At 68.4% G+C, this 57,671-nt stretch carries 51 protein-coding genes and 1 tRNA gene (1 of these 52 running past the window's edge); 16 read left to right on the forward strand and 36 right to left on the reverse strand.

From position 1 onward, the window contains the following. Nucleotides 1-35 precede the first annotated feature (35 nt). Genes tilS through dacB form a run of 3 tightly spaced genes read right to left on the reverse strand, consistent with a single transcriptional unit; the run spans nt 36 to nt 3,468 of the window. The gene (gene tilS / locus B1790_RS18910; protein WP_079924815.1) at nt 36-1,010 is read right to left on the reverse strand and encodes a tRNA lysidine(34) synthetase TilS; all 975 of its coding nucleotides are present in this window, start codon (nt 1,008-1,010) and stop codon (nt 36-38) included. 2 nt (nt 1,011-1,012) lie between these two features. Continuing rightward, nucleotides 1,013-2,077 (reverse strand): zinc-dependent metalloprotease, encoded by a 1,065-nt coding sequence (locus tag B1790_RS18915; protein WP_079924855.1) that lies wholly within the window; start codon nt 2,075-2,077, stop codon nt 1,013-1,015. Continuing rightward, nucleotides 2,065-3,468, reverse strand: coding sequence for a D-alanyl-D-alanine carboxypeptidase/D-alanyl-D-alanine-endopeptidase (gene dacB / locus B1790_RS18920; protein WP_079924816.1), 1,404 nt, complete (start codon nt 3,466-3,468; stop codon nt 2,065-2,067). Before dacB ends, B1790_RS18915 begins: the two co-directional genes overlap by 13 nt. Nucleotides 3,469-3,603: 135 nt before the next feature. Between dacB and B1790_RS18925 the strand changes: the two genes are divergently transcribed. Both B1790_RS18925 and B1790_RS18930 read left to right on the forward strand, forming a co-directional pair. Continuing rightward, the gene (locus tag B1790_RS18925) at nt 3,604-4,086 is read left to right on the forward strand and encodes an inorganic diphosphatase (RefSeq protein ID WP_079924817.1); all 483 of its coding nucleotides are present in this window, start codon (nt 3,604-3,606) and stop codon (nt 4,084-4,086) included. Between the two features lie 130 nt (nt 4,087-4,216). Further along, entirely contained in the window at nt 4,217-4,738 is a 522-nt protein-coding gene (locus B1790_RS18930; protein ID WP_079924818.1) for a 2-oxo-4-hydroxy-4-carboxy-5-ureidoimidazoline decarboxylase, read from the forward strand. A gap of 10 nt (nt 4,739-4,748) precedes the next feature. Here B1790_RS18930 and B1790_RS18935 read toward each other — a convergent pair whose 3' ends face one another. Continuing rightward, complete coding sequence (locus tag B1790_RS18935) at nt 4,749-5,120, reverse strand: DoxX family protein (RefSeq protein WP_079924819.1); 372 nt, start codon at nt 5,118-5,120, stop codon at nt 4,749-4,751. 91 nt (nt 5,121-5,211) lie between these two features. On the opposite strand from B1790_RS18935, the gene B1790_RS18940 reads away from it, so the two are divergent. Then, on the forward strand, nt 5,212-5,757 hold the full coding sequence (locus tag B1790_RS18940; protein WP_079924820.1) for a MarR family winged helix-turn-helix transcriptional regulator: 546 nt from the start codon (nt 5,212-5,214) through the stop codon (nt 5,755-5,757). Here the strand turns inward: B1790_RS18940 and lhgO are convergent. The 11 genes from lhgO to B1790_RS18995 form a co-directional block, all read right to left on the reverse strand. Next, nucleotides 5,692-6,906 (reverse strand): L-2-hydroxyglutarate oxidase, encoded by a 1,215-nt coding sequence (gene lhgO, locus B1790_RS18945; RefSeq protein WP_079924821.1) that lies wholly within the window; start codon nt 6,904-6,906, stop codon nt 5,692-5,694. The genes B1790_RS18940 and lhgO overlap by 66 nt on opposite strands. Before the next feature lie 24 nt (nt 6,907-6,930). Next, nucleotides 6,931-8,217, reverse strand: a complete 1,287-nt coding sequence (locus B1790_RS18950; protein ID WP_079924822.1) for an acyltransferase — start codon at nt 8,215-8,217, stop codon at nt 6,931-6,933. Nucleotides 8,218-8,553: 336 nt separating this feature from the next. Further along, nucleotides 8,554-9,531, reverse strand: a complete 978-nt coding sequence (locus B1790_RS18955) for a 2-hydroxyacid dehydrogenase (protein WP_079924823.1) — start codon at nt 9,529-9,531, stop codon at nt 8,554-8,556. Nucleotides 9,532-9,534: 3 nt separating this feature from the next. Next, nucleotides 9,535-10,887 (reverse strand): enolase C-terminal domain-like protein, encoded by a 1,353-nt coding sequence (locus B1790_RS18960; protein ID WP_079924824.1) that lies wholly within the window; start codon nt 10,885-10,887, stop codon nt 9,535-9,537. 75 nt (nt 10,888-10,962) lie between these two features. Then, nucleotides 10,963-11,769, reverse strand: a complete 807-nt coding sequence (locus B1790_RS18965; RefSeq protein ID WP_142271389.1) for an IclR family transcriptional regulator — start codon at nt 11,767-11,769, stop codon at nt 10,963-10,965. After that, the gene (locus B1790_RS18970; RefSeq protein ID WP_079924825.1) at nt 11,766-12,488 is read right to left on the reverse strand and encodes a sulfite exporter TauE/SafE family protein; all 723 of its coding nucleotides are present in this window, start codon (nt 12,486-12,488) and stop codon (nt 11,766-11,768) included. Before B1790_RS18970 ends, B1790_RS18965 begins: the two co-directional genes overlap by 4 nt. Then, nucleotides 12,485-13,480, reverse strand: coding sequence for an ABC transporter ATP-binding protein (locus B1790_RS18975; protein ID WP_079924826.1), 996 nt, complete (start codon nt 13,478-13,480; stop codon nt 12,485-12,487). Before B1790_RS18975 ends, B1790_RS18970 begins: the two co-directional genes overlap by 4 nt. Continuing rightward, nucleotides 13,473-14,504, reverse strand: coding sequence for an ABC transporter ATP-binding protein (locus B1790_RS18980; protein WP_079924827.1), 1,032 nt, complete (start codon nt 14,502-14,504; stop codon nt 13,473-13,475). The genes B1790_RS18975 and B1790_RS18980 overlap by 8 nt, the downstream gene beginning before the upstream one ends. Beyond that, on the reverse strand, nt 14,501-15,484 hold the full coding sequence (locus B1790_RS18985; RefSeq protein WP_079924828.1) for an ABC transporter permease: 984 nt from the start codon (nt 15,482-15,484) through the stop codon (nt 14,501-14,503). Before B1790_RS18985 ends, B1790_RS18980 begins: the two co-directional genes overlap by 4 nt. Before the next feature lie 12 nt (nt 15,485-15,496). Then, on the reverse strand, nt 15,497-16,423 hold the full coding sequence (locus tag B1790_RS18990) for an ABC transporter permease (RefSeq protein WP_079924829.1): 927 nt from the start codon (nt 16,421-16,423) through the stop codon (nt 15,497-15,499). A gap of 17 nt (nt 16,424-16,440) precedes the next feature. After that, on the reverse strand, nt 16,441-18,024 hold the full coding sequence (locus B1790_RS18995) for an ABC transporter substrate-binding protein (RefSeq protein WP_198952046.1): 1,584 nt from the start codon (nt 18,022-18,024) through the stop codon (nt 16,441-16,443). Between the two features lie 309 nt (nt 18,025-18,333). Between B1790_RS18995 and B1790_RS19000 the strand changes: the two genes are divergently transcribed. Continuing rightward, a complete protein-coding gene (locus B1790_RS19000; protein ID WP_079924858.1) occupies nt 18,334-19,320 on the forward strand; it encodes a 2-hydroxyacid dehydrogenase in 987 nt (328 codons plus the stop codon). Between the two features lie 87 nt (nt 19,321-19,407). Here B1790_RS19000 and B1790_RS19005 read toward each other — a convergent pair whose 3' ends face one another. The 5 genes from B1790_RS19005 to B1790_RS19025 all read right to left on the reverse strand — a co-directional run bounded on the left by B1790_RS19005 (nt 19,408) and on the right by B1790_RS19025 (nt 24,678). Further along, nucleotides 19,408-20,334: a LysR substrate-binding domain-containing protein gene (locus tag B1790_RS19005; protein ID WP_079924859.1), complete on the reverse strand. Its 927-nt coding sequence runs from the start codon at nt 20,332-20,334 to the stop codon at nt 19,408-19,410. A gap of 65 nt (nt 20,335-20,399) precedes the next feature. After that, nucleotides 20,400-21,653: a glucarate dehydratase family protein gene (locus tag B1790_RS19010; protein WP_079924830.1), complete on the reverse strand. Its 1,254-nt coding sequence runs from the start codon at nt 21,651-21,653 to the stop codon at nt 20,400-20,402. Further along, nucleotides 21,653-22,582, reverse strand: a complete 930-nt coding sequence (locus tag B1790_RS19015) for a 5-dehydro-4-deoxyglucarate dehydratase (RefSeq protein WP_079924831.1) — start codon at nt 22,580-22,582, stop codon at nt 21,653-21,655. The genes B1790_RS19010 and B1790_RS19015 overlap by 1 nt, the downstream gene beginning before the upstream one ends. A 31-nt stretch (nt 22,583-22,613) precedes the next feature. Next, the gene (locus B1790_RS19020; protein WP_142271392.1) at nt 22,614-24,170 is read right to left on the reverse strand and encodes an aldehyde dehydrogenase (NADP(+)); all 1,557 of its coding nucleotides are present in this window, start codon (nt 24,168-24,170) and stop codon (nt 22,614-22,616) included. A gap of 124 nt (nt 24,171-24,294) precedes the next feature. Further along, nucleotides 24,295-24,678 (reverse strand): hypothetical protein, encoded by a 384-nt coding sequence (locus B1790_RS19025; protein WP_079924860.1) that lies wholly within the window; start codon nt 24,676-24,678, stop codon nt 24,295-24,297. A 136-nt stretch (nt 24,679-24,814) separates the two neighbouring features. On the opposite strand from B1790_RS19025, the gene B1790_RS19030 reads away from it, so the two are divergent. The 5 genes from B1790_RS19030 to B1790_RS19050 are packed head-to-tail and all read left to right on the forward strand — an operon-like array spanning nt 24,815 to nt 32,351. Further along, complete coding sequence (locus B1790_RS19030; protein WP_079924833.1) at nt 24,815-28,729, forward strand: Pls/PosA family non-ribosomal peptide synthetase; 3,915 nt, start codon at nt 24,815-24,817, stop codon at nt 28,727-28,729. Beyond that, entirely contained in the window at nt 28,726-30,060 is a 1,335-nt protein-coding gene (locus tag B1790_RS19035; RefSeq protein ID WP_079924834.1) for a M1 family metallopeptidase, read from the forward strand. Before B1790_RS19030 ends, B1790_RS19035 begins: the two co-directional genes overlap by 4 nt. Then, nucleotides 30,057-31,328 carry a hypothetical protein gene (locus B1790_RS19040; RefSeq protein WP_079924835.1) on the forward strand — a complete coding sequence of 424 codons (1,272 nt, stop codon included), beginning with the start codon at nt 30,057-30,059 and terminating at the stop codon, nt 31,326-31,328. Before B1790_RS19035 ends, B1790_RS19040 begins: the two co-directional genes overlap by 4 nt. After that, nucleotides 31,318-32,013: a glycosyltransferase family 2 protein gene (locus tag B1790_RS19045; RefSeq protein ID WP_369832375.1), complete on the forward strand. Its 696-nt coding sequence runs from the start codon at nt 31,318-31,320 to the stop codon at nt 32,011-32,013. Before B1790_RS19040 ends, B1790_RS19045 begins: the two co-directional genes overlap by 11 nt. Beyond that, entirely contained in the window at nt 32,010-32,351 is a 342-nt protein-coding gene (locus B1790_RS19050; protein WP_079924837.1) for a DUF2304 domain-containing protein, read from the forward strand. The genes B1790_RS19045 and B1790_RS19050 overlap by 4 nt, the downstream gene beginning before the upstream one ends. A 51-nt stretch (nt 32,352-32,402) precedes the next feature. On the opposite strand, the gene B1790_RS19055 is transcribed toward B1790_RS19050, so the two are convergent. Next, a complete protein-coding gene (locus tag B1790_RS19055) occupies nt 32,403-33,341 on the reverse strand; it encodes an NAD-dependent epimerase/dehydratase family protein (protein WP_079924838.1) in 939 nt (312 codons plus the stop codon). 33 nt (nt 33,342-33,374) lie between these two features. Here B1790_RS19055 and B1790_RS19060 point away from each other — a divergent pair, with 33 nt between their 5' ends. Together B1790_RS19060 and B1790_RS19065 are read left to right on the forward strand one after the other, a co-directional pair. Further along, nucleotides 33,375-35,174, forward strand: a complete 1,800-nt coding sequence (locus B1790_RS19060; RefSeq protein ID WP_233165199.1) for a hypothetical protein — start codon at nt 33,375-33,377, stop codon at nt 35,172-35,174. A 58-nt stretch (nt 35,175-35,232) separates the two neighbouring features. Next, a complete protein-coding gene (locus B1790_RS19065) occupies nt 35,233-36,597 on the forward strand; it encodes an FAD-binding oxidoreductase (RefSeq protein ID WP_079924839.1) in 1,365 nt (454 codons plus the stop codon). 28 nt (nt 36,598-36,625) lie between these two features. Here the strand turns inward: B1790_RS19065 and B1790_RS19070 are convergent, their stop codons facing one another. The 3 genes from B1790_RS19070 to B1790_RS19080 all read right to left on the reverse strand — a co-directional run bounded on the left by B1790_RS19070 (nt 36,626) and on the right by B1790_RS19080 (nt 39,736). Next, nucleotides 36,626-38,008 carry a Fic family protein gene (locus B1790_RS19070; protein WP_198952048.1) on the reverse strand — a complete coding sequence of 461 codons (1,383 nt, stop codon included), beginning with the start codon at nt 38,006-38,008 and terminating at the stop codon, nt 36,626-36,628. A 362-nt stretch (nt 38,009-38,370) separates the two neighbouring features. Next, nucleotides 38,371-38,446, reverse strand: a tRNA-Thr gene (locus tag B1790_RS19075). Nucleotides 38,447-38,515: 69 nt separating this feature from the next. Then, the gene (locus B1790_RS19080; RefSeq protein ID WP_079924841.1) at nt 38,516-39,736 is read right to left on the reverse strand and encodes a DNA polymerase III subunit delta'; all 1,221 of its coding nucleotides are present in this window, start codon (nt 39,734-39,736) and stop codon (nt 38,516-38,518) included. Nucleotides 39,737-39,829: 93 nt separating this feature from the next. On the opposite strand from B1790_RS19080, the gene B1790_RS19085 reads away from it, so the two are divergent. Next, nucleotides 39,830-41,413 carry an adenylate/guanylate cyclase domain-containing protein gene (locus tag B1790_RS19085; protein WP_079924842.1) on the forward strand — a complete coding sequence of 528 codons (1,584 nt, stop codon included), beginning with the start codon at nt 39,830-39,832 and terminating at the stop codon, nt 41,411-41,413. 18 nt (nt 41,414-41,431) lie between these two features. Here the strand turns inward: B1790_RS19085 and topA are convergent, their stop codons facing one another. Together topA and B1790_RS19095 are read right to left on the reverse strand one after the other, a co-directional pair. Further along, entirely contained in the window at nt 41,432-44,254 is a 2,823-nt protein-coding gene (gene topA, locus B1790_RS19090) for a type I DNA topoisomerase (RefSeq protein WP_079924843.1), read from the reverse strand. 129 nt (nt 44,255-44,383) lie between these two features. Then, the gene (locus B1790_RS19095; RefSeq protein WP_079924844.1) at nt 44,384-44,977 is read right to left on the reverse strand and encodes a hypothetical protein; all 594 of its coding nucleotides are present in this window, start codon (nt 44,975-44,977) and stop codon (nt 44,384-44,386) included. A gap of 110 nt (nt 44,978-45,087) precedes the next feature. Between B1790_RS19095 and B1790_RS19100 the strand changes: the two genes are divergently transcribed. Then, complete coding sequence (locus tag B1790_RS19100) at nt 45,088-47,418, forward strand: DEAD/DEAH box helicase (RefSeq protein ID WP_369832376.1); 2,331 nt, start codon at nt 45,088-45,090, stop codon at nt 47,416-47,418. Nucleotides 47,419-47,705: 287 nt separating this feature from the next. Further along, entirely contained in the window at nt 47,706-48,764 is a 1,059-nt protein-coding gene (locus B1790_RS19105) for a PAS domain-containing protein (protein ID WP_158083843.1), read from the forward strand. A gap of 34 nt (nt 48,765-48,798) precedes the next feature. Here the strand turns inward: B1790_RS19105 and B1790_RS19110 are convergent, their stop codons facing one another. The 9 genes from B1790_RS19110 to ssd all read right to left on the reverse strand — a co-directional run bounded on the left by B1790_RS19110 (nt 48,799) and on the right by ssd (nt 54,276). Continuing rightward, nucleotides 48,799-49,260, reverse strand: coding sequence for a hypothetical protein (locus tag B1790_RS19110; RefSeq protein ID WP_079924846.1), 462 nt, complete (start codon nt 49,258-49,260; stop codon nt 48,799-48,801). A gap of 32 nt (nt 49,261-49,292) precedes the next feature. Further along, nucleotides 49,293-49,715 (reverse strand): MarR family winged helix-turn-helix transcriptional regulator, encoded by a 423-nt coding sequence (locus B1790_RS19115; protein WP_079924847.1) that lies wholly within the window; start codon nt 49,713-49,715, stop codon nt 49,293-49,295. A 61-nt stretch (nt 49,716-49,776) separates the two neighbouring features. Further along, nucleotides 49,777-50,181: an Rv3654c family TadE-like protein gene (locus B1790_RS19120; RefSeq protein WP_255407284.1), complete on the reverse strand. Its 405-nt coding sequence runs from the start codon at nt 50,179-50,181 to the stop codon at nt 49,777-49,779. Further along, complete coding sequence (locus B1790_RS19125; protein ID WP_079924863.1) at nt 50,108-50,392, reverse strand: TadE family type IV pilus minor pilin; 285 nt, start codon at nt 50,390-50,392, stop codon at nt 50,108-50,110. The genes B1790_RS19120 and B1790_RS19125 overlap by 74 nt, the downstream gene beginning before the upstream one ends. A 41-nt stretch (nt 50,393-50,433) precedes the next feature. Further along, nucleotides 50,434-50,640, reverse strand: coding sequence for a DUF4244 domain-containing protein (locus tag B1790_RS19130; protein WP_079924848.1), 207 nt, complete (start codon nt 50,638-50,640; stop codon nt 50,434-50,436). 57 nt (nt 50,641-50,697) lie between these two features. Further along, a complete protein-coding gene (locus tag B1790_RS19135; protein WP_079924849.1) occupies nt 50,698-51,264 on the reverse strand; it encodes a type II secretion system F family protein in 567 nt (188 codons plus the stop codon). Then, nucleotides 51,261-52,007 carry a type II secretion system F family protein gene (locus tag B1790_RS19140; RefSeq protein ID WP_233165201.1) on the reverse strand — a complete coding sequence of 249 codons (747 nt, stop codon included), beginning with the start codon at nt 52,005-52,007 and terminating at the stop codon, nt 51,261-51,263. Before B1790_RS19140 ends, B1790_RS19135 begins: the two co-directional genes overlap by 4 nt. Nucleotides 52,008-52,039: 32 nt before the next feature. After that, nucleotides 52,040-53,203 (reverse strand): TadA family conjugal transfer-associated ATPase, encoded by a 1,164-nt coding sequence (locus B1790_RS19145; RefSeq protein ID WP_079924851.1) that lies wholly within the window; start codon nt 53,201-53,203, stop codon nt 52,040-52,042. Further along, on the reverse strand, nt 53,200-54,276 hold the full coding sequence (ssd, locus tag B1790_RS19150; RefSeq protein ID WP_079924852.1) for a septum site-determining protein Ssd: 1,077 nt from the start codon (nt 54,274-54,276) through the stop codon (nt 53,200-53,202). The genes B1790_RS19145 and ssd overlap by 4 nt, the downstream gene beginning before the upstream one ends. Before the next feature lie 505 nt (nt 54,277-54,781). Between ssd and B1790_RS19155 the strand changes: the two genes are divergently transcribed. After that, complete coding sequence (locus B1790_RS19155; protein ID WP_233165202.1) at nt 54,782-55,570, forward strand: HAD-IB family hydrolase; 789 nt, start codon at nt 54,782-54,784, stop codon at nt 55,568-55,570. Between the two features lie 422 nt (nt 55,571-55,992). Here the strand turns inward: B1790_RS19155 and B1790_RS19160 are convergent, their stop codons facing one another. Next, nucleotides 55,993-56,739, reverse strand: coding sequence for an oxidoreductase (locus tag B1790_RS19160; RefSeq protein ID WP_079924854.1), 747 nt, complete (start codon nt 56,737-56,739; stop codon nt 55,993-55,995). 155 nt (nt 56,740-56,894) lie between these two features. On the opposite strand from B1790_RS19160, the gene B1790_RS19165 reads away from it, so the two are divergent. Next, nucleotides 56,895-57,671: part of an AMP-binding protein coding region (locus tag B1790_RS19165; protein WP_198952050.1), annotated on the forward strand (this coding region is incomplete at its 3' end). Its footprint extends 198 nt past the window's final position; the window shows 777 of its 975 annotated nt.

Here is a 57,671-nt window from a genome sequence, read left to right on the forward strand (position 1 = left end):
CCTGGCCATTACAACTAGTCCGTCGCCCCGTGGCGTCACACGCACTCGACGCGAAGGGCCAACGTCCCGCCCGTCCGCTCGGCGAACAGCCGCTGGTTGCGCAGTGCCGAACCCACCGCGACGCCACCGCGTCCGCGCCAGTCCACGACGAGACGGTCGACCCCGCGGATCTGGCCGTCGGTCAGGTCGCTGCCACCTCCCGCCAACAGCCACCGCCTGATGACTCGTCGGCGGATCGACGGCGGCAGTTCGGCGAGCGGCGCGACCTCGAGTTCGGCACCGCGCCCGGCACCGCGGAGCACCGTCGTCAGCGCGTCGGCGGCCAGCTCGTCAAGCGCCTCGGTGTCCTCGCGAAGGCCGGTGGCGGTCCGCGCAAGCGCCTCGGCCACCCCGCCGCCGAGGACGTTCTCCAGCAGCGGAAGCACCTCGTTGCGCAGGCGCACCCTGGTGAATCTCGGGTCGACGTTGTGTGGGTCGTGCCATGGGGTGAGCCCCAGTTCCTCGCACGCACCGTGCGTGACGGCCCGGCGCACCCCGAGCAGCGGCCTGCCCCACGGCGGGTCGTGCGGCAGCATGCCCGCGATCGACCGCGCGCCCGAACCCCTGCCGAGTCCCAGCAGCACGGTTTCGGCCTGATCGTCCAGCGTGTGTGCGATCAGCACGGGCGCGCCGCCGCGGGCCCCGTCCAGTGCCACGTAGCGGGCGGCGCGAGCCGCCGCCTCCGGCCCGCCCCGTCCGCCGACCTCGACTCGAATGACCTGTGCTGCAACACATCCCAGAGCAACGGCGTGATCTCGGGCGGTAGCCGCCACCGAATCCGAGCCTGCCTGCAGGCCGTGGTCGACGATCAGCGCGACCGTCGGACGCACCCGAGCGGCGGCAGCGGTCAGGGCCAGCGAATCGGCACCTCCGGACAGCGCCACGCACCACCGCTCGTCGGCCGAACAGAACCGGCGGGCGAACTCGTCGACCGCCCTGCGAACCGTCGCCACAGGACTGGGTTGATCCATCCCTACAGGACTCTGGCGATCCATCGCCGTGGGTCGTCGACTTCCGCCGGCAACGGCAGTGTCTCGGGACTCGTCCAGACGGTGTTGAACGCGGCCATGCCGACCTCGCCGACCACGTGGTCGACGAACGCCTTGCCTCGGGTGTACTGGGCCATCTTCGCGTCGACGCCCATCAACGCGCGCAAAATGCGTTGCAGCGGTGGCTGTTTGCGCTGTCGCCGTTCGTTGAAGCGCCGCCGAATGACCGTCACCGACGGCACCACCTTGGGCCCAACGGCGTCCATCACGTGGTCGGCGTGGCCCTCGAGCAGGGTGCCGAGCACCAGCAGCTGGTCGAGCGCCTTGCGCTGCGGCTCGGACTGGATGGCCCGAAGGAATCCGACGATGCCCTCAGAATTCGGTTGCGCCTGAGCGTCTTTCGCACGCTTGCTGCGGACGAACTCCCCGAGTCGGCCGACCACCTGGGTCAGCTCCTGACCCTTGTCGTCGGTTACAACGGCCAGCGCAGCCGACATGTGATCGGCCAGCCACGGATTGGCCCGGAACTGAACGCGGTGGGTGACCTCGTGCAGACAGACCCACAGCCGAAAGTCCGTCGGCGACACCCGAAGTTGACGCTCGACGGCGATCACGTTGGGGTACACCAGCAGCAGCTCGCCCCCGTTGTCCGCAAAGGGGTCGTACTGCCCGAGGATCCCCGACGACACGAACGCGAGGACGGCCCCGGTCTGCGCGCCGGTCACCCGGCGCGTGACGAGCCGGCCGGACGGTTCACCCTGCCCGCCGCCTGTCATGACGCGCATGGATTCGGTTGCCGCGCGGACCCATTCGGCCCTGTCGACGATTCGCGCCTCCGTGACGGCGGCGCCCTCGTTGAGACCCGTCACGTCGCGCACCGGGCCTTCTGCTTCGCGTGCCGACGTCGCGAGCTGGTCCATCGCCTGTCGCCTGGTGTATTCGGTGACCGGCGGTGCCTGCCTGACGAGTTTGGAGCCGACGGTGGCGGCGAAGTCCCAGTCGACGGTGTGGCCGACCGTGACCGGTGATGCCGCGTTCACCGGCTGCATCCGCACGAGCGCAGCGCGGCGGCCACCGCGTCGATGGCGGTGCGGCCCGTCGGGCCAGCGTTGTTGGAGATCATCGAGAACGTCAGCACCCTGCCACTGTCGTCGGTGACGAAACCCGCCAGCGCATTGGTGCCGGTGAGGGATCCCGTCTTGGCCCTGAGCAGACCCACTGCGTCCCGGCCCGCGTCGGTGTCGAGAAAGCGGTTGGAGAGCGTGCCGCTACCGCCCGCGATGGGCAGCAGGTCGACCAGCGGGCGCAGGTCGTGGTCGTCGAGTGTCGCGTTTCCCGCCGCCGCGTTGACCACCTCGTCGAGCGTCTCGGCCGTCAGACGGTCGTCGACCGACAGGCCGCTCGAATCCATCAGCGTCGCGCCACCCGTGTCGACGCCCGCCTTTTGGAGTTGGCCGAGCACCGCCGCGACGCCGCCGTCGAAGCTCTGCGGCTTTCCGATCGCCGCGGCGACCTCCCGGCCCGTCGACTCGGCCATCACGTTGTCGGACTCGCTCATCATTTGGCGCAACCGTTCGATCAGCGGCGGCGACTGCACGGACGCGATGTCGTCGCCCGTCACCGGTGTCGGTCGCACCGTGACGGCCGCCGGGTTCAGTCCGAGTGCGACGGCGAGTGCCCGACCCGCGTCGAGCGCGGGGGTGGTCGACCGGGCCGAGTCGACGCTCACCGGTTGGGTGCGACCGCCGTCGAGCATGACCGCCTCCATCGGGGCGATGTCGCCGCCGTCGATGTCGAGTGGGTCCCAGCCCGGCGCCAGCGTCGGTCCGCTGTAGGCGCTGGCGTCGACCTGGACGACCTTCGGCACGACGCCGGAGCTGCGGACCTGGTCGGCGAGGTCGGAGATGCGCGCCGCGCCGCGGTACCAGGTGTCGACGTTCTTCGGGGCGGCCGACAGCGTCGGGTCACCACCGCCCTTGAGCACGACGAGCCCGGGCGACTTGGTCTGGTCCGGGGCGACGACAGTCGTCGTCAAGCGGGCGTCCCTGTCGAGGGTCAGAAGGGCCGCCGCCGAGGTCAGCACCTTGTTGGTGGACGCCGGTTGCATCGGCACCGCCGCACCCCGAGCCCACAGTTCCCGGCCGGTCATCGCGTCGGTGACGCGACCGGTGAAGGCGCCGAGGTCTGGGTTGGCGACGAACGGCGCCAGGACCGCGGCCAGGCCCGCGGGCGTCGGCACGGGTGCCGAGTCGCTCAGCGGCGTCACGGCGGGCGCGGCGGTCACCAGCGCGGGTTGCGGTGCGACGGCGACCTTCGGCTCGGCGGGTGAGCGACCACTGGAGGTGACGAGGGCTGCCGCGACGACGACCGCGACGACCAGGAACAGCACCAGCACGCCGACCCATACGTGGGTGGATCGTCGCCACCGCGTGGGCGCCATGAGTCCGATGATCGCTCTCCTGATCGGTGGGGCTGCCGCGCAGACCCCGCAAGTGCAGGGTATCGCTCGTCTATGGTTGACCCGCGTCGTCACCTGACGACCTCTTGACGCTTTGCAGACGAGAAGGAGCCGGCGGTGCAGTTCGACGTCGTCATCGAGATCCCGAAGGGATCGCGCAACAAGTACGAGGTGGACCACGAGACCGGCCGGGTCAAGCTCGACCGTTACCTCTACACGGCGTTCGGTTACCCCGCCGACTACGGGTTCTTCGAGAACACCCTCGGCGAGGACGGCGACCCACTGGACGCCCTGGTGCTGCTGCCCGAGTCCGTCTTCCCCGGCTGCACCGTCGAGGCGCGGCCGGTGGCGATGTTCAAGATGACCGACGAGGCAGGCGGCGACGACAAGCTGCTGTGCGTGCCCGCCGGGGACCCGCGATGGGACCACATCCAGGACCTGGCCGACGTGCCGCCGTTCGAACTCGAGGCGATCAAGCACTTCTTCGTGCACTACAAGGACCTCGAGCCGGGCAAGTTCGTCAAGGCCGCCGACTGGGCGGGCCGCGAAGAGGCCGAGGCCGAGTTGCAGCGTTCGGTGGAGCGGTTCAAGACTCACTAGTTGCCGCCCAGCGTGGACTTCTGTCACGCCCGACTCGGGAATGCGTGGCCAAAGTCCACACTCGGCATGAATTAGCACCGCCGTAACACGCGGTAACGCGTACGTGGCTTCGGGCTCCCATGCTGGTGACGTGCTCTTACACCAGGGAATCGGCCTCGACGCGTTCAACGCGTTGCCGGAGCGCAAGGCCGTGCACGCGCTGTACGAGTGCTGCAACAGCATGACGATGGCCAGGCACCTGGCGTACGGCCGCAGCTACCTCGACCACGACGCGCTGTTCCGCCGGGCCGACGCGCTGCTGTTCGCCCTTCCGGAGTCGGCGGTCGACCAGATTCTCGACGCCTGCCCCGAACTGGGTCGTCGGCCGCGCAGCGAGAAGAGCCAGGCCGAACAGTGCTCGGTATGGGATGAAGACGCGGCCGTGATGGCCGAGCTCGCGGTGTCCTCACGCGCCTACGCCACCAAATTCAGGTTCGGCTTCGTGATGTGCTGCGGCACGATGGAGGCACGGACGGTTCTCTCGGCCGTCGACGACCGCCTGCACAACGACGTCGAGACCGAGCGCAAGGTCGTCCGCAACGAGCTGGCGAAGATCAACCGGTCGCGGCTGGAGCGCATGCTCGGGCCGGAGGGTGGCTACCAGAACTGGTAGCGCTACGGGCCTAGAACGCCCACGCGCCGAAGCGACCCCAGGCCACCACGACGGCCATCACCAGTAGCGCAACGGCAGGCAGCGATCCCTGAATCTCCTTGCGGCGCAGGTGGAAGAGGACGGCGCCCGCCATCACGACGGCGACGCCGACGGCCGCCAACGGAACGAGGACCGGGGCGACGTTCACCAGGGCGGGGACGACGAGACCGATGCCGCCGAGCACCTCGACGAGGCCAATGGCCTTGATGGCCCCGGCGGGGAGTTCGCCGAGTTCCATGCCCTTGTCGGCCAACCCGTCCTTGGGCGTGATCAGCTTGAGCGACCCGGCGCCCAGCATCGCCAGGGCCAGTATCCCGGCGAGAATCCACAGCACGACGTTCATGACGGTCCCTCGTTCACGTTGACTTGATGTTTCAAGTCAACGGTAGATCTGATGACTTGAACCGTCAACTCAGCTGCCCTAGCCTCGTCCCATGGGCGACGCCACCACCGGAGGAGACGAGCCGCGCTGGCTCGATCGCGACGAGCTCGGTGCGTGGATGGCGTTGATGCAGGTCCTCGTCGCGCTGCCCACGAAACTCGACACTCAGCTTCGCAGCGACTCCCGGCTGCGGCTGTACGAGTACCACGTCCTGGCTGCGCTGTCGGATCAACCGACGCGGTCCATCGGCATGAAGGCACTGTCCGTCGTGACGAACGGTTCGATGTCCCGCCTGTCGCACGTGGTGTCACGACTCGAGGATCGCGGTTGGGTAGAGCGCAGGCCGCACCCGACCGACGGCAGGCTCACCGAGGCCCACCTGACCGACGATGGCCACCGCACGATCGCCGACGCGGCACCGGCACACGTCGCGTCGGCGCGCGCGCTGGTCATCGATCGGCTTCAGCCACAACAGATCTCGCAACTCCGCGACATCTGCCAGACCATTGCCGCCGGTCTGGACGACAACATGTCAGACTTGGTGAGCCGCGTCGTCGAGCCCGGAAGCCATCCCCGCGAGATGCCGCCCGATCGGTAGCGCGGCCGTCGCAGCGGGCGACGGCGAGTTCAGCACGTGGATCATCCGGTCGGTCCGCTCGACGACGAAGTCGTGGACCAATGCGCCGCTGCGTCGCACGGCCTGGGCGCGAATGCCCGCCTCGTGCGGCAACAGATCGCCCGCCGTCAATCCTGGTGCGTACTTGCGACATTCACGCAGATAGCGACCCTTGAACAGCGAGTTCCCCACCTCGGTGACGCCGAGGCGCAGGTTCGCCCGCGCCACTCGCCACAGACCGGGGAAGGACGCCATCCTCGCCACGTCCCGCGGGTTGACCGAGAACTTGGGATAGCCCTCCCTAGCCAGCCCGAGTACCGCGCTCGGCCCAACGGTGATGGCGCCGCCGATCGTCGGGCTGAGATGCACGCCCAGGAACGGCAGGTCCGGATCGGGAACCGGATAGATCAGTCGTCGCACGAAACCCGCACGCTCACCGGGGAGGCGAAAGTACTCCCCGCGAAAGGGAATGATCTGCACGTCGACTGGCACCCCGGCCATCTCGGCGAGCCGGTCCGCCTGCAGACCGCCGCACACCACCAGCCGGTCACAGGTCACGGTCGTCGTCCGGGTCGAAACCGACACTCCCCCAGCACCTTCGGCGATGGCGACGACCCGCTGCCCGGTGAGCACCGTGCCACCCGCACCGCGAACCAGGTCGGCAAGCGCGTTGGACACCAGCGTGTAGTCGACGATGCCGGTCTTCGGCAGATGCAGAGCTCCGAGACCGACGACGTTGGGCTCCAGTTCGGTCAGCTCGTCGCCACCGATCCGTCGGCAGGCGATGCCGTTGACCTCGGCCCTGTCCTCCAGTGCCGTCATGCGCGCGAGCTCTTCGGCGGTGGTCGCGACGATCAGCTTGCCGCATTCGTCGAAGGGGATTCCGTTCTCGGTGCAGAACTCCTTGGTCGCCCGCTCACCTGCCTTGCAGAATCTCGCCTTCAGGCTGCCGGGCTCGTAGTAGATGCCCGAGTGGATGACTCCGCTGTTGTGCCCGGTCTGGTGCGACGCGACCGACGGCGCCGCCTCGAGCACGACGACGGTGGCGTCGGGCTCGGCATCGAGCAGGTGGTGCGCGGTCGACAGACCGACGATGCCCCCGCCGATTACGCAGTACGTGAAACGAGCCATTGCCGAACCGTACTCGACGTCTCGTCAGGCGAGGACGGGCTTCTTCTTCGCCCGAATGCGCTTGGCGTAGTTCATCCCGGGCTTCTCGATGAGGTAATAGGTGAGCGCGCCGAGCAGGATGGTCACGGCCAGCGCGAGCACGATGTTGAGCAGCATTCCCGGCAGCGTGTCACCGGCCATCCAACCGAGCCGGCCAAGCACCAGCAGCACCGGGAAGTGCCACAGGTAGGCCGAGAGCGAGATCTCCCCGACGAAGCGGATCGGGCGAAAATCCAATGCCGTTGCCAACCGGGACTTCTCATGGCGGGCCAGCGGCGCCACGATGACGAGGATCATCAGCGCGGCAACGATGGCGACTCCGGCCGTCACGAACTGGCTGGCGAACACGAGCAGCGCTCCGCAGACGACCAGCACCGGCAAGATGGCGACGGCGCTCAGCGTCCGGATCCGGCGGCTCAACCGCTCTGGCAGCTCGCCTCGCTCCATTGCGACGAACATGACTGCCGCGAACATGCCGAGGGCGAAGTTGTCCGCATTGGTGAGGTAGCTCTTGGTGTACACCGCACCCCAGTTCGGCCCCCAGTTCAGGAGCATGAAGTCGGTGGTGCCGGCGTGCGCGAAGACCAGCGGCATGAACGCCCGCCCGACCAGGCCGATGACGAGGAGGAACGCGGGCACCGCAGCGGCCAGCACCAGTGGGTTGACGGTCAGCCGCTTGCGCAGCCTGAAGGCGACCAGGAACAGCACCGGCAGGGAGGCGTAGAACGCGTATTCCAGCGTCAGCGACCACGACGGGTTGATTCCAGTCTGGATGTAGGCCGGGAAGTAGGACTGCGTCAGGGTCAGGTTCGCGATCAGCATTCCGGGGTCGGTGATCATCCCGGTGCCGTCGTCGGTGCCGAGCGGCTGCAGAGCGGGGTTCTGTACGTAGGAGACCTGCAGGACGAAGTTGACCAACAGGAAGATCAGCAAGTACGCGGGCAGGATTCTGGCGAGCCGGTGCACCGTGTAGTCGGTGACGTTCGGCAGGGTGGCCGCGGCGCGATCCTTGACGAGGTTGCGAATGAACGGCAGCGAGAGCAGGAATCCGCTCAGTACGAAGAAGTAGACGAGCGAGAAGCCGAAGACGTTGGTGTGCCAGGCGAGCGCGGTGTTCGGCGAGTAATGCCCGGTGATGTGGGTGACGGCGATCATCAGGCACAGCACCCCGCGGACGCCGTCGAGCCCGATGATTCGGGCGCGCGCGGGTCGCGTCGACGCTGGGTCTGGGGAGCCCGAAGCTGGCGTGGCGCTGGTCACGTCCTGCGACATTCGATCTCCATACCCTTGCTGCTGAGTCCTTTGGCTGCCGAGGCGAGCCAGTTGGTCGACCCAGAAAGGATAGCTTGCACACTTCCGTCACGCATTCAACGTGGTGTTACGCAAGGGGAACGAATTGCTGGCAAAGTCTCTGCCGAATCGGCCATGCCCGCGGGGCTACAGGCTGCGGTCACCCGATGGCACATTGAGCACCGAAATCGCCTGACCTCGGCGCACATGGCTACCGTCGTGGCGGCCGTCGCCACGGCAGGCGCGAATTTGTCCGTTCGAGGGTCAATTAGGCGCGTGCGTGGCAGCCCCGCACGTCCGGGTGGAGAGTTTGCTGGACTAACGGTTCACGACATTGGTCAACGGCTCGCCGCGCACCAGTCTTCCGACGTTGGCGGCGACGTCGGCAGCCCGACCCTGGAACGTGTCCGCAGTGACACCCGACGAGTGCGGCGTCATCAGCACGTTGGTCAACTCGCGAAAGGGCAGACCGCTCGGCGCCGACTGACCACCTCGCGACGGGTAGCGATACCAGACGTCGATCGCGGCTGCCCGCAGGTGACCGTCCCGCAGCGACTCGTACAACGCCCGCTCGTCGACCAGGGGGCCGCGGCCGACGTTGACGAGCACGCCGTCGGGACCGATCAACCGCAACTCGCGACTCCCGATCATCCCCTCGGTGGCGGGAGTCAGGGGCGCGGAGAGCACCACGACGTCGGATTCGGAGAGCAGGGCGTCGAGTCTGGAGGTGTCACCGACCCAGGACAGGCCATGCGCGGAGTCGTCGACGCGACCGGATCCCGTCACGGCCGCACCGTCGGATCCGAGTACGCGGAACAACTCCCACGCACGCTGACCGATGTGGCCGAAACCGACGAATCCGACGCGGGCACCGCGCAGCGTGGGTAGCTGGCCGATGGCGTCGTCGTACACCGACGTCGCCCACACGCCGCGACGAAGCGCCCGGTCCTGGGCCAGGAAGTCGCGACGCAACATGATCGCTGCAGAGAGGACGTACTCCGCGATCGAGTTCTCGTGGTGAAAGGTGTTGGCCACCAGCACGTCCTGCGGCAGGGCCGCGAAGTCGACCTTGTCGGTGCCCGCGCCGGCGACGTGGATCAGGCGGAGCTTCTCCGCCTCGTCCGCCATCGCCGCGGTGAACCTGCTGCCGACGTAGACCTCGACGTCGCGAAGTTCCTCACCCAGCGTCAGCGGGTCGCGTCCGGCGCGCCACACCACCTCGACACCCGTGGGCAATGCGGCGTCGAAACGCTCGCGGTGCGGGGCGAGGTTGGCGTCGGCCACCATGATCTTCATCGGTCAGCTCCGTTGCAGTGCAGGGCATTTGGGGTCGAACGTCCAGCCGGGAATCAAGTATTGCATTGCCACGGCGTCATCCCGTGCGCCGAGCCCCTCGGCCAGATACAGCTGGTGGGCGGCGGCGACCGCATCCTCGTCGAGCTCGACACCGAGCCCCGGCGCATCCGGAACGTCGAGATATCCGTCGACGATCTCGTATGGGCGCTTGGTGATTCGTTGGCCGTCCTGCCAGATCCAGTGGGTGTCGATGGCCGTCACGTCACCCGGCGCGGCCGCGGCGACGTGGGTGAACATCGCCAGTGACACGTCGAAGTGGTTGTTGGAGTGCGATCCCCACGTCAGACCCCAGGCGTCGCAGAGTTGCGCGACACGTACCGAGCCGGCCATCGTCCAGAAGTGCGGGTCGGCCAGCGGAATGTCGACGGCGCCTGCCCGGATCGCGTGACCGAGCTCGCGCCAGTCAGTCGCGATCATGTTGGTGGCGGTACGCAGGCCCGTCGCACGCTTGAACTCGGCCATCACCTCGCGGCCGGAGAAGGCACCCTCGGGTCCGACCGGGTCCTCGGCGTAGGCCAGCACGCCGTCGAGTTCCCGACACGTTCGTACGGCGTCCGCGAGCAGCCATCCGCCGTTGGGATCCAGGGTGATTCGTGCGTCGGGGAATCGGTCGGCCAACGCGATGACGGCCTTGGCCTCGTCCGGAGCGGGCAGAACGCCGCCCTTGAGCTTGAAGTCGCGGAACCCGTACCGGTCCCGCGCGGCCTCGGCCAGCCGGACGATCGCGTCGGGTGTCATCGCCTCGTCGTGGCGGATGCGCTGCCACTCGTCGGCGCCGGCGGGTTCGTCGGCGGCCGATCGGTAGGGCAGGTCAGTCTTGGTGCGATCACCGACGAAGAAGAGATAGCCGAGCGCTTGCACGCGCCGACGCTGCTGACCCTCTCCGAGAAGCGCGGCGACGGGCACCTCGAGGTGCTGGCCGAGCAGGTCGAGGAGCGCCGACTCGACCGCCGTCACCGCGTGCACGGTGACGCGTAGGTCGAAGGTCTGCTTGCCGCGTCCCCCGGCGTCGCGGTCGGCGAACGTCCGGCGGATGTCGGCGAGGACCGCGTGGTGGTCACCGATGCTGCGACCCTCGACGATCTGCCTGGCGTCGTCGAGCGTACGACGGATGGGTTCACCGCCGGGCACCTCGCCCACCCCGACGTTCCCGTCGGAGTCGTTGAGGATCAACAGGTTTCGGGTGAAGAATGGCCCATGCGCCCCGCTCAGGTTCAAGAGCATGTCGTCGCGGCCTGCGATGGGAACCACCCGCATGGCAGTGACGACGGGGGTCCGGGGTGACGACGGCCTCATGCCGTCAGCCTACAAATCCCATTTGATACTCGTCCAACACTCTTATCGCATGAATTCATGCCGAGAGCGAATCGGCTACTGGGCAAACCACTTGTCTCCGTTCGCGACGGGCCGCAGCACCCGCGTCACCTTGTCACCGACCGTGCGCAGCGCCTCGACGATCGTGCGCTCCCGCTCTCGCGTCAACCGGGTCAGGGGCACCGACGCGCTGATCGCGTCCTGCGCGGGCCGCGTGTAGCCCAGCGCCACCGCGAAACACCTCACCCCGGTGGTGTTCTCCTGATCGTCGGTGGCGTAGCCGCGGATCCTCGCCGTCTCCAACTGCTCCTCCAACAGCACGCGCTCGGTGGTGGTGTGGGAGGTGATCGCCTCCAACCGGTCCGGCACGTGTCGATCACGATCGGCACCGAATCGGTCCGCCAGCAAGGCCTTTCCCAACGCAGTGGCATGGGCAGGCAGCCGACGCCCCACCCGGCTCGCCGTCCGGCGATATTGCCCGGACTGCCTGGTGGCGAGATAGACGACGTCGAGGCCGTCCAGCCGCCCGAGATGAAACGTCTCGTCGAGCTGCTGACGTAGGTCGTCGAGAAAGGGCGTGATCATCGGCAGGTAGGGATCGCCGTCAAGGTAGCTGGTGCCGACGAGCAACGCACGGATGCCGACGCCGTACAACGTCCCGGACTCGTCGGCCCGTACCCAACCCTGAGACATCAGCGTCCGCAGCAGGGCGTGCGCGCTGCTACGGGGCATGTCGAGGGCCTCGCTGACGTCGCGGATTCGAGCGGGTTGATCCCGCCTCGCGGCCAGGTACTCGAGCAGCTCCACCGTGCGGACGGCCGACTTCACCTTGCGCACGCTGACGTCCGAATCTCGTTCCGTCACAACACTCCCACCTCGTGGGCGATCAGCGCGGTGGCGCCGGCGAGCGACATGACGATCGCCGTCCACCTCTGCCGCACGGGGTTCAGCCAGCCGTTGACGTACCGGGACAGGAGGTAGCCTCCGACGACTGCGGGAATCAGCGCAGCGAACGTCAGAAACGTGTCGGCGTGGACGGCTCCGGTCGCGGCGAGCACGGCGATCGACATCGTCGACCCGACGAGGAAGAACCCACTCATGGTGCCCCGCAGACTCGGACCCGAATTGCCTTGCCACACCAGCGCCATCGGCGGGCCCCCGATTGCCGTCGCCGTCCCGAGCACCCCGGACGTCGCACCCGCCAGGATGAGGTTGCGCCGCCGTGGCAGCGGCACCCACCCGAAGCTCGTCAACGCGACGCCGAGCAACACCACGCAACCGATCAGAATCGCCAGTGCGCGTTCGGGTATCGCGAGAAGCAGCAGACCACCGAGGACGGTGCCGGGCACTCTGCCGATCAGCGCCCACCCGGTTCCGGAGAAGTCGATCGCCGCGCGCTCCCGCACCGTCACCACCAGCGTCAGCGCAGCGGCCAGCATGATCAGCGTGCCCGGAATCAGGCTTGGGTCGACGATCGCGACGATCGGCGCGGCCAGCATCCCCATGCCGAACCCGATCGACGCCTGCAGACACGACGCGAAGAGAATCGCGACGGTCACGACGGCGAAGCCGGCACCACTCACGCGCTGGCCGACAGGGCGGGCTCACCCACCAAGGGATGATGGCACTCCGCGCCGTGGGTTGCCGAGTGCGGGTCGACGGCCAGCGGCGGACGTTCGGCGGCACAGATGTCGGTCGCCTTCCAGCACCGGGTCCGGAACCGGCATCCCGACGGCGGGTTGAGCGGCGACGGCACCTCACCCTTCAACAGGATTCGCTCACCGCGGTGCGCCGCGTCGAGCTTTGGCGCCGCCGACATCAGGGCGGCGGTGTAGGGGTGACTCGGCGACTGGAACACCGCTTCGGTCGGCCCGGATTCGATGATGCGCCCGAGGTACATCACGGCCACGCGGTCGGCGACGTGGCGGACCACCGACAGGTCGTGGGAGATGAACACGTAGGCGATCCCGAGCTCCTTCTGCAGATCGTTGAGGAGGTTGAGCACCTGCGCCTGAACCGACAGGTCGAGCGCCGAGACCGGTTCGTCGCAGATGACGACGTCGGGGTTGAGGGCCAGCGCACGGGCGATGCCGATGCGCTGACGCTGGCCGCCGGAGAATTCCTGCGGGTACTTGTCGGCGGCCTTGGCACCGAGGCCGACGAGGTCGAGCAGTTCCCGCACCCTGGTCTCACGCTCGGACCGGCCGGTGTACAACGTCTTGTGCGTACGCCACGGCTCGGAGATCAGGTCGCCTGCGCTCATCCGCGAGTTCAGCGACGCATAGGGATCCTGGAACACCATCTGCACGCGACGCCGGAACTTCAGCAGGTCCTTGCCGCGCAACGAGAAGGGGTCGATGCCGTCGAACGTGACGCTGCCCGAGTCGGGACGCTCGAGCATCATCAGCGTCCGAGCCAACGTCGACTTTCCACAACCGGATTCGCCGACCAGGCCGAGGGTTTCGCCGCGGCCGACGTCCAGGGTGATGCCGTCGAGGGCCGTCAGCCCCGCCTTGCTTCCCGGCACTCGGAACGTCTTGCGGAGGTCTCGAATCCGGAGCAGTTGATCAGACATTGACGACCTCCTGGGGGAAGTGGCACGCGGACTGGTGTCGGGAGCCAACGGGAGTCAGGGTGGGCCTGGTGGTCCGGCAGACGTCCTGAGCCAAGGGACAGCGGGCCTGGTAGGCGCACCCTTGCGGGATCGAGTGCAAGTCTGGCGGAGCGCCACCGATCGACTTGAGCTCCTCGCCGCGCACGGCGTTGACCGGCACCGAGTCGAGCAGGCCCTTGGTGTACGGGTGCCGTGGGTTGGCGAATACCTCTGATACCAGGCCGGTTTCGACGATGTTGCCCGCGTACATCACGGCGACGCGGTCGGCTTCCTCCGCCACCAGCGCCAAGTCGTGGGTGATCAGCACGACCGCCATGTCGTACTCGCTTCGCAGGCCGCGCAGCAGTTCCATGATCTGCGCCTGCACCGTCACGTCGAGCGCCGTGGTGGGCTCGTCGGCGATCAGCACCCGCGGATTGAGCGCCACCGCCATCGCGATCAACAGGCGCTGCCGCATGCCGCCGGAGAACTGGTGCGGGTAGGAGTTCAACCGAGTCTCGGGCTGCGGAATGCCCACGCGCGCCATCAGTTCGACGGCCTTGGCCTTGGCTTCCTTCGACTTCATTCCGTGATGGATCTGAAACGGCTCGGCCAGTTGGGTTCCCACCGTGTACAGCGGGTTGAGCGCGGTCAGCGCGTCCTGGAAGACGATGGCCAACTCGGTGCCCGCCAGCCGACGCCGAGTCTTGCGGTCGACCGCAAGCAGGTCGGCGACGCCGTCGCGGCCCGTCAGCTTGGCCGACCCCGCGGTGACCTCGGCGACCGGTTCGAGGAGGCCGACCAGCGCCGTAGCCGTCATCGACTTGCCGCACCCGGACTCGCCGAGCAGCGCCAGCGTCTCGCCGCGCCGCGCCTCGAAGGTCACCTCGTTGACCGCCCGGACGGTGCCCGAGATGGTTCGGATGTCGACGGTGAGCCCCTCGACCTGCAGGGCGGGATCCGCGTCGACGACGTCGGCGGACGAGCGTTCTGCGACAGCGGTCATCGGAGTGCCTTCGCGGTCTTGGTGAAGCGGGACAGTCGTTTTTGCGGAACGGTGAGCCGCCACCGCTGACCGGGATCCGTGGCGATCCGAGCCCACGCCGCGAGGATCGTTGCGGACACCGTGGTGATCACGATGGCAAGGCCGGGGAAGAACGACAGCCACCACGCCGAGTTGAGGTAGGTACGGCCCTGGGCGACCATCAGACCCCAGCTCACGTCCGGCGGCTGGATTCCGATGCCGAGGAAGCTCAGTGAGCTCTCGGCAAGCATCACGTAGCAGAAGTCAAGGGTCGCGACGGTCAACAGCGTGGGAAGGACGATCGGCAGCACGTGCCGGGTGATGATCGACGGCGCGCTGGCGCCGAAGGTTCGGGCCGCGTCGACGAACAGGCGGCTCTGCAGCTCCGCGGACTCGGCGCGCGCCGTCCTCAGGTACACCGGAATGCGGGTGAGGGCAAGCACGGCAACGATGTTGGCGGCGCTCGGGGAGAACACGTAGAGCACGACGACCGCGAGCAGCAGAGACGGGAAGCTCATGATGACGTCGGCGATGCGCATGGCGACCGTCTCCCGCCAGCCTCGGTAGAAACCGGCCCACATGCCGATCAGGGAGCCGATCACCGCCGAGATCACCACCGCGGGAATGGCAACCGACAACGTGGTCCTGCTGGCGACGACCAACCGGGCCAGCATGCTGCGGCCAAGCGGGTCGGTGCCGAGCACGTTGGCCCAACCGTGCGCCAGCGTGAACGGCGCCTGATTGGAGTTGTCCAGGTCGATGCTCGTCGCGACGTTGCCGATCAGCATCGGGCCGAACAGCGCGGTGAGCAGGACCAGGGCCAGGACGGCAGCGGCGCAGGCGGCGACCCGGTCGTTGACCAGAAGACGAAACCAGATGGCGCGCCCGGACTTTCGCGGGTTGGCCTCGCCGACGATCGCCGTCGTCGGCTTGACGGGGACGAGATCGAGTTGAGTGCTCATGTCGCGTGTCTCCTAGACCCGGGCCGGTTCCCGCACGCGCGCGTCGAGCAGCGCGTAACAGGCGTCGATGGCGATGTTGAGGACGAAGATGCTGACCGCGGTGAGAAGCACCGCCGCCTGCAGCACCGCGAAGTCTCGTTGCAGAATCGCGTCGATCATGAGCTTTCCGATGCCTGGCCATCCGAAGATCGCCTCGACGACGACGGCGCCGTTGATCAGGCCGACCGCGAGGTCGCCAGCCACCGTCAGCGCCGGCGCGGCCGCGTTTCGAAGGGCGTGGTGGGTGACCACCCTCAGATCGCCCGCCCCCTTGCTGCGGGCCAACCGCACGTACGGGGCGGACAGCGCGGAAACCATTGCGCCGCGGACTACTTGGGTCAACACGCCGAGCGGCCTGATCATCAACGTGGCGATCGGGAGGATCCACGCGAGTGGACCGTCGGTGCCCGAGGTCGGCAGGACCCCGAGCAGGACCGCGAAGAGCCAGACGCCGGTGATGGCGAACCAGAAGTCCGGGATGCTGGCCCCGGTCATCGACAGCAGGCTGGAGAACCGGTCGGCCAGGGAGTTGGGTCGATAGGCCGCCCAGCATCCGATCACGATGGCGCCGACGACGGCCAGCAGCATCGTCGTGGCCGCCAGCTGGAGGGTGGCGGGGAAGGCCCGAAATGCCATCGCCGACGCGGATTCCCCGGTGCGCAGCGACGTTCCGAAGTCGAGGTGCAACACGCCGGTGAAGTAGTCGCCCAACTGGGTCAGGAGCGGCCGGTCGAAGCCGTTCTTCAGGGCGAAGGCTTCCCGCTGCGTCGCGGTCGCCGACTCGGGGAGGTACAGGCTGGTGGGATCGCCGGTGAGCCGGGCGAGGAGGAACACGCCGAGCAGGACGATGATCAAAGGCAATGCGCTGGTGTACATCCGGCGCCGAACGAAGGAGAACACTGTGGTGGCCTTCCTGACTACTGGGCGTCGGTGCGGTCGGACCCGGCCATCGTCATTTCTGACAGCCGCATCTCGTCGCCGGTCGCGGAATTGGGGGTGTAGTCAACACGGGCGGACTTTCCGAGGATGCCCTTCATGTGGGCGAGGTAGGCCATCTGCATGATCTCCTGCGGTTCCTCGGCGAAGAGTCGGGCGAACGCGTCTTGGCGGGCCTGGCCGGTGAGGGCTTCCGCGGCACGAATCTTCGCGTCGAATTCCTTGGTGCCGTATGCGGCCTGGGGTCCGTCGCTCAGCATGTACTGATCCATGGTGAAGGCCGCGTCACCGGCCTGATTGCCGTGCATGATCATCAACAGATACGGCCCGGCGTTGGCCGGGAACGGACGCAGCTGGTACTGCAGCTGGGAGGCCGTGTCCATCATCTCGATCTTGACGTTGAGGCCGATCTCCGCGAGCTCGCTCTGGATGACCTCGACGGTCTCGGCGATCTTGGGGAACTGGGCCGTGCGACCGATGAGCCGGATCTGGGTGTCGACCGGAACGCCGTCAGCCTTGGCCTCGGCGACGAGTGCCTTCGCCTTGTCGGAGTCGTGCGGCCACAGCGTCAGCTGGTCGTTGTAGCCGACCACGCCCGAGGGGATGAGCTGTGAGGCCGGGTCACCGAGCCCACGGAACAGCGCCTTGACGATGCCGGTCCGGTTGATCGCGTAGTTGATTGCCTGCCGAACGCGCATGTCGTTCAACGGCGCCGCGGTGGCCTGCATGCGCAGGGCGGTGGTCTCGTTGTTCTGGAAGGGGACACCGAGATCGCCTGCCCCGTCCTCCGGTCCGAGCGACGTGGCGATGTCGGTTTCGTCATTGGCGATCATCGCCGCCCGGACGCTGCCCTCGCTGCGCCATTGGTATTCGGCGCGGGCGAAGGCCGGCGCCGTACCCCAGTAGCGGGCGTTGCGGGCGAGGGTGAGCTTCTGCCCGAGGTCCCAGTTCTCGATGGCATACGGTCCGGTACCGATCGGCTCGCGGACCTTCTCCGTCGTGCTGGTCGAACGGGGAACGATCTCGACGAACGAGATGCGCAGCGGCAGAATCGGATCCGGCTTCTCGGTGGTGACCGTCAGGGTGGTGTCGTTCGGTGCAGCCAGCTTGAGCTTCTCGTCGCCGAAGACGTACCCGTCGACGTTGCACTGCAGGTCTGAGTTCACGGCGCGGTCGACGGCGAATGCGGCGTCGGCGGCGGTGAAGGGGGCACCGTCGGAGAACGTGACGCCACTGCGGATGTCGAAGGTCCATTCGGTGGGCGACGTCTGGCGCCACCCCGTGGACAGCAACGGCTGAAGGTCTCCGGAGTTCGGGTCGCGTTCGATGAGCGGCTCGGTGATGTTGGAACGCACCACGATTCCGGTCGACGTCAGCGAGCTCTCGCACGGCTCCAGGGTCGGTGGCTCCTGGGAGAGAACGATGCGCAGCGTGTTGGGGTCGTAACCGCCGCGGCCGGAGTTGGCGACGGTGCAGCCGGTCGCGGCCACGGTCAGCACCGCGACGCCGAGGGCCAGCGCGGCCCGCGGCCGCGACGACCGCGGCAAGGGTGAAGCGGGACTCATGTGTCCTCCAGGGGCTGCTGGTGTGACGTCCACGTATGTGAATGCGACATGTGATCGCAGACACAACGTAGAGACGTCGTTTCCCCACCGTCAACCCAGTCGAATGGCCCGAATTGGGCGTGGGACATGACCGGCCTGGCACCATCCGCTCACTGACGAAGGGCCGATGACCTGCACTGATGACGTGGCTAGCGACTCGTCGATACCCTGCGAGTGCCGCGAAACCGCTGATCATGCGTGTTCCGCATTAGTCCATGCTATTTCGGGGTTGGACGGGTATCCGCAGGTGGTCGTACCGTGGCTTTCATCATGACCACATCACTCCGCACACCCCCGAACCACACGGTGCTGCAGGTCGGCCCGCTGAAACCGTCGCTGGAACGCACCCTTTCGGAGAACTACGGCGCACTGGTGTTGCCGGACGGGGCCTCCGAGCGTGGAGCGTTCCTGTCGACTCACGGCCCCGAAGTCACCGCGGTGGTGACGTCGGGTCGCTCCGGAGTCGACGCGGAGCTAATGCGAGCACTTCCCCACCTCGGCGCCGTCGTGAACTTCGGCGTCGGATACGACACCACCGACGTCGACGCAGCCGCCGAGAGAGGAGTCGGGGTGAGCAACACCCCCGACGTCCTCACCGACTGCGTTGCCGACACCGCGGTCGGACTGATGATCGACGTGATGCGGCAAAATTCCGCCGCCGACCGATACGTACGCGCCGGGCGGTGGCCCGCCGACGGCAACTACCCGCTGACCCACCAGGTCAGCAACCGACGCGTCGGCATCATCGGACTTGGTCGCATTGGATCGGCAATTGCCAAGCGGCTCAACGCCTTCGGCTGCACGATCTCGTACCACAACCGGAGCCAGAAGGCCGACTCGCCGTACGCCTACGTCGACTCCCCCGCCGCACTCGCGCGCGGCGTCGACGTCCTCGTCGTCGCGGCCGCGGGAGGAGACGGAACCCGAAGTTTGGTCGACGCCGAGGTAATCGACGCGCTCGGGTCGTCGGGCTACCTAGTCAACGTCGCCCGCGGCAGCGTCGTCGACGAGGCTGCGCTCGTCGACGCCCTGATCAACGGCCGCCTCGCAGGCGCGGGCCTCGACGTGTTCACCGACGAGCCGAACGTCCCAGAAGAACTGCTGACATTGGACAACGTCGTGCTGCTGCCGCATGTCGGGAGCGGCACCGTCGAAACCCGCGCCGCGATGGAACAACTCACCCTCGACAACCTCGACGAGTTCCTGCGCAGCGGTCGACTGGTGACGCCCGTCGTCGAGCCTGCCGTAGCGGTCTAGGAACGCTCGACGACTGATCCCGGGAGCGTGTGCCCACCCGTTCTGAAAGTCCATATCACTTCGAGGGCGGGTTCATGCCAGGACTTCCTAGCCGACGAATTCGTCCACCAGATCGTCGGTGGTCCACTCCCGTTGCGGCAGCACGTCACGCAACAGACGGAGCAGCGCGGGGTTGGTGCTGTCGCCGCGCCACGCGGCGTCGAGCTCGACCGGTCGCTCCCGGAAGGCACCGATCGACCGGAACGCCACCCCGACGGGATGCAGCGTCGCCGCCGACGCTGGCACCAAGGCGATCCCGATGCCCGAGCGGACCAACACCAGCATCGTGTGTACCTGCGTGACGTACTGGACGTAGCGCGGCGTGGCACCGGCAATGGTGAACGTGCTGATCAGCAGATCGTTGAAATACCGCGCCTGCACCGGTGAGTACATGATGACGTCTTGGCCGTCGAGGTCGTTGAGCGTCAGCTGTCGGGGCAGGTTGGCCAGCGGGTGCCGGGCGGGGATGGCCGCCACCAGCTGCTCGTGCAGCAGCGGCCGTGACACGATCCCTGGCCTCTTCACCGGTGGCCGGACCATTCCAAGGTCGATCTCGCCTGCCATCAGCGCCTCGAGCTGTACCGCCGAAACCATCTCCCGCAGATCGAGTTTCACGTCGGGAAGCTCAGCGCGGGCACGTTCGAGAAGCCGCGGCAGCACCGCATGGGCCGAGGCAGCGGTGAATCCGACGACCACCGTGCCGAGGTCCCCGGCAGGGACGCGCTTCACGGTCATCGCGGCGCCCTCGGCCAGCTGCAAGATCCGGCGGGCGTCGGGGAGGAACGCGATTCCTGCCGGAGTGAGGGTCACCGACCGGGTGGTGCGGTCGACGAGTTGCACGCCGAGCTCGGATTCGAGCTGCTGAATCTGTCTACTCAGCGGCGGCTGCGTCATGTGCAGTCGCTCGGCAGCGCGACCGAAGTGAAGCTCCTCGGCGACGGCGATGAAGCAGGACAGTCTCGCCAATGAAAACAGGGTGAACTCCGATGCGCTCCTAGTATTACCCGCGGCGAAAAGCGCCAATTCGGGTATGAGTGTAGCTACCAGCGGGGCTTGGTGTTCTCGAATTCGGGGTGGATGCTCTGCATGTAGCCGGTGTCGTCGCGGTCCCGGATCCCGCACCGCAGGTACTGCTCGTGCAGCGCACCGAGGGCGTCGTCGTCGATCTCGACGCCGAGGCCCGGGGTGGTCGGCACTGCCACCGCACCGTCTCGGAACTCGAGCACACCGGCCTTCACGACCTCCTCGGTCTTCCACGGCCAGTGGGTGTCGCAGGCGTAGCTCAGATTCGGGGTGGCGCCCGCGAGATGCACCATCGCCGCCAAGCTGATGCCCAGATGCGAGTTGGAGTGCATCGACAGACCGAGCCCGAAGGTGTCGCAAATGCCGGCCAACAGTCGCGATCGGTGCAGCCCGCCCCAGTAGTGGTGATCGGAGAGCACCACCTTCACGGAGTCCTTCGCGACGGACGGTGCGAGTTGGTCGAATGCGACCACACACATGTTGGTGGCCAACGGCATTGGCGACTGCGCCGCGACCTCGGCCATCCCGTCGAGGCCCGGCGTCGGGTCCTCCAGATACTCCAGTACACCGGCCAGGCCTGCGGCCACTTTGACCGACGTCTGGGGCGTCCACGCGGCGTTGGGGTCGAGCCGCAGCGGATGGTTGGGGAACGCCTCGCGGAGCGCCTCGACGGCCTTCATCTCCTCGTCGGGAGGAAACACGCCACCCTTGAGTTTGATTGCGGTGAAGCCATATTCGTCGATCATGCGGGTGGCCTGGGCGACGATCCCGGCCGGGTCGACGGCCTCGCCCCACGCGTCGGGCTCGCCGCCAGGGTGGGCCGCCCACTTGTAGAAGAGGTAGGCGCTGAACGGAACCTCGTCGCGGACCTTGCCACCGAGCAGGTCGGAGACCGGTCTGCCGGTGAGGTGACCCTGAACATCGAGGCATGCCACCTCGAACGGCGAGAACACCTGGTCGACGGCGCTGGCGGAGGTGATCATTCCCGCCGTGCCGACGGCAGCGTCGTCGCCCGCCAATCGCTGCGCAATGGTGGCGCGAATGATGTTGAGCGCAAACACGTCCAGGCCGACGATGGCTCCAGCGGCGGCGTCGAGACGGGCCAGGTGCCGGGTGTCGGCGTAGGTCTCCCCCAGCCCGACGAGGCCGGCATCGGTGTCCAGCTGGATGATCGCGCGGAGCGCAAACGGCTGGTGGACGCCGACGGTGTTGAGCAGGGGCGGGTCGGCGAAGGCCACCGGCGTGATGCGGGCACCGGTGATCAGCGCCATCAGCTGACGACCGCGAGCTCGCCCGCGATCACGGCGCGACCGGCCGCGATGATGTCGGCCAGCGTGTCCCGATCCTCGGGCGACGGCATGATCAGCGGGGGCCGAACAGGGCCTGCGGCAACGCCTTCCATGCTCACGCCCGCCTTGATCAGCGACACTGCGTAGCCGGGAACGGTGTCACGCAACCGAACCAGGGGATGGAAGAAGTCCCGCAACAGCGCCGCGATCAGAGCCTCGTCGTCGCGCTCCAGCGCCTCGTAGAACGCCAGCGCGAGTTCCGGCGCGAACGCGAAGGTGGCCGACGAGTACAGCGTGACACCGATCGCGCGGTAGGCCTGCTGCGACACCTCTGCGGTGGGCAGACCGTTGAAGAACTGGAACGGCTTGCCGGTCGGTTCGAGTGCGTCGGTGACGGCGCGGACGATGCGGGCGACCACGTCGACGTCACCCGTCCCGTCCTTGAAACCGACCACGTTCGGGAAGTGGGCGACTTCGATGGCCGAGGCCTCCGAGTAGCGCGCGTTGCCCCGGTTGTAGACGATCACGGGAAGATCGGTAGCGGCCGCGACCTCGCGGGTGTAGTCGACCAGCCCGCGCTGGGGCATGGTGACCAGATACGGCGGCAGCAACAGCAGGCCGTCGGCGCCCGCTTCGGCGGCCGCCTTCGCGAAGATCTTGGCTTGGGCCACCGAGCCGCCGGTACCTGCGTAGACCGGCACCCGCCCGCCGGTCGCCTCGACCGCGGTGCGCACGATGCCGGCGAACTCGACGGCTTCAAGTGCGTGGAATTCGCCTGTGCCACAAGCGATGAAGACGCCACCAGGACCGGCGTCGACGCCCTTGGCGACGTGCTCTGCGAGCCGCGTCAGGTCGACCTCGCCGTTGTCGTCGAAGGGGGTGACGGGAAAGAACAGTACGCCGTCAAGCATGTCGTGACTCCTTGATCGCAGGGTGATTCGGTCAGTCTTGGGTGAGTTGGCCGTCGATGCGGCGCCACAGTCCGTCGGGGTTTCCGTCGGCAATGGCACTGGGCAGCAACGCCTTCGGCACGTTCTGGTAGCACACGGGCCGCAGGAACCGCTCGATTGCGCGGCCTCCGACGGAGGTGGTGCGGGAGTCGGAGGTGGCCGGCGACGGCCCACCGTGGACCATGGCGTGACAGACCTCGACACCCGTCGGCCAGCCGTTGAACAGGATGCGCCCGACCTTCAGCTCGAGTAGCGGCATCAGCTCGGCGGCTTGGTCGTGGTCGGAGTCGTCGACGTGCAGAGTTGCCGTGAGCTGACCCTCCAGACCGTTGACGACCGAGGCCATCTCGGCGGTGTCGGCGCACCGCACGACGACGCTGGAGGCACCGAACACCTCGGCTTGGAGTGCTTCGGAGCCTCCGAAGGTGGTGGCGTCGGTGCTGAACAGGGCGGCCCGGCACGTCGTGCGTTCGTCGCCGGGCGCTCCGCGGACGACGAGGTCGGCGTCCGCGTCGAGCGCAGCGACGCCCTTGGCGTAGTTGGCGGCGATGTTGGGTGTCAGCATCGGCGTCGCCTGCGCTTGTCCCACCGCGTCCTTCGCGGCCGCGATGAAGGTGTCGAGGTCGGGTCCGTCGACTGCGATGACAAGACCGGGGTTCGTGCAGAACTGGCCCGATCCCATCGTCAGCGAGGCGACGAACGCACCGCCGAGCTCGGCTGCGCGATTGGCCAGCGCCCCGTCGAGCAGGAAGACCGGGTTGATCGAGCTCATCTCGGCGTAGACCGGGATGGGCTCCTGGCGTCCGGCCGCCGCGGCGACGAGAGCCATTCCCGCGAAACGGGATCCGGTGAAACCGACCGCCTTGATCCTCGGATCGGTGACCAGCGCGGTGCCAAGCCCGGGACCGGACCCAAAGAGCATCGAGAAGGTGCCTGCAGGCAGACCGCAGTCCGCGACGGCGTCGGACACGGCGCGGCCGACGAGTTCGGAGGTGCCGGGATGGGCGTCGTGCGCCTTGACGACGACGGGGCAACCCGCCGCCAGCGCCGACGCCGTGTCGCCGCCGGCGACCGAGAAGGCGAGCGGGAAGTTGCTGGCGCCGAAGACGGCGACGGGGCCGAGCGGTACGGCGCGCTGGCGGATGTCGGGACGCGGCAACGGGGCACGATCGGGCAGGGCGGGATCGATGCGGGCGCCGTTCCAGCTGCCCTCGCGCAGCACTTCGGCAAACAGTCGGAGCTGACCGGTGGTGCGGCCGACCTCGCCGGTGAGGCGCGCCGTCGGCAAGCCGGTCTCGGCGGAGGCCCTGGCGACCAACGCGTCGCGCAGCGCTTCGATGTTCTCGGCGATCCGCTCGAGGAAGGCGGCGCGGCGCTCGGAGGTGGTGGCGCGGTATTCGCCGAAGGCGGCGGCGGCGGCCGCGCACGCCTGCTCGACGTGGCGGTCGTCGCCGTATCGGTAGGCGGGTTCGAGCTCGGTACCGGCGGTGGGGTCGAAGGCGCGGATCTCGGTGCCGCCGCCGGCGACAGGTTCGCCGGCGATGATCATCTGTCCCTGGAGGGTGTGCTCAGCCGTGTGTGTCACGCGTCCAACGCTAGGTCCAGGATCGATTCATGTCCAAGACCGATCTCGCACCGACTAATGCAGGTATTGCATTAGCGGTGGCAAGGAGTCAGGCCGACTTACGGCTCCAGACGGCCAGCCGCTGCAACACGTCCCGACCCAACTCCCGCAGGTCGACGCGCGGCGAAGCCGCAATGAGGGTGACGCCGTCGGCGACGCCCGCCACCTCGATGTCGTGGATCAAACCGGCCAACCCGTCAACCGTGCCCGCATAGCGCAGGGTTCCGTCGCCGACGACCGCCAGCTCGCGGACGGAGCGGAAATCGGGCGCCACGGCGACCGTGACGTCGAGGATCACCTCCACCGCGCCGCGGTCGGACCGGATCCGCGCGCGGCCACGTTGGGCCCGCTGCAGGTCGGAAGCCGCCAGCCGCACGGTGGGGTCACCGCCGGCCGTCAGTTCACTCCAGTTGCCTTCAGCCCCGTCTACCACGAATAGCCGCACCTCCGCGAGGTTAGACGTACCGTCGACGACGGGCGACGGTTGCAATCACGCGGAATCCATCGGTATCGAGCGCGATGACGTGGCGCGGCGTGGAAGACGGGGTCAGGCTTAGTAGTTTGTACCCGTGACAACGGACGCTCGGCCGGACATCCCCGCGCAGTACCTGTTGTCGGGGCGGGCGCCGCAACCTCGCACGCTGATCGACATCCTCCAGGCAACCGCCGCACGCCATCCCGACGCACCAGCGCTCGACGACGGCGAGGTTCAGCTGACGTACGCCGAGCTGATCGCCGACGTCGAGGAGAGCGTGGCGTGGCTGGCCGCGCGGGGCATCGGTCGCGGTGACCGCATCGGCATCCGGATGCCGTCGGGCAGCTACGCGCTCTACGTCGCCATCCTGTCGGCCCTGGCTGCCGGCGCGGCCTACGTGCCGGTCGACGCCGACGACCCGCAGGAGCGGGCCGACCTGGTGTTCGGCGAGGCCGGCGTCGTCGCCGTCATCACCGACCTTGGGCTGGTGCGCGGCCCCGGCTCGTCGCGCGGATGGCGCGCCGGGCACCCCATGCCCCGCGACGACGCCTGGATCATCTTCACGTCCGGTTCCACCGGAACCCCCAAGGGCGTCGCGGTGACGCACCGCAACGCCGCCGCCTTCGTCGACGCCGAGGCGGAGGCCTTCCTTCAGGACAGCCCGATCGGCCCCGGCGACCGGGTCCTCGCGGGGCTGTCCGTCGCGTTCGACGCGTCGTGCGAAGAAATGTGGCTGGCGTGGCGGTACGGCGCGTGCCTCGTGCCCGCCCCCCGGTCCCTGGTCCGCAGCGGAATGGATCTCGGTCCGTGGCTGGTGTCGCGCGACATCACCGTCGTCTCGACGGTGCCGACGCTGGCAGCACTGTGGCCCGCCGAGGCCCTCGAAGCGGTGCGGCTGCTCATCTTCGGTGGCGAGGCCTGCCCTCCCGAACTCGCCGACCGGCTGGCCGTCGAGGGCCGCGAGGTGTGGAACACCTACGGCCCCACCGAGGCGACCGTTGTCGCGTGCCTGGCGAAGCTCGAGGGCACGGGCCCCGTCAGCATCGGGCTCCCGCTGGTGGGCTGGGACCTGGCCGTCGTCGACTCCGGCGGCAACCCCGTCGCCATCGGCGAGATCGGTGAGCTGGTGATCGGTGGCGTCGGACTGGCCCGCTACCTCGATCCCGAAAAGGACGCCGAGAAGTACGCACCGATGCCGACCCTCGGGTGGTCGCGCGCCTACCGCAGCGGTGACCTGGTCCGGCTGGAGTCCGACGGGCTGTACTTCCAGGGCCGCGCCGACGACCAGGTCAAGGTCGGCGGGCGACGCATCGAGCTCGGCGAGGTCGACTCGGCCCTGATGAACCTGCCCGGCGTCAGCGGCGGTGCGGCAGCCGTGCGGAAGACCGCGAGCGGTACCCCGCTGTTGGTCGGTTACGTCGCCAGCGCCGACCCCGACTTCGACCTGGCGGCGGCCCGCGTGGCGCTCGCCGAATCGCTGCCCGCGGCGCTGGTGCCCAGACTCGTTCTGCTCGAAGAACTTCCGACCAGGACGTCTGGCAAGGTCGACCGCAACGCACTCCCCTGGCCCCTGGACGACGCGGCCGACGAGGCCGTCAACCCCGATCTCGCCGGCACGACCGGCTGGGTGGCCGGCCTGTGGCGCGAGGTGCTCGCGGCGCCGGTGGCCGGGCCGGAGGAGGACTTCTTCGCGCTCGGCGGCGGTTCGCTGTCGGCAGCTCAACTGGTGGCCGCGCTGCGCGCGCGGTACCCGGAGGTGACGGTCGCCGACCTCTACGACCATCCCCGACTCGGCTCGCTGGCGGGGTACCTCGACGAGCTGGACCCCGCGGCTGCCGTCGAAACCCGCGTCGTCGCACCGGTGTCCAGGGCGACGGAGCTGGCGCAGCTCGCAGCGTCGGTGCCGCTGTCCACCCTTGCTGGCATGCAGTGGGTGGTGTGGCTGGCGCTGCTGAACGACGTCGCAGCCAGATGGCAGTTGGTGCCGTGGGCGGTGCCGGTCGACTGGTGGCTGCTGCTGATTGGGTTCGTCCTCTTCGTCACCCCGCTGGGCCGCATGGCCATTGCGGTGATCGGCGCGCGCATCCTGATCGGCAGCCTGGCGCCGGGCACCTACCGCCGAGGCGGTTCCGTGCATCTGAGGGTGTGGCTCGCCGAACGCCTCGGCGAGGCGAGCGGTGCCGAAAACCTCGCGGGCGCACCATGGTTGGTGTACTACGCCCGCGCACTCGGCAACAGGGTCGGCAAGGGCGTCGACCTGCACTCGGCCCCGCCCGTCACCGGCATGCTGAGCCTCGGCCACCGGTGCTCCATCGAGCCGGAGGTGGATCTCACCGGACACTGGATCGACGGCGACCTCTTCCACGTCGGGGAGATCACCGTCGGCAACGACGCCACCGTCGGCGCGCGGACCACGCTGCTGCCCGGCGCCGTGGTCGGCAAGAACGCCGACGTCGCCCCCGGATCCGGGGTGGTCGGCAAGGTCAAGGCCGGCCAGTACTGGAAGGGTTCGCCCGCCATGAAGTCCGGCAAGGCGCGCCATCCGTGGCCCGACGAACGGCCCCCGCGCGCTCCGCTGTGGGTGGCGATGTTCGGCGTGACGTCGATCCTGCTCGGCGCCGTCCCACTACTGGCCCTCGGCGCGGGTCTCGCGGTGGTGGGCTGGGCAATTCGCGACACCGCGACGCTGGGCGACGCGATCTGGCCCGCCCTTGCCTGGACGCCCGTCGCGACCGCCGTCGCCGTGTTCCTCTACGCCCTGCTGACGGTGCTTGGTGTCCGGTTGATGTCACTCGGCCTCCGCGAGGGCTATCACCCCGTGCGCAGCAGGGTCGGCTGGCAGCTGTGGACCACCGAGCGGCTGATGGACGCCGCCCGCAACTACCTCTTCCCCGTCTACGCGAGCCTGCTGACGCCGGGCTGGATGCGCTTGTTGGGGGCGAAGATCGGCCAGGGCACCGAGATCTCGACCACGCTGATGACGCCCAAGTTCACCGTCGTCGAAGACGGCGCCTTCCTGGCCGACGACACCATGGTCGCGTCCTACGAACTCGGCGGCGGGTGGATTCACGTCGCCACTGCGACCATCGGCAAGCGTGCGTTCCTCGGCAACTCCGGCATTACCCAGCCGGGCCGGCGGGTGCCGGACGACGGTCTCGTCGCCGTCCTCAGCGCGACGCCGCACAAGGCCAAGGCCGGGTCGTCGTGGCTAGGAAGTCCTCCGGTCCGGCTGCGCAGGCAACCGACCGCGGCCGACGTCCTTCGCACATTCCATCCGTCCCGCAAGCTGAAGATGATGCGCGGCATGGTCGAAACCTGCCGGTTGCTGCCGATGGTCGTCACGTTCGCGATCGGCATCGCCATGCTCGGCGCGCTGCAGGCCCTGGCGACCGAGTTCGGCTGGGTGTTGACGTCGCTGGCCTGCGGGCTGGTCCTCATCGTCACCGGTGCGGTGGCCGGCGGCATCGCCGTGCTGGCCAAGTGGCTGTGGGTGGGCCGCATCGAGGCCAAGGAACATCCGCTGTGGTCCTCGTTCGTGTGGCGCAACGAGGTGTCCGACACGTTCGTCGAGACCGTCGCCGCGCCGTGGTTCGCCAGGGCGGCGAGCGGGACACCGGTGATGAACCTGTGGCTGCGGGCCTTGGGAGCCAAGATCGGTCGGGGCGTCTGGTGCGAGACGTACTGGTTGCCGGAGGCCGACCTCGTCACCGTCGGCGACGGTGCGACGGTGAGCCGCGGCTGCGTCGTGCAGACCCACCTCTTCCACGACCGGATCATGCGCCTGGACACCGTCACCGTCGAGGCGGGTGCGACGCTCGGGCCGCACTGTGTGGCGCTGCCCGCCGCGAAGATCGGCGCGGGCGCCACCGTCGGCCCAGCGTCGCTGGTCATGCGCGGCGACGAGGTACCTGCATCGACGCGGTGGCAGGGCAACCCGATCGCGCCGTGGGGCCCGAAGCGCAAGAAGCGGGGCGGCTCGTCCGCCAAGTCTGCGAAGGGTGCCGCGTGACGCGGGGTTTCAAGAAGACGCAGAAGGGCACCCCACCGGTCATCGACCCCTACCTGCCCACCAACGGCAACTTCGGCTATCGGGTCTCGCGCTACGAACTCGACGTCGAATACAAGGTCAACATCAACCGGCTCTCGGGCACCGCCACGATCACCGCGGTGACGCTCGCCTCGCTGCGAACGTTCAGCCTCGACCTGTCCGACGCGCTTGCCGTGTCGAAGGTGTCGATCAACGGCCGCAGGCCCGCGAACTTCGGCCGGACCCGCGGAAAGCTCAACGTCACGCTGGCCACTCCCCTGCCTGCCGGTGCCGCGCTGTCGATCACCGTGCGGTACTCCGGCACTCCCAAACCCATCCGATCCCTTTGGGGTGACGTCGGATTCGAGGAGCTCACCAGCGGTGCCCTGGTCGCGGGCCAGCCCAACGGGGCGGCGTCCTGGTTCCCATGCGACGACCATCCCAGCAGCAAGGCGAGCTACCGCATCGCGATCACGTGCGAGAACCCGTACTACGCGTTGGCCAACGGCAAGCTGGAGTCCCGCCGCACCAGGGCCGCGATGACGACGTGGACCTACGAGCAGCCCGAGCCCACGTCGACCTACCTCGTCACGCTGCAGATTGGCCAGTACGAACAGCACCGCAACGCCAAGCAGCCGGTGCCGATGAATGCCGTTCTGCCGCAACGGTTGCGCAAGAACTTCGATCACGACTTCGGGCGCCAGCCCCAGATGATGAAGCTCTTCGTCAAGTTGTTCGGGCCCTATCCACTGTCGAACGGGTACACCGTCGTGGTAACCGACGACGATCTCGAGATTCCGCTTGAGGCACAAGGCATCTCGATCTTCGGCGCCAACCACTGCGACGGTGATCGCCGCTCGGAGCGGTTGATCGCCCACGAGTTGGCCCACCAGTGGTTCGGCAACTCCGTCACCGCGCGGCGCTGGCGCGACATCTGGCTGCACGAGGGCTTCGCCTGCTACGCCGAGTGGCTGTGGTCGGAGGAGTCCGGCGGACGCACCGCCGACGAGCACGCCCACCACTACCACCACCGGCTGCGAAACTCGCCGCAGAACTTGTTGCTCTGCGACCCCGGTCCGCGCGACATGTTCGACGACCGGGTCTACAAGCGCGGCGCCCTCACCCTGCACGCGCTGCGGGGCACCATCGGTGACGAGAACTTCTTCAAGCTGTTGCAGGACTGGACGACTCGGCACCGCCACGGCACCGCCGTCACCGACGACTTCACCGGCTTGGCCGCCAACTACGCCGACGCATCGTTGCGTCCCCTGTGGCAGGCGTGGCTCTACTCGACGGACGTCCCCGACCTGTGACCGACGGCGCGGCCGTCCCGACTCAGGGACCCGTCACCCGAAGCAGCGTCGTGCGAGTCGGCGCGGCCACCGTCGTCAGCGCCATCTGCGGGTACGCGGTGCTCTACCTCGCGGCCCGCGACCTGGAACCGGCGGGCTTCTCGGTGTTCGCGGTGTTCTGGGGGGCGTTCGGACTCTTCGCAGGCGCCGCCAACGGTCTGCTCCAGGAATCCACCCGCGAGGTCAGGCAAGCCAGGGCGCTGGTGCAGGTGCCCGAGCCACGCTCGAGCCCGATGCGCGTCGCGGCGGTCGTCGGCGTGCTGTCGGCGGTCGCGATCGCGGGCACGTCGCCGCTGTGGTCCTGGCACGTGTTCACCGAGTCGCAGGCGTTGAGCGTCGCCCTGCTGGCGGCGGGGGTGGCGGGGTTCTGCGTACACGCGACCCTGCTCGGCATGTTGGCCGGGGTGGACCGCTGGTCGCAATACGGGTCGCTCATCGTCGGCGACGCCGCCATGCGGGTGACCGTGGCGACGACGACGTTCCTGGTCGGCTGGGGCCTCGTCGGCTATCTCTGGGCCACCGTCGCGGGCGCGATCGCATGGCTCCTGCTCCTGCTGGCCTCGCCGTCGTCGCGCGCCGCGGCCCGGCTCGCCACCCCAGGCACGACGGCGGTGTTCCTGCGCGGAGCGTCGCACTCCATCGCGGCGGCAGGCGCCAGCGCGATCCTCATCATGGGTTTCCCCGTCCTGTTGAAGGCCACCTCGGCAGACCTCGGCGCGGCGGGCGGCGTCGTCATCCTCGCGGTGACCCTGACCCGGGCTCCGCTGCTGGTGCCCCTGACCGCGATGCAGGGAAACCTGATCGCACACTTCGTCGACCAACGCGACCGGCGCCTGCGGTCGTTGGTGGTGCCAGTGGCGGCGTTGGCGGTGCTAGGCGGTGCGGCCGTCCTCGTCGCCGGGCTTCTTGGCCCGTGGCTGCTGCGCACGGCGTTCGGTCCCGACTACCAGTTGGGTGGCGCGCTACTGGCCTGGTTCACCGCGGCAGCGGTGATGATCGCGGTGCTGACGCTCACCGGCGCCGCGACGGTCGCCGCGGCGCTGCACAGGGCCTACGCCGTCGGCTGGATCAGCGCGACGCTGGCGTCCACGCTGCTGCTGCTGGCGCCGTGGACACTGGAGACCCGCACCGTGGTGGCGCTGCTGTGCGGCCCGTTGGCCGGAATCGCGGTCCATCTGATCGCGCTCGCCAGGGTGCCCGCACCGAGCGGGTATCTTGATCGGCATTGACATGCGCGACGTGTGGATCGTCATCCCCGCCTTCAACGAGGCGACCGTCATCTCCGACGTCGTCGGTGACGTTCGTTCGGTCTTCGACAACGTGGTGTGCGTCGACGACGGCAGCCGCGACGACACCGCCGAGCAGGCCTGGCGGGCCGGGGCCCACGTCGTGCGCCACCCCGTCAACCTCGGCCAGGGCGCGGCGATTCAGACCGGTGTGGAGTACGCGCGCAGCAGGCCCGGTGCCGCGGTGTTCGCGACGTTCGACGCCGACGGCCAGCACCGCATCGCCGACGTGATCCGGATGATCCACCGCCTCCGCACGGAGGATCTCGACATCGTCGTCGGAACGCGCTTCGCCGACGGCACGCCGAACAACATGCCGACGCTGCGGCGCCTGGTCTTCCCCCTGATCGCGAAACTCAGCCCGGCCAGTCGCAAGCTCGGCCTGACCGACGCGCACAACGGGCTGCGGGTGTTCGACAAGGCCGTTGCCGACGGATTGAACCTGACGATGAGCGGAATGGCGCACGCCAGCGAGATCGTGGCCCTCATCGTCGAAAACGGTTGGCGGGTGGCCGAAGAACCCGTCGAAATCCTGTACACCGACTATTCGATGTCGAAGGGTCAGCCGTTGGTCAACGGCGTCAACATCATCTTCGACGGGCTGCTGCGGAAGAGGATGCGCCGATGAACTGGATTCAGGTCCTGCTGATCGCGGCCGTGCTGGGGGTCCTGGTCTACCTGCTGCGGTCCCGGCGCAGCGCGCAGGCCAAGGCTTGGGTCAAGATCGGGTACGTGCTGTTCGTCCTCGCGGCGGTGTATGCGATCGTCCGCCCCGACGACACCACCGTGGTGGCGAACTGGCTCGGTGTCGACCGGGGCGCCGACCTGCTGGAGTACGCGCTGATCGTCGCGTTCCTGTTCACCACCATCAGCACCTACATGCGGTTCAAGGACTTGGAGCTGCGGTACGCCCAGCTGGCGCGGGCGGTCGCGCTGGAAGGCGCCCGCGAGCCCTCCCCCAAGTAGCGATTTCGGCGCGCTCATCCGCGGTGAGCGCGGATTTACGCGCCGAAGTCACTAGATCTGCTGGCGGAAGAACTCGACCGTGCGGTCGATGCCCTCGGCCAGCGGGACCTTTGGAGTCCAGCCGAGGACTCCGGTGGCCCGGCCGATGTCCAGACAGGACCGCCGGAGGTCGCCAAGCCGGGGCGGGTGCAGCTCGGGCTCGTCGGGCGTGCCGGCGGCGGCGGCGACGGCGGTGTGCAGCGCGCGCGTCGACGTCTCGACTCCCGTGCCCGCGTTGAAGCGCTGGCCACTGCCTGCCTCGCCGCTGGCCCTGACGAACGCGTCGACGACGTCGTCGACGAACACGTAGTCCCTGGTGTCGGAGCCGTCACCGAAGATCTTGGTCGGCTTGCCCGCCAGCAGCGCCTTGGCGAAGATCGCGACGACACCGGCCTCGCCGTGCGGATCCTGCCGTGGCCCGTAGACGTTGGCAGGCGCGATGTGCGAGCAGTCCAGGTCGTACAGATTGCGGAACATGTTGAGGTACACCTCGCCGCACACCTTGCTGGCCGCATACGGCGACGACGGGTTGACCGGCACGTTCTCGTCGGTCGGGTAGACCGGCGGCGTTCCGTAGATGGACCCACCGGAGGAGGTGTGGACGATCTTGCGCACCCCGGTCTTGCGGGCGGCCTCCGCGAGCCGCACCGTTCCGACGACGTTGACGCTGGAGTCGAACTGCGCGTCGGTCACCGAACGGGCCACCGAAATCTGGGCCGCCAGGTGGAAGATCACCTCGGGTTGGGTTTCGGCGAGCAGGTCGACCAGATCGGCGTCGACGATGTCGGCCTTGGCGAACTCGTAGGTGTCGTGGCGCTCCGCGCCGACGATGTTGGTGCTGCTTCCCGAGCTGAGGTCGTCGAGGCCGATGACGGTATGCCCGTCCGCCAGCAGTCGATCTACCAGCGTTGATCCGATGAAGCCAGCTGCCCCGGTGACGAGTGTCCGCACCGGGCCACCATACCGACACGTACAGTCGCACCGGTGATTCGGCGGCTGGGAGCGTGGCGACCTGGGGCGCGCTGGGTGCTGCACGCCGCCGTGGCGCTGATCGTCGCGCAGCTGGTCCTGCGCGCCGTGCTGGCGTTTCAGGGCTACTTCTACTGGGACGACCTGATCCTGATTTCCCGCGCAGGCACCCACGCGCTGTGGTCCCCGGCGTATCTGTTCGACGACCACGACGGCCACGTCATGCCCGCCGCGTTCCTCGTCGCGGGCGCGATCGCCAAGGTCGCCCCGTTCAACTGGATCGGCCCGGCAGTCAGTCTGGTGGTGCTGCAACTGGTGGCGTCGCTGGCGATCCTGCGGGCATTGCACGTGATCCTGGGGTGGCGGCCGCTGCTGCTGATTCCGCTGACGTTCGCGCTCTTCTCTCCGCTGACCCTGCCTGCGTTCGCGTGGTGGGCGGCGGCGCTGAACGCGCTGCCGATGGTGGCGGCCATGGCTTGGGTTTGTGCCGACGCGATCATGTTGGTGCGCACCGGAAATCAGCGGTACGCCCGCACCGGCGCCCTGGTGTCCTTCCTCGGGCTGACGTTCTTCGAGAAGGCCGCGGTCATCCCCTTCGTGGCGTTCGTCGTCGCCGCGCTGCTCGCCTACGTGCTCGGTGACCGCTCCGCGGTCAAGACCGTGTGGCGCGGCGGGCTTCGGTTGTGGATCGCCACTGGCGCACTGACCGCGGCGTGGGTCGGGGTCTACCTCCTGGTCGTCGACCAGCGACGCTGGACGCTGGACTACCCGATGACCGGGGACCTACTGGTCCGATCGGTGACCCACGGCATCGTGCCCGGCCTGATCGGCGGCCCCTGGCAGTGGGAGCGCTGGGCACCGTCGTCCCCGTGGGCGCTGCCGCAGTGGCCCGTCATGGTGGTGGGGTGGGTGGTGCTGGCGGCGGTGATCGCGGTGTCGGTGGCCCGCAAGGAGCACGCCCGCCTGCTGTGGTTCGCCGCGGCGGCGTACGTCGTGGCGTGCCAGCTGCCGATCTACCTGATGCGGTCGTCGCGCTTCACCGCCATCGAATTGGCGCAGACCCTGCGCTACCTGCCCGACCTGGCGGTGGTGTTGACGCTGTTGGCGGCCGTCGGATTCCTCGCGCCGAACCGGGTCACCTCCACCCGGCTGGACGCCTCGCGGACCCGGACGGTCGTCGTCGTGTCGTGCGCCGCGCTCTTCGTCGTCAGTTGCGTGTATTCGACCGTGACGTTCACGACGCGGTGGCGAGACAACCCGACGCGGGCCTACGTCGCCAACGTGTTGACCAGTCTCTCCGCGGCCAACGCCGCCACCACCGCACCCCTGTTGGAGCAGGAGGTGGACCCGCTGATCCTGCAGCGCTTCGCGTGGCCCGACAATCTGTTCGGCCACGTGTTCTCCCTGGTTCGAGATCGTCCCGAATTCAGCACCAGCACAACGGATTTGCGCACCTTCGACCGCAAGGGCCGGTTGGTCGACGCCCAGGTGACCTGGGTACGACACACGCTTGCAGGGCCAAAGCCCCAGTGCGGCTACCTCGTTCAGCCAGACGCCCCGGTACGGATGCCGCTGGACGGCCCGATGCTGCCGACGGAGTGGACGGCCGAGATCAACTATCTGGCCAACAACGACGGTTCGATGACCTTCGCGCTGTCGGACGGCGACGCCACCCGGGTGCAGGTCCATCCCGGGCTCAACCGCGTCTTCGTCCGGTTGTCGGGGGCGGGGAACGCGGTCATCGCGATCGCCAACACCTCGGCGCTGTCGGTGTGCCTGGCGTCCGGCCCCGTCGGGTACGTGGCACCCCCGTAGGCACGTGGAGAATTCGATCCCCGGTCCGTTTCGCGCAGGCGACCCCCATACTCAGCCAATGACGTCGACCACCGAGGGATTGACCGGCCGCGTCGTAAGACCCGGAGACGACGACTACCCCACCGCGCGCGCCGGCTGGAACCTGCTGTTCGACCACCGTCCGATGGCGATCGTATTCGCCAGGGAGACAGGCGACGTCGTCACCGCTCTGGCGTGGGCTCGGCGCAACCAGGTCGCCGTGCGGGTGCGCAGCGGCGGCCACTGCCTCGAGGGCTGGAACAGCGTCGACGACGGCATCGTGATCGACGTCAGCGAGATGAAGTTCGCCGTGGTCGACGCGGCCGCGGGGACGGCCACGGTCGGAGCCGGACTCAACCAGTTGGAGGCCGTCACCACGCTCGGCGCGGCGGGTGTCGCCGCCCCGACCGGCACGGAGGGGACCGTCGGCCTGGTCGGTGCGACGCTGGGCGGCGGGTTCGGACTGTTGACCCGCGCGTTTGGCATGGCGTCGGACAATCTGCTCGCCGCCGAGGTCGTCGTGGCGTCCGGGGTCGACGGTGCCGAGGCGATCACCGTCTCAGAGGACGACCACGCCGATCTGCTGTGGGCGCTGCGCGGCGCGGGCAACGGCAACTTCGGCGTCGTCACGTCGCTGACCTACCGCGTGCATCCGCTGCGCCAGGTCGTCTACGTCACCGCGAGCTGGCCGGGGCTGACGCACCTTCGCGAGGTCTTCCACGCCTGGCAGCGGTCGGCACCGTTCGCCGACGAGCGGATGACCAGTCAGCTGGAGATCAGCCAGGGCGAGATCCAGCTGATCGCCGTTCTCGCAGGAGGTTCCGAGGCCGACGCCGCCCGTGTTCTGGAGCCCGTCCTGGCCGTCGGCGACCCGACGGTCTCGATGCTCGACGGCAACTGGGCCGACGTCTACGGGGGCTTCCAAGTCCCGAACGACGACGAGGCGGCGAATTGGAAGTTCCACTCCCACTTCGTTTCTCAACCCCTGCCCGACGAGGCGGTCGACCTGATCGGCTCGTTCCTGGCGGCGGCCCCGATGCCGGGCTGCAACTACTTCGCCAACGCGTTCGGCGGTGCGGTAACCCGCACCGAGCCGGCCGGCGGCTCGGCGTTCGCCCACCGCGGTGCGCTGTTCTACGCCGAGCCGGGTGCCGGCTGGGGTGAACGCGGAGGACGCAAGCCGGACGAGGCGCTCACCGCTCGGTGCGTGCAGTGGACCGCCGACTTCGCAGAGGCGTTGGCTCCCTTCGCCGACGGCGCCTACGTCAACGTGCCCAACGCCGACGACCCCGACTTCGCGACCGCGTACTGGGGCGCCAACGTGCCACGGTTGCGCGAGGTCAAGGCCACCTACGACCCGCATCGGGTGTTCCGCTACGAGCAGGGCATCACGCCGCCCGGCTGACGGTCGACTAGTCGCTTTCTCCCGATTGCTACCCGCCATCACCTAGGTCGCTAGGCACATCTGTCTCTCCAACCAGACCCTGGCGACGGGATAGCCATTCTGTTTGCTGGACCCTCTCCAACGTCTTCAGCATGTCGGGGCGCGGTGACCACGCGAACTGCCGCTGCACCTTCGTTCGCTGGAGCAGTCCTCGTTCTTCGAGGTCGTACAGATCGTTTCGTGCGGTCTGCTTCGACACACCGTGATAGTTCATGTGCGATTCGGCCGTGTAGTAGTTCGAGGGGTCCCGCGTCGCAGACTGCAGTAGAGCAACTTGACGATGGTTGAATGCGCCGGGGCCTCCCACCAGTAGTGCACGTGCACGCTGGAGCTCCAACGATTTTCTGTGCAAGTACTCATCTAGCGCCACTAGAGCTCGACGTATGACGTCAAGGTGGTAGATCAAGAAGTAGGTGAGATCGCCGTCGTCCTGCTCTGTATGAATGAATGACCTGGCGTATTGGGATGGCGCCTGATTCAAGACCAAAGATATCGCCAGGTGCTCCGTCAACCAGAATCCTTGCCTGAGCATGCTCCAGTAGAAAAGTGCTCGCGCAGTGCGGCCGTTGCCGTCCTCGAAGTAGTGGTCGTAGCCCATCATGAAGTGGACCGTTAGCGCGCGTACAACGGGTGGGACATACGGCCGCGCGTCTTGGTCCGCGTTTGCAAAGTCGCACAGCTTCTGCAGACGCCCAGGTAGTTCGTCGACCGGTGGAGGTTGATGAAGCAGTCGGTCTTCCTCGTCGAGGATTTTCGCGCGGTCAGCCGGGTCGGGGTTGCTTTGGATTCGACCCGCAGCGTCGGCGTTGTCCAGGGTTTCCTCGGTGACGATCCGATGCACTTCGCAGATTCGTTCCGGAGTGAACGGCAAGTCCTTGATCTCGCGGATGTGCCGCATCGCCCTGTAGTTGTTCAGGATCATCTGTTGGCTTCGGTCCTTCGGAGTCTCGCCGTAGGCGATCATCCTTTTGGCATCCCGGCGAGTAGTTGAGGCGCCCTCGAGTTGGCTGGAGCTGATTGCTTCTTCCACGAGCGACTGAATCACGTATCGGTCGCGCGACGTCTTGTTCACAACCTCTTCGGGCAAGGCGATCTGCCCACTTGCCCGCTGCGATACGTAGTCGAGCTCACGTAGAACCTTGTCGGGAAGTGCGTAGGTGAAGGGACGTCCATCGGTCAAGTCGAGTGGCAGTTTTCGAAGTGCAGCCCGACGCCGAAACTTGACTCCGAGCCACCACTGATCAGCGGTCAAGTCGCCAGGTGGATCTTTGTAGCGCAGCTTGTCCCAAGTGAGGTATTCGTCGTCGTCCTCTTGCCCCACCTTGTCAAGGACGGCGAACAGCTTTGGGAAGTCGTCGCCGTACTCGGCCATCAGTGAGTCCATCGACGGCGGAGGCATCGGAGTCTTCATGTAGCGGCCTCCAGGTCGATCGATCGTCAAAGGAAAGTCAAAATCAGTTAGGCTTTGACTTTGAAGCTATTTGGCTCCAAAGTACAACAAAAGTCAAAAGCGATTAGCTTTTGACTTTTGGTTGTGTTGTCTCGAGGACGCGCGTCATCCGCGGGAATGCCTGCGAACCGCAAGGAGAGTGCGCGTGCCTACAACGATCACCTGAGGGGCTCAGCCGCGTTGACTTGATTGCAGCTGCGCGGCGAACGGTGCCGCAAACGCGGCGAGGAGCCAAATCAAATGGGGTTTCGTACCCACGAAAACAGGATCTAGCTGGAACGTTGTGGGGCCGCCTTGGGGAATCGAACCCCAGACCTTCTCATTACGAGTGAGATGCTCTACCGACTGAGCTAAGGCGGCGACGCCTGGTCAGCCAGGCGGGACGAGTCTACGGCAGGCACCGTCGCCAACCCAAAACGATCCCCGACGTCAACCTCGGAGGGCCTGCCCGACCGTGGCCACCAGGGCGTCCACCGCGAACTTCGGCTTGACGTTGATGGCCAGTGCGTCGCGACATTCGAGCACGGCCTCGATGCAGCGCAGCAGCCGATCGGGCGGGACGTGGGCCGCCATCGCCGCGACCTTGTCCGCCATGTCGGGGTGATTGGCCTGGATGGTGCCCGCCCCCGACGACACCAGGAGGGCGTCGCGGAAGTAGGTCGCCAGATCGATCAGCGCCCGGTCGAGGGCGTCGCGCGACGCCCGCGTCTGTCGCGACTTCTGCCGTTTCTCGAGATCCTTGAGCGCCCCGGCGGCGCCGCGCAGCGCACCCGCGGCCCCCTTGCCAGTGCCGCCGCCCCCGAGCGCGGTCCGCAACTCCTCGGTCTCGGCCTCGTTGCGGTCTCCGGTGAGGGCCTTCGCCTCGTCCTCCGCGCTGGCCACCAGCTCCTCGGCGGCCGCGTAGGCCCGCGCCGGCGTCGCCGCGTCCCGGGCCAGCCCCAACGCGCGTTCCCGGCGGCTTCTGGCCTGGTCGTCGGTGGCCAACCGGCGGGCACGCCCCACGTGGCCGCCGCTGACCGAAGCCGCCCACGTGGCGTCCTTCTCGGCCATGCCGTCGACGTCGACCAGCACCCGCGCGATCGCCTCCAGTCGCGGCGTCACCAGGGCCACGTGTCGACACCGCGACCGCAGGGTGATCGCGATGTCTTCGGGGTCGACCGACGGCGCGCACAGCAGGAACACCGTCGACGCCGGCGGCTCCTCCACCACCTTGAGCAGGGCGTTCGCCGCGCCCTCGGTGAGCCGGTCGGCGTCCTCGACCACCACGACCTGCCATCGCCCGGTGCCCGGCCTGCGCGACGCGATCTGGACGATGTCGCGCATCTCCTTGACACCGATCGACAGGCCTTCGGGAATGATGCGCCGCACGTCGGCGTGGGTGCCCGCCATGGTGGTGGTGCAGGCGCGGCACTCCCCGCACCCGGGTGGACCGTCCGACGTGCACTGCAGGGCCGCCGCGAAGCACACCGCGGCGATGGATCTTCCCGACCCGGGAGGACCCGTGATCAACCAGGCGTGGGTCATCCGGCCGCCCGTGGCGCCAGTGCCCAGCGGGTTGTGAGCCGAATCACCGCGGGCCGCGTGCGCGGCAGCCACCAGCTCCGCTTCGACGGCGTCCTGGCCCACCAGACGCGAGAAAACACCGCTCATCAGGCGCCACCCTAGTGCGCCCCGCCGACACTCGTCGGAGGGCGGCGACGAACAGCGCCCGTGCCGATGCCTCTGGACCGATACGGTTGACGCATGACCGGGCCGACACCACAGATGGGGCGAATCACCGCCTTCGTCCGTTGGGTGGCGCGCACGCCATGGCCGGTGTTCACCCTCGGCATGCTGCAGGCCGACATCATCGGTGCCCTCTTCGTGCTGGGCTTCCTTCGGTTCGGGCTGCCCGCGGAGGATCGCATCCAGCTCCAAGACCTGCCCGCACTCAACCTGGCGATCTTCCTCGGCTACCTCTTCGTGTCGTTCACGATCCTGTCGTGGCTGACCCTGCGGCTGCTGATCCCGGTGATCCGCTGGCAGCGCCGCGACAGCCTGCTTGGCGGTGGTGACCCCGCGGTGACCGACCTGGCCCGCGTGCGGGCCTTGAGGATGCCGTTCTACCGGTCCGTGATCAACGTCTCGAACTGGTTCCTGGGCTCGATCGTGTTCATCGTCGCGAGCTGGCCCGTCGCCAGCCGGTCGGCGCCCGTGGTCGCCGTCGCCGCGGCCCTCGGCGCCACGGCGACCGCGATCATCGGGTACCTGCAATCCGAGCGCGTGCTGCGGCCCGTCGCCGTCGCCGCGCTGCGGGGTGGTGTCCCCGCGAGCTTCCGGGCGCCGGGGGTCATCCAACGGCAGGTGCTCACCTGGGTGTTGTCGACCGGCGTGCCGGTCCTCGCCATCGTGTTGGCCTTGGTGGCAAGCAAGTTCGAGATCCTCACCGCGCCCGCCGAGCGTCTGAACACCCCGATCCTGCTCTTGGCGGTCGCCGCGCTGGTGATCGGGCTGGCGGGCACCGTGCTGGTCGCGATGTCGATCGCGGACCCGCTGCGCCAATTGCGTTGGGCCCTCGGTGAAGTGCAGCGCGGCAACTACAACGCACACATGCAGATCTACGACGCGAGTGAATTGGGTTTGCTGCAGGCCGGATTCAACGACATGGTCCGCGATCTCGCCGAACGCCAACGCCTCCGAGACCTGTTCGGTCGCTACGTCGGCGAGGACGTCGCCCGCCGCGCGCTCGAACGCGGCACCGAGCTCGGCGGTCAGGAACGCGACGTGGCGGTGCTCTTCGTCGACCTGGTGGGGTCGACGCAACTGGCCGCGACCCGGCCCGCCGCCGAGGTCGTGGGTCTGCTCAACGAGTTCTTCCGCGTCATCGTCGACAGCGTCAACCGGCACGGCGGGTTCGTCAACAAGTTCCAGGGCGACGCCGCGCTGGCCATCTTCGGCGCTCCGATCGAGCACCCCGACGCCTCCGGTGCGGCGCTAGCTGCCTCAAGGGAACTGCACGACGAGCTGATCGAGGTGTTGGGCCAGACCGACTTCGGCATCGGAGTGTCCGCGGGCCGGGCCATCGCCGGTCACATCGGCGCCCAGGCCCGCTTCGAGTACACCGTCATCGGCGACCCGGTCAACGAGGCCGCCCGGCTTACCGAGCTGGCGAAGCTCGAGGAGGGCCACGTGCTGGCGTCGGCGATCGCGGTCAGCGGCGCCCTCGACGCAGAGGCGTTGTGCTGGGACGTCGGCGAGACCGTCGAACTCCGTGGCCGCAACGCACCCACCCAGTTGGCACGGCCGGTCAATCTGGCTGCGCCACGGCGGGTTTCGAGCCAGGCCTAGACCTAGCCCGCCTCAGGTCTAGGCCTTCTTCGCCGCGGCCTTCTTGGCAGGCGCCTTCTTCGCTGGCGCCTTCTTGACGGCCTTCTTCGCGGGCGCCTTCTTCTTGACCGGGCCACGCGCACGGCGGTCGGCCAGCAGCTCAGAAGCCCGACCGTCGGTGATCGACATGACGTCGTCGCCCTTGCGGAGGCTGGCGTTGGTCTCGCCGTCGGTGACGTACGGACCGAAGCGGCCGTCCTTGATCACCATCGGCTTCTCCGACACCGGGTCGTTGCCCAACTCGCGCAACGGAGGCGTCGCGGCGCCCTGCCTGCCGCGCCGCTTGGGCTCGGAGTAGATCTTCAGCGCTTCGTCGAGGGTGATGGTGAACATCTGCTCCTCGTTGGCCAGCGACCGAGAATCGGTGCCGCGCTTCAGGTATGGCCCGTAGCGGCCATTCTGCGCAGTGATCTCCTCGTTGTTGGACGGGTCGACGCCGACGACGCGGGGCAGCGAAAGCAGCTTCAGCGCATCGTCGAGGGTGATGGTCTCGAGGTCCATCGACTGCAGCAGCGAGCCCGTGCGTGGCTTGGGCCCTGGCGGCGGCTTCTTCGCCTTCTTCGCCGGAGCGGCGCCCGGATCTTCCGGCGGCACGATCGGTTCCGGCAGCACCTCGGTGACGTACGGCCCATATCTGCCGTCCTTGGCCACGATTTCGTGGCCGGACTCCGGGTCGACGCCGAGCGAACGGCCCTCCTGCGGAGTGGAGAACAGCTTCTCGGCGAGTTCGAGAGTGAGCTCGTCCGGGGTCAGCTCGTCCTTGAGGTTCGCCCGCTGGGGCTTGAGCTCACCCGGGTTGTCCGGATCGTCGATCATCCGCTCCAGGTACGGCCCGTTGCGGCCGACGCGGACGTTGATGATCCGGCCCTGATCGTCCTCGAACAGCTTGATGGAGTTGACGAGTCGGGCGTCGATGTCCTCGAGATTGCCACCGACCAGCTTCTTGAGCCCGCCGGCACGGGCAATCGAGCCGTCGACGCCGTGGTCACCACCGAAGTAGAAGTTGGTGAGCCAGTTGGTCCGTCGCTCGTTGCCCGACGCGATCTGGTCGAGCTCGTCCTCCATGGCCGCGGTGAAGTCGTAGTCCACCAGGCGGCCGAAGTGCTGCTCCAGCAAGCCGATTACGGCGAACGCCACCCACGACGGGACCAGCGCGCTGCCCTTCTTGTGGACGTACCCGCGATCCTGAATCGTCTTGATGATCGACGAGTACGTCGACGGACGGCCGATGCCCAGCTCTTCGAGCGACTTGATCAGCGACGCCTCGGTGTAGCGCGCTGGCGGGCTGGTGGTGTGACCGTCGGCGGTCAGGTCGGACGCGTCGACCCGCTGCCCCTGGGTCAGGTTGGGCAGCCGGCTCTCGGCGTCGTCGGCCTCGCCGCCGGCCTGCTCGTCGAGGCTCTCGACGTACGCCTTGAGGAAGCCGGCGAAGGTGATGGTTCGTCCGCTGGAGCTGAACACGACCTGCTCACCGGAACTCGCGGCTCCGGCGATGCGCAGGCTCAGCGTCGTCCCGCGCGCGTCGGCCATCTGTGAGGCCACGGTGCGCTGCCAGATCAGCTCGTAGAGCCGGAACTCGTCGTTGTCGAGCGCGGAGTGCAGCTGGCCCGGCGTCTGGAAGACGTCACCCGACGGCCTGATGGCCTCGTGGGCTTCCTGCGCGTTCTTTACCTTGCGGGTGTACTGGCGGGCCGTCGGATGGACGTATTCCTCGCCGTAGAGCTGCCTGGCCTGGTTGCGCGCCGCGTTGATCGCGGTCTCCGACAGCGTCGTCGAGTCGGTACGCATGTAGGTGATGTAGCCGTTCTCGTACAACCGCTGCGCGATGCTCATCGTGCGCTCCGAGGAGAACCGCAGCTTGCGACCGGCCTCCTGCTGCAACGTCGAGGTCATGAATGGCGCATACGGGCGACGGGTGTACGGCTTCTGCTCGACCGACGCCACACTGAGCTGAGCGCCCCGCAGGTTGCCGGCCAACGCCGACGCCGCCTGCTCGGTGAGCACCAGCACCTCGTCGGGCTTGCGCAGGCCACCGAGCGAGTCGAAGTCGCGGCCGCTGGCCACGCGCTTGCCGTCGACGGAGTTCAGCTTGGCCGTGAACTTGGGCGGAGTCGCCTCGGCGTCGGAGACCGACGCGTCGAGCTCGGCGGTCACGTCCCAGTAGCCGGCGCTGCGGAACGCCATGCGCTCGCGTTCGCGCTGCACGATGATCCTGGTCGCGACGGACTGGACCCGACCTGCCGACAGCTTCGGCGCCACCTTCTTCCACAGCACGGGGCTGACCTCGTAGCCGTAGAGGCGGTCGAGGATGCGGCGGGTCTCCTGCGCGTCGACCAGATCGATGTCGAGGTCACGGGGATCGTCGGCGGCGGCCCGGATGGCCGACTCGGTGATCTCGTGGAAGACCATCCGCTTGACGGGGATGCGCGGCTTGAGCGTTTCCAGGAGGTGCCAGGCGATCGCCTCGCCCTCCCGGTCACCGTCCGTCGCCAGGTAGAGCTCGTCGACGCCCTTGAGCAGTTCCTTGAGCTCGGCGACGGTGGCCTTCTTCTCGGGGCTGACGATGTAGAGCGGTTCGAAGTCCGCGTCGACGTTGACCCCGAGGCGCGCCCATGGCTCCGTCTTGTACTTGGCGGGCACGTCGGCTGCGGCTCGTGGCAGGTCGCGGATGTGTCCACGCGACGATTCCACGATGTAGTTCGATCCCAAATAGCCCGCGATCTTGCGCGCCTTGGTGGGCGACTCGACTATGACGAGTCGCCGAACCGTGCCATTGCCGCTGCCACCGCCGGAGTCAGCCAACTGTTTTTACGCTCCACTTCTATGTTGCCGAAAGCGCGGGACCACTGATTCAGTGGTCCCACCAGCCCGCGGCAACTGACAATTTCGCACTCTGCGCGAGCCTACGCAAACTGGCTTCGCTGGCCGAGCTCAATCCGAGCGCGGCCACCAGTGAAACGCCTCGACGTCGTCCGGAGGTTCCCCCACGTTCTCTACCAGGCGCGATAGTCGTCTGCGGCCGCTGATCCGCAACGCCGGGTGCGTCCCGCGAGTGCCAATCAGGGTTGGTGCAATTCCTACCCTCATCATCGCCGCCGCGAGTGCGGTATGCGTATCTGGGGCGTGCGGGTCGAGCCCGAGAAGGTATCGGTCCGACTCGGGCATGCCGGCGGCCAGGGTCCACGCCCGCAACTCGCGGGGGCCGGGCAGCCACTGCGGCGGGACGGTCTTCACCGCGCCGCGCGTCCAGTTCTTCGCGATGACGGTCAGGCGCCCGTCGGGCGCCGTCCGCACCAAGGGTGTGTTCTCGTCGGTCCGCGCGATCTCCGGTATCAAGCCCGCGTCGGCGATCATCTCGGCGAGCGCCTCGGCGCGCCACTGCGCGTCGACCACGACGGACACCCGCGCCGCTTGCTCGTGGCCCTGACCGACGAGCACCACCTGTCCCGGCGCAGCCAGAATCCCGGTCAGGTCGGCGACCGCAGGCGGTACCGCCTCTGCCGAGAAGAAGGAGAGCTGGCTCACCGATCCGACACTAGGCCAGCGGGGCATTCCTGCCGCGACACCGGGCCGCACGGCAAGGGACGATCATGGAGGGGTCGTCGACGTCGAGGGGGTGGAACGTGGCTGAGGTGGTGTCGGACTTCGGTCGTGAACTGCTCGCCCGCGCCGTCGACGGCGCCGACCCCGACGAGCACCCGCTGCGGCACGTGGCCGATCTGCCGCCGCGGCGAGCCCAAACCAGGCCATGGCCGTCGTGGTCCGACCCGGACGTCGTCCGCGCGTTCGTCGACCGCGGGGTGACGGAGCCGTGGGCCCACCAGGCGGTCGCGGCCGACCTGGCCCACTCCGGCCGGCACGTGGTGCTCAGCACGGGTACCGCGTCGGGCAAGTCGCTGGCCTATCAGCTGCCGATCCTGACGATGCTCGCGGCGGACCCCCGGGCGCGGGTGCTGTATCTCTCGCCGACCAAGGCGCTTGGCCACGACCAGTTGCGGGCCGCCCAGTCGCTGACCGACGCGGTCCCGCGGTTGCGCGACGTCGCACCAAGCCCATACGACGGGGACAGCTCCAACGACGCGCGACGGCTGGCCCGCGAGCGGTCGCGGTGGATCTTCTCCAACCCGGACATGATTCATCTGTCGCTGTTGCGCAACCACGCCCGCTGGGCGGTGTTCCTGCGCAACCTGAAGTACGTCGTGGTCGACGAATGCCATTACTACCGTGGCATCTTCGGCTCGAACGTGGCGATGGTGCTGCGTCGCCTGGTGCGACTGTGCGAGCGGTACTCGACCGACGAGGGCGGCGGCCCGACGGTGATCTTCGCGAGCGCGACCGCGTCCGCACCCGCCGCCACCGCGTCGGAGCTGCTTGGCCACACCGTCGCCGAGGTGACCGACGACGGCTCACCGCAGGGCGGCCGGACCGTCGCGCTGTGGGAACCCGCTCTGCGCGACGACATCACGGGCGAGAACGGCGCTCCGGTGCGGCGTTCCGCGGGATCGGAGGCGTCGCGGGTGATGGCCGACCTGATCGCCGAGGGCGCGCGCACTTTGACGTTCGTCAGGTCGCGACGCGGCGCCGAGCTCACCGCCCTCGGAGCCAGGGCCAGGTTGGAGGACGTCGCGCCCGACCTCGCCCACCTGGTGGCGTCCTATCGCGCCGGGTACCTCGCCGAGGACCGGCGCACTCTTGAGCGGGCCCTCTCCGACGGCGAGCTGCGCGGCCTGGCCACCACCAACGCCCTCGAGCTGGGGGTCGACATCGCGGGCCTCGACGCGGTGGTGTTGGCCGGGTTCCCCGGCACGGTGGCGTCGTTCTGGCAGCAGGCCGGGCGGGCTGGCAGACGTGGGCAAAGCGCCCTGATCGTGCTGATCGCCAGGGACGACCCGCTGGACACCTACCTGGTGCACCATCCCGCGGCGCTGCTGGACAAGCCGATCGAACGCGTGGTGATCGATCCGACCAATCCGTACGTGCTCGGACCGCAACTGCTCTGCGCGGCAACCGAATTGCCGCTCACCGAGGCCGAGGTACGCACGTGGAACGCCGAGGCGGTGGCCGACGCCCTGGTCGACGACGGCCTCCTCCGGCGGCGCCCCGCCGGATACTTCCCCGCACCAGGGTTGGATCCCCATCCCGCCGTGGACATCCGCGGGTCCTCGGGCGGACAGATTGCGATCGTGGAGACCGGAACGGGTCGAATGCTAGGCAGCACCGGCGCAGGCCAGGCTCCGTCGTCGATCCATCCCGGCGCCGTCTACCTGCACCAGGGCGAGAGTTACGTCGTCGACTCGCTCGACTTCGAGGACGGCATCGCCTTCGTCCGAGCCGACGACCCCGGCTACTCGACTTCGGCGAGGGAGCTGACCGACGTCGCCGTGACGGGTCCCGGCGAGCGGCGCACGGCAGGCCCGGTCACGGTGGGAATCGTGCCGGTGTCGGTCAGCCACACCGTGATCGGGTTCCTGCGTCGGCGGATGAACGGCGAGGTGATCGACTTCGTCGACCTCGACATGCCAACTCAAACCCTGGAGACCATGGCGGTCATGTGCACTGTCGAGCCGGAGGCGTTGGGCGGCAGCGGCATTGACGACATCCGCGTTCCTGGGTCGCTGCACGCCGCCGAGCACGCGGCGATCGGGTTGCTGCCGCTGGTCGCCAGCTGCGACCGCGGCGACATCGGCGGCGTGTCGACTGCGGTGGGGCCGGAGTCGGGAACGCCGACGATCTTCGTCTACGACGGCCATCCCGGCGGTGCTGGCTTCGCCGACCGCGGGTACCGCCAGATGAGTACCTGGTGGGAGGCGACGGCCTCGGCGATCGAATCGTGCGAGTGCCCGTCGGGATGCCCGTCGTGCGTGCAGTCACCGAAGTGCGGAAACGGGAACGACCCACTGGACAAGGCCGGAGCGGTCACGGTGCTCAGGCTGGTACTCGACGAGTTGGCCAAGCATCCGACGTGAGCCGTCCGTGGAGACGACCACCCCTCGACGGTCGTCCTCCACGGCTCAGCCACGCACGCCAATTACGTAGATGACGGCGGGGAGCGGCCGGACAACGCGAACCGCTCTCAGTCCCGGCGAACCGGGCGCATCCGAAAAATTACTCCCTCTCCACGGCTAGCGCAACCAACCTGACCCGTCCGTTGCGTCCGCGAAACCGGTCGAGTCCTGCACGAATGCGATCCATCCGGGATCTCGACAGGGCACTTCGGCTAAGGCGCGCAGCGGCGGGAGCCTAGGATGCTGTCATGACGCACGACTGGCTTCTGGTGGAGACACTTGGCGCCGAACCAGCGGTCGTCGCGCAGGGGCAGCACACCAAGAACCTGGTGCCGATCAGCGCGTTCTTGAGGCGGAACCCCAACCTGATGGCGATTCAGACGGCCATCAACGAGACGGTTCAGGCCGGGAAGGCACTGAGCAGCCTGACCCCAAAGAGCGACCGGGTGATCCGCACCGAAGTGGTGCAGATGACCGACGGTCGCATCCACGGCGTTCACGTGTGGATCGGGCCTCTGGACCAGGACCCGCCGGACCGCGTGCTGCCCGGTCCGTTGAAGTGGGATCTGACGGACGGCGTCGCGACGGACACCCCCGAGTCGTTGATGAACAGCGGGCTGGATCCCACCACCGAGGCCACCCAGGGCCGCGCGTTCGCCGAAGACCTCCCCACCAGGAATCTCAACCCGGACGAGGCCAGGGTTCTGGCGGTGGCGATCAAACCGGAGGCTGGCCGAACGTTCTGCAGCACCTGGGACGTCACCGACTACAAGGGCAAGCAGATCACGGTCGGGTTCGCGGCCAGGGTGCTCCAGGAGGTCGACGGAGCCGGCCGAGACAGGTTGATCTGCCGGGCGATGAACTGGCGCGGGGTGAGCGACACACCGCCGGTCCGGTCCGAGGACCTCGGCCAGCGGATCCTCAACGGATTGGCCCAGCCCGGCGTGCACCGAGCCCTGGTGGACCTGGGGTCGTGGAAGCTGCTCAAGTGGCTCGACGAGCCGTGCCCATTCTTCGACTGGCACGCCAGGGCTGCGGGCATGTCGATCGTCCACCCGGACGATGAAGCCGACATGCGCTCCATGACAACCGATTTCGGTGACGGGTCGGCTTCGCGCGTGCTGAGGCTACGAGCACTCGACGGCGGGTGGACGCCCATTCACGTCACGGCCCACCGGGTCGAGATCGCCGCGGACACCTACGCCGGCCTGCTGTCGCTCAGAATGCCGACCGACGACGAGCTGCCCCCGCAGCCCCGCAAGGCCACCCGCCGTTCGACGTCCACACCCCGGCGCACCCGCACGTAGCCCACCGCCCCTCCCGTCGAGCGCGGGCCGGCGGTCACGGGGTCACCGCCCCGGGACGAACGATCATCAGCACCACGACGATCACCCAGAGCAGGTTGAAGATCCCGCCGAGCATGCCCATGCGGCCCAACTCGGCTCGGGTTGCGTTGCGCGCGAGCACGTCTCGTTGCGCGGGGACGATGCGCAACCCCAGTAACGCACCCGCCGCGGCGGTGAGCACCATGGCGACGACGATCCACACCTCGGTCATCCGGTGCTGGACGGTCGCGAGCACGATGCCCAGCACCGGCACCGCGACGGCGAGCAGGCCGTAGACGCGGGTCACGCGATGAAGCAATTGCGCCACGGCGACGTTGCGCTCGCCCGCCCGTTGCGGCGCGGAGTCGACGTCCGCGGCGGCGGGAACGAACCGCGGAAAGAGACTGACCGCCACGGCGGGTGGGCCGACGAACAGGATCGCGAAGACGACGTGCACCGACAAAAGGAACGCCTGCATTCCTTCAATGTAGTTGAAGGTTGCCGGGGTGGCTAGTCCTCCGGCCCGTTCACCAGCGCGCGCAGGGCCTCCTTGAGCCCGTCGACGAGCTCGGGCGCGGTGGCGAGGATGCGGTCGTCGATGGCCTCGCGGCGCCGATGGGCCAGCCGGAGCGTCTTGAGTCCTTCCTCGGACACCCGCAGCGTCGACGCCGCGCCCGCGTGCGCCGTACCGTCGTTGACGAAACCACTTGCGGACAAAGCCTTTACCGCCACGTGAACCGACTGCACCGAGATACGGGACCGCCTGGCAAGCTCGCTGAACGAGACGTCAGGGGAAGCCTTGATGTGCCCGAGAAGGGCGTACTTGCGCGGCGTGAGACCGACGGTGCGCAGCTCCGACGTTAGCTCGGCCTCCCATGCGTGCGAGACGACCAGCAAGGCCAGCATCGCGCTGAACGGAGGCGGATCTGTCACCGGAAGGCTCCTGGTAGGTATGGCTGGGCGTGCCGGGGCCCATGCTATCGGGCGGACCCGCTCACACCGGCCCGGCGCGGGCACTCGCGCGGGCCACGTGTACACCCCAGCGCCCGAGCCGAACGGTCACCTCGGCGGTCACGACGACGTCGAGCTCGGCTACGGTGCAGGCCGCGATCGTCGCCGACATCGCCGAGGCGAGTGACGCGGCCGACCCGCACGCCGCCCGCGGGCCAGCCGCCAGCTGCCCCGCCGCCGCCAGTGCCGCCAGATCCGCAGTGGCCTGCGCGCGATGCCTGGCGATCACCGCCGAGCCCACCGCAGCACCGCCCACGGTCAACGCCATCAGCACCGCCATCATCGTCGCGGCCACGACGCTGGCCGAACCACGGTCAGAGTCCTGGCTCGACCGCGGCCACCGCCTCCGCGCTAATCGTGATGCCGGGCAACAAGACTGAACGTGCACTGACCCGCGCCACGACGAACCCGCCGTCGCGGCGAATAGCCAGTTCCGCCCCAGCAGGACCGGCCCTGCGCACCACGTCCGAGGCGGCGCCCTGGTCCCCGCGGGCGGCCAGCCGAGCGGCCTCCCGCGACGAGTCGACGCACCGCATCTGCACACCGACCGCCGCGAGACCACCGACGCACAGCACCAGGACCACCGCCAACGCCGCGATCGCAAACGCCGCCTCGACGGTGACGCCACCCGCCTCACCACCTAGACGTTGGTGTTCAACGCCCGGGTGATGATGTTGGTCAGCGCACTCGTGATCGAGTCCCCGGTGACCACCGTGTAGAGAATCGCCCCGAACGCCGCTGCCGCGATCGTTCCGATCGCGTATTCGACGGTGGACATTCCCGATTCGTCCACCGCGAGCAACACCAAGCGCGCGTGCAACCGTCGAAACACATTGCCCTCGAACATATCCGTCCCCATCCATCTTCCAGGGGCGCGCGACTTTCCCGCGCGCCACGACTTGGTTCACCACACGCCCGACTGCAGCACGTCACCGGCCAGGCCGACCACCACCGGGACGATCCCGAGACAGACGAAGGCAGGCAGATAGCAGACCCCGAGCGGACCCGCGATGAGCACCGATGCGCGTTCGGCGGCCGCCCGCGCGGAATCCGCCGCGTCCCGCCGCGACTGGTCGGCCAGATCGGACACCGCCTGCGCCAGAGCGGTTCCCGACGACGCCGAGCGACGGGCGAGCCGGCACAGCGCGTCCACGCGGGGGTCACCGGCTGCGTCGGCAGTGGTCCAGACGGTCGCCGCATCGGCGCCGACGGCCAGCAGATCTGCGGCTCGTCCGAGTACGTCGGCCAACGCCTGCGGCGCGAACGGCGCGGTCGCCCTCGCCGCGCCCGCCACCGCCATGCCCGACGACAGACACGCGGCGAACACGTCGAGGGCGGATGCCACCGCCAACGGATCGTCGCCGCCGGCCGGCGGGGTGGGTTGCGCGACCGCCACCGGCGCCCTGGTGGTGCGCACCCGACCACCGGTGAGCAGCATTGCCACCGCGAGAAGCACTGCGGCCAGGCTCATCCGAGCACCTGATCGGTGATCCGATCGGACCACCACAATCCGGTGCAGGCGAGGGTGACGCCGATGACCAGGCACCACCCGCCGACGCCACCGGACAGGAGGAACCGCAACGGCTGCGCCCCGATGAGGTGCCCCAGCCCGACGCCGAGCACCGGCAGCCCCGCCAGGATCGTCGCGGTGGCGCGCGCACCAGCCATTCCCGCCGTCACCCCGGCGGCAAAGCGCTCGCGCTCGACGACGTCTTGCTCCGCGGCGCGGATGAGCGCGACGATCGCCAATCCGCGGGTCTGGGCCAACAGCCACGTGGCCGACAACCGCTCCCAATACTGCGGCACAGTCGATTGCATTGCCGCCGAATGCAATCCAGCGGACACGTCCGCCCCGAGCCGGGCTCGGGCCGCGACCGCCCGCAGCGAGTCGGCGACGGTTCCCTCCACTTCGACCGCGGCCCGTTCGAACGCGACGACCGGATGCGCCCCCACCCGCAGCTCCCCCACCAGGATGCCCAGCGCGGCCTGGAGTGCCGCCGCTTCCTCGGTCCGTCGAGCCCTCGTCCTGGAACGCCCGCGGCGCAGTGCGATAGACGCGGCCACCACCGCGGCGGCCGCGGACGCCGCGACGGGCGCGAGCACCAAGATCGCGATGGCCGCGACCGCACATCCCGCGATCACGGCGGCACGACGGGTCTGCCTCGGCGGGAGCTCGGCACCCAGTCGACGACGGGGCGGCCAGGGAGCGACCATCAACGCCGCGGCCAACGCCAGCGCCGCGACCGTCACGGACGGCGCGCCGACACTAGACCCGTCAACCGGTCCATCCCGTCGCCGAGGCCGCGGTCGGCGTGCCAAGCGGTCGTCGCGGCGACCAATCCGTCGTCACCCCTACCCAGTACCGCGATCTCCTCGAGGCGGCGAGCACCCGTACGGTCGCGTCCGACGTGCAGTATCACCCTGACCGCGGCGGCAAGCTGGCTGTGCAGCGCGGCCCTGTCCAGGCCACCGACCGCGGCAAGGGCCTCCAGACGCGCGGGCACCTCGGCCGGGCTGTTGGCGTGCACCGTTCCCGCGCCGCCGTTGTGGCCGGTGTTGAGCGCGGCGAGAAGGTCGACGACCTCGCCACCGCGCACCTCCCCTACGACGATCCGGTCCGGTCGCATCCGCAGGGCCTGCCTGACGAGATCGCGCACGGTCACCGCGCCGACGCCCTCCACGTTTGCGTATCGGGCGACGAGGTTGACCAGATGCGGGTGCCGTGGCGCGAGTTCGGGCGCGTCCTCGACGCAGACGATGCGCTCGCCCACCGCGACGGCGCCCAAGGCTGCCGACAGCAGCGTCGTCTTGCCCGCACCCGTGCCACCCGAGACCAGGAACGCCAGCCGGGCGGCGATCACGTCACCGAGGATCGCAGCCGCGACGGGGGCGATCGCACCCGAGCTGACGAGCGCGGGAAGGTCCTGGGTGGCTGGGCGCAGGACCCGCAGCGACAGGCAGGTACCCGCGGGCGCGATCGGAGGGAGCACCGCATGCAGTCGCACGGTGAAGCCGCCGGCGCCAAGGCCCAGAAGTTGGCCGTCGACCCACGGCTGGGCCTCGTCCAGTCGGCGTCCGGCGGCCAACGCGAGCCGTTGGGCCAGCCTGCGCACCGCGGTTTCGTCGTCGAAGCGGACGTCGGTGCGACGCAGCCCGCGACCGTCGTCCACCCACACCGCATCCGGTGCCGATACCAAGACGTCGGTCGTCCCCTCGGCGCAGAGCAGCGGGTCGAGGATCCCCGCGCCGGTCAGCTCGGTCTGCAACACGCGCAGATTGCTCAGGACGTCGGTGTCGCCGAGGAGACCGGACGACTCGGCGCGGATCGCCTCGGCGACCACGTTCGGACCGAGCGGTCCCGCCTCTGTTGCCAGCCGCTCCCTGACCCGCTCGACGAGCGAACCGCTCATGCGACCATCTGCTTGTCCGTCGCACCGGGCTGGCGATGAAGTACCTCCAGGACCTGCTTGGCCGCCGACATCAGCGGCGAACGGCGCCGTGGCCTGAGCCCGCCGCGTTCGAGTTCGGCGGCCAGGCCGGGCTGGGGCCGCATCGATGCCAGGAGTGGAAGGCCCGCGATCCGCGACACGTCGGCGGCGCGCAGTCCACCGGGGGCGGGACCGCGGACGACGAGTCCGACGTTCGGATTTGCCTCCACCAGCCACCGCCCAACTGCCGTTGCGGCGGCGCACGACCGGACGTCTGCGGGCGTGACCAGGACGACGAGGTCGGCCGCGTCGAGCGCGGCCCCCACCGCGGGCGTCGCACGACGCGGTAGGTCGCAGACCGTGGTGACGCCCGCGCGGCAGCCGCCGTCGACGACCGCGGTGAGTGCGCCGGCGTCGATCTCGCCGCCGGTTTGACCTGCCGACAACACCGTCACGCCGTGGCGAGAGGGCAACGCCGCCGACAGTGCGGCGTACCCGACTCGTCCACCGCCGAGCGCGAGGTCGGGCCACCGCAGCCCGGCATCCCGCTCACTGCCGAGCGTCAGGTCGATTCCACCGCCCCAGGAGTCGACGTCCACCAGCAGCGACGCGGCCGCGGCATGGGCGAGAGCCGTCGCGAACACCGAGGCACCCGCTCCGCCGCATCCGCCGACGACGGCCAGCACCGCGCCTCGCCTGCCGTCGTCGCTCGCGGAGTCGGCGGCGTCGGACAGTTCGGACACCAGCGCCGCCTCGTCCGCCGGTAGGGACAGGACACGTTGGGCGCCAACCGAGATTGCGACGTGCCAGTGCTCGGGGTTCGGCTCGGCGGTTCCGACCACCAAAACGCGATCCCGTCGGGGCAGGCCCAGTTCGGCACAGCGGCGGGCCCCGGCGAGGTCGAGGACGACGTCGGACGCCGCCAACCACGCCTTGCGGCTGGACGGCGAGTCGACGTGGACGACCCGCACGCTTGCCGCCGCCGCGACGCGGTCGACGTCGCGCAAAAGAATGGCGTCGACGACCACGGCGAGGATGCCGTTGCTCGAATTCATGCCACCACTGTGTGGGCTACGACCGACGCGGACCGGGACGCAGCCATCCCCAGCCCACGGAATGTGGATGAAAGTGCGTCTGTGGATGAATCGGCCGCGAAATCCCGCTGCGCAAACATCGACCGGCTGAGACCAGCCGTCGGGAGAGGATTTTGCGAACTTACCCAGAAAAAGGGACGACCCCCGCCAGGGGGGAGGAGGCGGAGGTCGTCGTGTATCAGCCCCGGGGGGTCGGGCTGATCCACACCCGACATAAGCCGGGTAATGCTCACTATACACACGTCAATACGGGCGAGCGCAAGTCATCGAGACCCTATGAATCTGCAATGAAATCGCGCGGTGACCTGGAAAGTTACACGGGGCGACACGTGGCGGAGACTGCCACTTTGGGTCGACGGGCCTCTCACCCGACACGACCGCCGCATATGCTGACATCGTGACTGCTTCCGGCGCCGCCCCGGCGGACCCGACAGAGCCGCATTCCGCCACCCCCGGAGACCGCCAAATACGTACGGCAGCGTTCTTTGATCTTGACAAGACGGTGATCGCCAAGTCGAGCACGTTGGCTTTTAGCAAACCCTTCTTCGACCAGGGACTAATTAACCGGCAAGCCGTCCTCAAGTCCACCTACGCGCAGTTCCTCTTCCACATGTCCGGCGCCGACCACGAGCAGATGGACCGAATGCGCTCCTACATCACCACGATGTGCGCGGGCTGGAACGTCGAACAGGTGAAGTCGATCGTCGCGGAGACGATGCACGACATCGTCGACCCCCTGGTCTTCGTCGAGGCTGCCAATCTCATCGCCGACCACAAGCTGTGCGGCCGCGACGTCGTCGTCGTGTCCGCGTCGGGCGAGGAGATCGTCGCCCCAATCGCCAAGGCACTCGGCGCGACGCACGCGATGGCGACCCGAATGGTCGTCGAGGACGGCAAGTACACCGGCGAAGTGGCCTTTTACTGTTACGGCGAGGGCAAGGTCGAAGCCATCCAGGAGCTCGCCGCCCGCGAGGGCTACACGCTGGATCACTGCTACGCGTACTCGGACTCGATAACCGACCTGCCGATGCTCGAGGCGGTCGGGCATCCGACCGTCGTCAATCCCGACCGCGCGCTGCGGAGGGAGGCGGCCGGCAGGGGCTGGCCCGTGCTGACCTTTTCCCGAGCGGTGTCGTTGAGGGAACGCATCGGCGCCCCGTCCGGCGCCGCCGTCGCCACGTCGGTCGCGGTCGGCGTCAGCGCGCTGGCCGCCGGCGCCCTGACCTATTCGTTGCTGCGACGCTTCGCCTTCTAGGCGCGCAAAGCGTCTCCCGGGGCAGTTGCTGGCGGCTTCCGGGTCACGATCTGGCGACTCGCCGAAACTGGCCCTTGATGTGACCGCGGTCACGGAGTACAAAGGAGTCACGGAAGCCGCTAGAGGCCAAGTTCGAACCGGAAGAGAAGGTTCGCACTCCCGACAGAGGCATCCCAGCACGGAACCTGCGAACCCACGCGGAGCACATACCGCGATAATGGTAAAAGTGTTGCGGGCCTGCGTAATTGCGAAGAGCGAACGCCAAGCGACGACCCCTTGGGTGGGGTCAGCAGCCGTAGCGCATCGTAAGAACGCCGAGGCCACCCACGCAGCCCAAGCAGCACGCATGGTATCCGGAGTTCCGTGCTAGCGGGCGGCGAGCCGAATTACTTCGGAGCGCCGCCCGCCTCATTTTGCTGACGTCACTTCTTCGAGGCCGCCTCCGCAATCGCCAGCGCCTCGCGCGCGCCCGCCTTCAGGGCTTGGCTGCTGTTGACGAGCCAGGTGGTCAGGCCCTCGTGCGTCCCCGACTCGAACCCTCGGGCCGCCGCTCGATAGTCGCCGGGCTTCTGCATCCAGAACTGCTCGGGAACACCAAGGCCGCGGGTGTCCAGCCCACTGGCGATGGTGGCCAGCCGCGAGACGCCGCGCGCCACCACGCCGTCCGCGACGCCGAAGGGTGCGAGCACCAGCAGTTCACCGTGAACCACCGCGGCGAGCACCGGGGCTGGCACGCGCGTGGTCGTGACGACGTCGGCGAGCATTTCGAGGCGACGCCCGACTCCTGCGTCAGCACGCGGCCGACCGAGCCGGTCGTCGTCGGTCAGGTCGGCGGCGGCCAGAGCGTGAAGTTTGGCGATCGCCTGCAGCGGCGCGCGCTGCCACACCCCGATGAGAGACGACGCGCCGCCCTCGAGCGCTTCGGCGACGCGCAGCGCGCCCGCCAACACGGGGTCGGGTCCCTCGTCGGGGTTGAGCACCAGCGATCCGCCGTCGAGAACGGACGAAGCCCGAGCGGCGCGCATCGCCGCCTCGGCCGCCGTCGCCGGCCAACCCCGCCGGTTCGTCTTGTGTCGATGTGCCAGGGCGAGCGCCTCGCGGGCCTCTTCACCGGCGTCGGCGACCCCCGGCAAGTCCGCCAGTGGGGCAAGGGGATCGGGAGCGGCCACGAGGACACGCTAGTGCCCCGGCGCGTCGCACCCGCGCGGGGTGGCCGACCGTTGGACCCGTCCACGTGCACGTTCGGCGCGTACCGGGCGCCGTCCGCAGCCGGCGGTGTGAGTTGTTCGGAGAAGCGGCATCGGGGGTGACTACGCTCACGTTCATGGCATCGAATGACACCGTGGCGCCGTCCTATCCACCCTCCGCCGCATTCTCCGAGCAGGCCAACGCGTCCGCCGCCCTCTACGACGAAGCCGAAGCCGACCGCCTGGCGTTCTGGGCGACCCAGGCCGAGCGGCTGTCGTGGGCGAAACCGTTCACCGAGGTCCTCGACTGGTCGGAGGCACCGTTCGCGAAGTGGTTCCCCGACGGCAAGCTCAACGTCGCCTACAACTGCGTGGACCGCCACGTCGAGGCAGGCAACGGTGACCGGGTCGCCATCCACTGGGTCGGCGAACCGGTCGACGACGAGCGCACCATCACCTATGCCCAGTTGAAGGACGAGGTCTCCAAGGCCGCCAACGCCCTGACCGAACTCGGCCTGGTCGCGGGCGACCGCGTGGCCATCTACATGCCGATGGTGCCCGAGGCGATCGTGGCGATGCTGGCCTGCGCCCGGCTCGGCGCGATGCACTCGGTGGTGTTCGCCGGGTACTCCGCGTCCGCGTTGAAGGCACGCGTCGAGGACGCCGAGGCCAAGCTCGTCATCACCACCGACGGGCAGTTCCGCCGCGGCAAGGCAGCCTCCCTGAAGGAGGCCGTCGACGAGGCGGTCAAGGAATCCGAGAGCGTCGAGCACGTCCTGGTGGTGCGCCGCACCGGGATCGACGTCGAGTGGACCGAGGGCCGCGACCTGTGGTGGCACGACGTGGTCGACGCCGCGTCGACCGACCACACTCCGGAGCCGTTCGACTCCGAGCACCCGCTGTTCCTGCTGTAC

It is taken from the genome of Mycobacterium sp. AT1 (assembly GCF_002043095.1).
In the GTDB taxonomy this organism is placed as follows: Bacteria; Actinomycetota; Actinomycetes; order Mycobacteriales; family Mycobacteriaceae; genus Mycobacterium.

Bases quoted from the DNA above. Each gene is read 5' to 3' on its own strand.
- B1790_RS18995 (WP_198952046.1), bottom strand. From the start codon at position 18,024: ATGAGTCCCGCTTCACCCTTGCCGCGGTCGTCGCGGCCGCGGGCCGCG.
- B1790_RS18955 (WP_079924823.1), bottom strand. From the start codon at position 9,531: ATGAAGATCATGGTGGCCGACGCCAACCTCGCCCCGCACCGCGAGCGT.
- B1790_RS18935 (WP_079924819.1), bottom strand. From the start codon at position 5,120: ATGAACGTCGTGCTGTGGATTCTCGCCGGGATACTGGCCCTGGCGATG.
- B1790_RS18975 (WP_079924826.1), bottom strand. From the start codon at position 13,480: ATGTCTGATCAACTGCTCCGGATTCGAGACCTCCGCAAGACGTTCCGA.
- B1790_RS19070 (WP_198952048.1), bottom strand. From the start codon at position 38,008: ATGGCCGAGTACGGCGACGACTTCCCAAAGCTGTTCGCCGTCCTTGAC.
- B1790_RS18950 (WP_079924822.1), bottom strand. From the start codon at position 8,217: ATGTCGCAGGACGTGACCAGCGCCACGCCAGCTTCGGGCTCCCCAGAC.
- B1790_RS19140 (WP_233165201.1), bottom strand. From the start codon at position 52,007: ATGGTCGCTCCCTGGCCGCCCCGTCGTCGACTGGGTGCCGAGCTCCCG.
- B1790_RS19110 (WP_079924846.1), bottom strand. From the start codon at position 49,260: ATGCAGGCGTTCCTTTTGTCGGTGCACGTCGTCTTCGCGATCCTGTTC.
- B1790_RS19135 (WP_079924849.1), bottom strand. From the start codon at position 51,264: ATGAGCCTGGCCGCAGTGCTTCTCGCGGTGGCAATGCTGCTCACCGGT.
- B1790_RS19105 (WP_158083843.1), top strand. From the start codon at position 47,706: ATGACGCACGACTGGCTTCTGGTGGAGACACTTGGCGCCGAACCAGCG.
- B1790_RS18980 (WP_079924827.1), bottom strand. From the start codon at position 14,504: ATGACCGCTGTCGCAGAACGCTCGTCCGCCGACGTCGTCGACGCGGAT.
- ssd (WP_079924852.1), bottom strand. From the start codon at position 54,276: ATGAATTCGAGCAACGGCATCCTCGCCGTGGTCGTCGACGCCATTCTT.
- B1790_RS19145 (WP_079924851.1), bottom strand. From the start codon at position 53,203: ATGAGCGGTTCGCTCGTCGAGCGGGTCAGGGAGCGGCTGGCAACAGAG.
- B1790_RS19085 (WP_079924842.1), top strand. From the start codon at position 39,830: ATGACCGGGCCGACACCACAGATGGGGCGAATCACCGCCTTCGTCCGT.
- tilS (WP_079924815.1), bottom strand. From the start codon at position 1,010: ATGGATCAACCCAGTCCTGTGGCGACGGTTCGCAGGGCGGTCGACGAG.
- B1790_RS19080 (WP_079924841.1), bottom strand. From the start codon at position 39,736: ATGAGCGGTGTTTTCTCGCGTCTGGTGGGCCAGGACGCCGTCGAAGCG.
- B1790_RS18985 (WP_079924828.1), bottom strand. From the start codon at position 15,484: ATGAGCACTCAACTCGATCTCGTCCCCGTCAAGCCGACGACGGCGATC.
- lhgO (WP_079924821.1), bottom strand. From the start codon at position 6,906: ATGGCTCGTTTCACGTACTGCGTAATCGGCGGGGGCATCGTCGGTCTG.
- B1790_RS19065 (WP_079924839.1), top strand. From the start codon at position 35,233: ATGACGTCGACCACCGAGGGATTGACCGGCCGCGTCGTAAGACCCGGA.
- B1790_RS19050 (WP_079924837.1), top strand. From the start codon at position 32,010: ATGAACTGGATTCAGGTCCTGCTGATCGCGGCCGTGCTGGGGGTCCTG.
- dacB (WP_079924816.1), bottom strand. From the start codon at position 3,468: ATGGCGCCCACGCGGTGGCGACGATCCACCCACGTATGGGTCGGCGTG.
- B1790_RS18960 (WP_079924824.1), bottom strand. From the start codon at position 10,887: ATGAGGCCGTCGTCACCCCGGACCCCCGTCGTCACTGCCATGCGGGTG.
- B1790_RS19000 (WP_079924858.1), top strand. From the start codon at position 18,334: ATGACCACATCACTCCGCACACCCCCGAACCACACGGTGCTGCAGGTC.
- B1790_RS19010 (WP_079924830.1), bottom strand. From the start codon at position 21,653: ATGGCGCTGATCACCGGTGCCCGCATCACGCCGGTGGCCTTCGCCGAC.
- B1790_RS19015 (WP_079924831.1), bottom strand. From the start codon at position 22,582: ATGCTTGACGGCGTACTGTTCTTTCCCGTCACCCCCTTCGACGACAAC.
- B1790_RS18915 (WP_079924855.1), bottom strand. From the start codon at position 2,077: ATGCAGCCGGTGAACGCGGCATCACCGGTCACGGTCGGCCACACCGTC.
- B1790_RS18940 (WP_079924820.1), top strand. From the start codon at position 5,212: ATGGGCGACGCCACCACCGGAGGAGACGAGCCGCGCTGGCTCGATCGC.
- B1790_RS19020 (WP_142271392.1), bottom strand. From the start codon at position 24,170: ATGATCATCGCCGGCGAACCTGTCGCCGGCGGCGGCACCGAGATCCGC.
- B1790_RS19130 (WP_079924848.1), bottom strand. From the start codon at position 50,640: ATGTTCGAGGGCAATGTGTTTCGACGGTTGCACGCGCGCTTGGTGTTG.